Genomic DNA, 49,730 nt, shown 5'->3' with positions numbered 1-49,730 from the left:
GTGGAATACAGAATGCAGGCCGCCAAGGCAGCGTAGGTGGATAATTGTCCAACCTTCGGGGGTCATACCAGAGCGTGGGGAACGATAACCTCAACTATGACTATCGTGCGACGCTCCGCGTCGCATGCCGTTCTGGACGCTCTGCGTCCTCTTGAGCGACGTGTTCAAGGTCATCAAGGTCATGACCGCGCTGTTTTCTGATAGGGTTACGCCCCTCTTTTAAGCCCCTTTCAGCGAGTCCATCGTGCTCAATTACCTGTGGTTCTTTCTCGCAGCCCTGTTCGAGATATTTGGCTGCTATGCCTTCTGGCTATGGCTGCGCCAAGGCAAAAGCGCGCTGTGGGTCATTCCGGCACTCATCAGCCTGACACTGTTCGCGCTGTTGCTGACACGTGTGGAAGCGGCCTATGCAGGCCGAGCCTATGCGGCGTATGGCGGGATTTACATCGTAGCGTCGATTGCCTGGCTGGGGCTGGTCGAGCGGGTCAGGCCGCTGGGCACGGACTGGCTGGGGCTGGCTTTCTGCGTGATCGGCGCCACCATCATCCTGCTGGGGCCGCGCTGGTCTGCTGCATGAAAAACTGCAGCTGCCAACGATATTTCCTACAGATCCAGCTAGAAAGTAAGACCCTTCCTTCAGTCTTTTCCGATGCGCTTGAAGGGCGTTACTGATTTGCCATCAGCGCATTGAAGCGCTCGGTTTCGCGATGCACCCTGCCTTTTTGCGCAACGAGAAGGGTGGGAAAAATGCTGGTACTGACGCGGGAAATTGGTGAAACGTTTTCAATCGGTGATGACATCACCGTGCAGATTCTGGGTATCAACGGCAATCAGGTGAGGCTCGGGATCAACGCCCCGAAAGACATCAAGGTTCACCGAGCCGAGGTCTACAAGCGCATCGCCAACAAACTTTCGCAACAAGCGACAACGCCACTTCAATAGCCGACATTGTTCGCTTTATTGAAAACCCGATTCAGGCCCGCTCAAGGTTATTCAAAAAACTCCTTGGGCACATCGTGCTTGAGCATCAACTGACATTGCTGGCTCTCGAGATCGAAAAAGATCACTGCCTGCCCCTTGGTCAATGCATGACGCACGCGCAGTACACGCGTTTGCAGGGGCGTCTCGTCGCCATTGTCAGTGCCCTCACGCGTGACGAAATCCTCGATCAGGCGGGTGAGGGTGTCGGGTTCCAGTTGGTCGTAGGGGATCAGCATGGCGGTTCTCGTGTCGATGAGCAGCGATGATAGAACTGCGGTGCCAGGCACCGCAATTCACAGGCCCTCAACTTTCCTCGCGATTCTGCCCGATCAGGCTGTCGACCGGTGGCACACGGGTGTCGGATTCCATCTGCGCATCATGTTCGATCTGATGGCTGAACCGCTCCAGTGAACTCTGGGCCGGTTTGGCATCGCTGGCGAACACAGGTGGGCTCAATATGTAAGCACCCAGCAGCTTGCTCAGCGCTGCCAGGCTATCGATGTGCGTGCGCTCATAACCGTGAGTCGCGTCGCAGCCGAAGGCCAGCAGGGCCGTGCGGATGTCGTGCCCCGACGTCACTGCTGAATGCGCATCGCTGTAGTAATAGCGAAACAGGTCACGGCGTACCGGCAGTTCGTTCTCTACGCCCAGACGCAGCAAGTGGCGGGACAGATGGTAGTCGTACGGACCGCCCGAGTCCTGCATCGCCACGCTCACCGCGTGCTCGCTGGAGTGCTGGCCCGGTGCAACCGGCGCGATGTCGATACCGACGAACTCGCTCACGTCCCAAGGCAGTACGCCCGCTGCGCCCGTACCGGTTTCTTCGGTGATGGTGAACAACGGGTGGCAATCGATCAACGGCTCTGCACCGCTGTCTACAATGGATTTCAGCGCCGCAAGCAGCGCCGCGACACCGGCCTTGTCATCCAGATGGCGTGCACTGATGTGGCCGCTTTCGGTGAACTCCGGCAGCGGGTCGAACGCCACAAAGTCGCCGATACCGATGCCCAGCGATTCGCAGTCGGCACGTGTAGTGCAGTAGGCGTCCAGACGCAGCTCGACGTGATCCCAACTGATCGGCATCTCGTCCACGGCGGTATTGAACGCATGACCGGACGCCATCAACGGCAGAACGCTGCCACGAATCACGCCCGTGTCGGTGAATACACTGACACGGCTGCCCTCGGCAAACCGGCTTGACCAGCAACCGACTGCCGCCAGCGCCAGGCGGCCATTGTCTTTGACTTCCCGAACACTGGCACCGATGGTGTCCAGGTGCGCTGATACTGCACGGTCAGGGCTGTTCTGCTTGCCCTTGAGCGTGGCGCGGATCGTGCCGCGGCGGGTCAGCTCGAACGGGATGCCCAGTTCTTCAAGACGCTCGGCCACGTAACGCACGATAGTGTCGGTAAAACCGGTCGGACTTGGAATCGCGAGCATTTCCAACAGAACTTTCTGCAGGTATTTCAGATCCGGATCGGGGATATTTGCAGGGGTCATGGATGCTCCTTATGGAACAGTTGCAAGCCACAGGCTGCAAGGGCTGATAGCCCTTTTGCAGCCTGTGTCCGCAACTGCGATCAGATATGCACAGGCAGGCTGTGCGGAAACAACAGATCGACGAAACGTTCGGCGGTGGGTTGCGGTTCGTGGTTGGCAAGGCCCACGCGTTCATTGGCTTCGATGAACACGTACTCGGGCTGATCGGCGGCCGGCACCATCAGGTCCAGGCCGACGACGGGGATGTCCAGCGCCCGCGCTGCACGTACTGCTGCATCGCTGAGCACAGGGTGCAGAATGGCCGTGACATCTTCCAGGCAGCCTCCGGTGTGCAGGTTTGCAGCGCGGCGCACGGCCAGACGCTGATCCATTGGCAGGATATCGGCATAGTCAAAGCCGGCCTCGCGCACTGTGCGCTCGGTCTCCTGGTCCATCGGAATGCGGCTTTCGCCATCGGTCGCGGCGGCGCGGCGACGGCTCTGGGCCTCGATCAACTGTTTGATGGTATGGCGGCCATCACCAATGACCTCAGCCGGACGACGGATCGCTGCAGCCACCACCTGAAAGCCGATCACCACGATGCGCAGATCGAGGCCTTCATGAAAGCTTTCCAGAATGACGCGCGTGTCGAACTGACGGGCCTGCTCGATAGCGCTCTGAACGTCTTCAATGGTGCGTAGATCGACGGCAACGCCCTGGCCTTGCTCGCCATCCAGCGGCTTGACCACGATTTGCCCGTGCTCTTCAAGAAACGCCAGATTGTCGTCTGCACTGCCTGCCCGTTGCTGCGCGGGCAAGCGCAGACCGGCAGCCTTCAACGCACGATGGGTCAGGCTCTTGTCCTGACACAGGGTCATGCTCACTGCGCTGGTCAGATCGCTCAACGACTCACGACAGCGGATACGGCGACCGCCGTAGCTGAGGGTAAACAGGCCGGCATCGGCGTCATCCACCTGCACGTCAATACCACGACGATGGGCTTCCTCGACGATGATTCGCGCATATGGATTGAAGTCCGCCTGCGGGCCAGGGCCAAGAAATAACGACTCGTTGATGCCGTTCTTGCGCTTGATGGCGAAGGTCGGCAGGTTGCGGAAATTCAGCTTGGCGTACAGCGCCTTGGCCTGATCGTTGTCATGCAGCACCGACAGGTCGAGGTAGCTCAGACCGCGGCTCATGAAGTGCTCGATCAAATGCCGCACCAGCACTTCACCCACGCCGGGGCGTGTGCATTGCGGGTCAACCGCCAGGCACCAGAGGCTGCTGCCTTTTTCCGGGTCATTGAAGGCTTTCTGATGATCAAGGCCCATGACGCTGCCGATGATCGTGTTGCTGCCCTCATCTTCGGCCACCCAATACACCGGGCCACCTTCATGGCGCGGGGTCAGCAGCTCGGGGTCGATGGGCAACATGCCGCGCGCCAGATACAGGTTGTTGATGGCCTGCCAGTCGTTTTCATTGTGCGCACGGCGGATGCGGTAGCCGCGAAACACACGGTGCGCGGGGCGGTAATCGCTGAACCATAGACGCAACGTGTCCGACGGGTCGAGAAAAAGCTGCTGCGGCGATTGCGCCAATACCTGCTGCGGCGCAGCCACGTACAGGGCGATGTCGCGCTCGCCGGGTTTTTCGTTGAGCAGGTCCTGAGCCAGCGCGGCCGGATCAGGGTAGGTGTGACCGATCAGCAAGCGTCCCCAGCCACAATGCAGCGCCAGAGGGTCTGCATCTATCTGGCTGCCGTCTTCAGCGAGTCGTGCCTGCAGACGTTCGTACGAGGGCGACTGGCCGCGCAACAGGCGCTGGCTATAAGTCGTCGCGTTCTGTTTCATCGATCACAGTCCCTGTTCGCTGAGCCACAGGTTCAGCGCTGCCAGTTGCCACAGCTTGGAGCCGCGCAATGGCGTGAGCTGGCCCTCGGGGTTGGTCAGCAGCTTGTCGACCATGGCAGGGTTGAACAGGCCGCGGTCCTGACTGGAGTCGGTCAGCAGTTCGCGCACCCAATTAAGGGTGTCGCCCTGCAGGTGCTTGAGGCCGGGAACCGGGAAGTAACCCTTTTTGCGGTCGATCACTTCCGAAGGAATGACCAGACGCGCAGCTTCTTTCAGCACCTGCTTGCCACCGTCGGGCAGCTTGAATTTCCCCGGGATGCGAGCCGACAGTTCGACCAGACGGTAGTCAAGGAACGGCGTACGCGCTTCCAGGCCCCAGGCCATGGTCATGTTGTCGACACGCTTGACCGGGTCATCGACCAGCATCACCGTACTGTCCAGGCGCAAGGCCTTGTCGACCGCGGCGCTGGCACCGGGCTGGGCAAAGTGATCGCGAACGAAATCACCGGCTGCGTCGTTGGCTGTGCGCCACTTCGGCTGCACCGTCTCGGCGTATTCGGCGTAGCTGCGGTCGACAAACGCATCGCGGTAGGCTGCAACCGGGTCGCTCGCGCCGTCCACTTGCGGGTACCAGTGGTAACCGGCGAACAGTTCGTCAGCGCCCTGGCCGCTCTGTACCACCTTGCAATGCTTGGACACTTCACGCGACAGCAGGTAGAAGGCGATGCAATCGTGGCTGACCATCGGCTCGCTCATGGCGCGGAACGCCGCAGGCAACTGCTCGATGATCTCGCTTTCCTGAATACGCAGCTGGTGATGGCGTGTGCCGTAATGCTTGGCGATCAGGTCGGAATACTGAAATTCGTCGCCACGCTCGCCACCGGCATCCTGAAAGCCGATAGAGAAGGTCGACAGGTCTTCGACCCCCACTTCCCGCAACAGGCCGACCAGCATGCTGGAGTCGACACCGCCGGAAAGCAGCACGCCGACATCCACCGCAGCGCGCTGACGGATCGCCACCGCTTCACGTGTACTGTCCAGTACGCGGTCGCGCCAGTCTTCGAGCGTGAGGTTTTTCTCGTCTTCATGAGGACCGTAAGGCAGGGTCCACCAGACTTTCTGCTCGACCTTGCCGCTGGCGTCGATGCGCATCCAGCTGGCTGGCGGCAACTTCTCGACGCCCGCCAACAGCGTGCGCGGTGCAGGCACCACAGCGTGGAAGTTGAGGTAATGGTTGAGCGCCACTGGATCAAGCATTCCGCTGATATCACCACCCTTGAGCAGGGCAGGCAGCGAAGACGCGAAGCGCAGGCGCTTGTCGGTTTTCGACAGGTACAACGGCTTTACGCCGAGGCGGTCACGGGCGATGAACAGCTGCTTGCTGTCACGCTCCCAGATGGCGAAGGCGAACATGCCATTGAGCTTGGGCAGCATGTCTGCGCCCCAGGCGTGATAGCCCTTGAGCAACACCTCGGTGTCGCCACCGGAATGGAACTGATAGCCAAGGCTTTCCAACTCGGCACGCAATTCCGGGAAGTTGTAAATCGCACCGTTGAAGGCCATGGACAAGCCCAGATGACTGTCGATCATCGGCTGCGCCGAGCCATCCGACAGGTCCATGATTTTCAGACGGCGATGACCAAGGGCAACCGGCCCCTGGCTGTGAAACCCCCACGCATCCGGGCCGCGAGGCGCCAGCTCATGGGTAATGCGTTCAACAGCGGCCAGGTCCGCTGGTTGATGGTCAAAACGAAGTTCACCTGCTAATCCGCACATAAGTCCTTACCGGGTTTCCGTTGGGGAGGTGACTGAGAAAGTGCAGTCACCCAGAAACTGACCCAGTGAGGGCATGGTAGTTTTAGATCAAAAAGTTATAAGAGTTTGTTTTCAGCGGGTTTGGCTGCATTGGCTGGCTCCCTCGTCGAGCCAGGCAACCACAGGCTAGTCTTAGCGAAATAAGTTGTGAAGGAATAAAAAAGATAACTCTGGGTGCCTTTTTTGTATTGTCTTAACATGCGCCCAGGGTTATATTTTTTAAGTCGAATGACTGGAGGTGGGGGTGCAGAGCAGGCAATTGATAAAGGAGCTTGAAGCAGATGGATGGATTCTGGATCGTGTTTCAGGCAGTCACCATATGTTCAAGCATCCTGAAAAACTTCAGACAGTCCCCGTGCCGCATCCCAAGAAAGACTTGCCATTCGGAACGGTGCGGGCCATCAAAAAGCTTGCCGGGCTGGTTTAGTCCAGTTTTGCCCTGATACCCTTTTGGAGAAAAAAATGAAATATCCAATGTGCATAGAATGGGGAAGCGAAACCACGGCGTTTGGTATCCAGATTCCCGATATCCCAGGTGCCGTAACCGCAGGCGATACGTTCGAGGAAGCCCACGCCGCGGCGGTGGAGATTGCTCATATCATGCTTCAGGAAATAGCAGCTGGCGGTGGAACCATACCCAAGGCCGGCACTGTTGCTCAGCACGCCAGGAATGCCGATTTCGCCGGAATGGGCTGGGGCATGATCGAGATTGACGTAACGCCTTATCTTGGTAAGACGGAGAAGGTCAACGTCACACTGCCTGGTTTCGTGATCAAGCAGATCGATCGCTATGTACGGGATCACAGCATCAAGAGTCGTTCCACCTTCCTGGCCGACGCGGCGCTGGAAAAACTGGGCCGGGCATGACGGCTAATCGGAGTGCTCAATACCCGGTCATCTCCAGATACCCCACGCCTTCCTGACTCCCGCTGAACCTCACCGGCCCCTCCCAGTAGGGAATGCTCACGCCCATCCAGGCGGCCGGGTTCAGCGCATCGGTGGTGATGTCCAGGTTTTTGCCGGGGACCCTGACTCTCCAGCGGGTGGGCACTTTATGCTCGCCGATCAATGTTTCTTTCAGTGGCTCCAGGCTGATCTCATTGGCGTGCAGCATCCGGGTGGTGCCATCGGCGCTGATCCAGTTGCCGGTCAGGTAGGGTGTACTTTCCTTGTGGCGGATGCGGTAAAGCATCAAGCGGTCGCCGCCTGCCAGTTGCAGCGAGAACCAGTCCCAGCCGCTCTGATTGGCGGTCAGTGGCTGGCTGCTCCACTCCCGGTCCAGCCAGGCATTACCGGTGACCTGATAGGTTTTTCCTTCAATTACTACGCTGCCTTTGGCGTCGAAGAATGGCTGGCTGTAGTAGTACGACGCCTGGCCCGCTTCCGATTTCTGGCTGTAGCCTTGTTCGCCCTGCAACACCAGCGGCTTACTGGAGGTCAGGTGCAGGTTGTAGCGGAAGTCCTTGCCGCTTGCCTTGAGTTGCATCGATGCGAGCGGGTCTCCGGTTTGAGCAGTGCTGGTGAATGCCCAATCGTCGATCCACGCCGAGAAGGGCACCGACGTCACGTTTGCCTGGTCGACTCCACCCCGTGCGTAACGCTCTGCCACGTAATGGCCGCTGCTCGATGTGGCTGCTGCATGGCCCAGCCAGATCGTGCCGTCATTCCACCCGCTGCCGGTCTGTTGGCCGGGTCGCAGGGCATTGCGAAACAACGTCCACTGCACGCCGAACTGCTGGCCCGCGTCGTCCTTGAGGGTGGCGGTGATGTACCACCACTCGATACGAAAGCCGGGGTGCTGGCCGTGGTCCTGCGGGAATGAAAAGACCTTGCCGGGTGTCACCTGCGCATAGCTGTCGGCCGTATTGCCCAGACCGGCGAAACCGCTTTCAGGTTGCGGTTTGTCGTCGCAGGCGGTGAGCAGCATTGCGACGACCAGCGGCATCAGCCATTTATTGTTCATTGGCGAATGTCCTGATTAGATCCGCTGGACGGCTGCGATACAACTTCAGCAGCGGCCAGGCCGAGGCCAGCAAAGTCGCCAGCATCGCCAGTGCCATCAAGTGCATAAGTTGCAGCGGGAACACCTGCAGCGGCAGGCGCCAGCCAAAGGCGCGAACGTTGATCACCGCATCCAGGCACCAGGCCAGTAACAGCCCCAGTGGTAGCGCGAGCACCAGTGTCAGGACCGCCAGCAGCCAGGTCTGTCCCAGGTTGAGCAGCATCAGTTGCCGTCGCGTGACACCCAGCGCCCACAATGGGGCGAGCTGCCCCAGGCGGCTCTGGCTTTGAGTCAGCAGGCTGATGAACAGCGCCACGCCAGCCACGCCCAGTGTCAGGCTGTTGAGTGCGGCAGTGGCGGCAAATGTACGTTCAAAGACCTGGCTCGACCAGCCCTTGAGCTGGCTCTGATCGATGATGTGATTATCGTCCAGCTTGAAACGCTCTTGCAGCCGGGTGACCAGTGAGGGGATTGCCGCCTGATCGACTCTCAGGTTGAAACGCACCGGCATCGATTGCGGCCAGTGAGCGAGCAGGTGCCGGGAGTTGACCAGCAGATGGCCCTTGGGGTTGCCATAGTCGGCATAGATCCCGACGATGCGCGGGGTCCACTTGCCAGTGGGTACCGGGATACTCAGCGTATCTTCCAGCCCCAGTTGAAGGCGGCGGGCCAATTGTTCGCTGAGCATGACTGTGTCTTCATCGCGCAACAGATTCCACGGATCACCGGCGACGGATTCCAGCAACGCCCAGTGCTGGCGATAGGTGTCGTGATCGATCACGCCAAACAGGTCCGCTGGCCAGCCCTGGACTTGCACCGGCACTTGCCAGTTGGGCAGCACGGCGCCGATATCCTGTTGCCGGCTCAGCCAGGTGTTCAGCGGCTCGGCCTGCTCCGGATTCTGCGGGCTGACATACAGTTCGGCGGTCAGGCGTTGCTCCAGCCAACTGTTGAACGTCTGACGAAAACCCGACGTCATGCTGCCTGCGCCGATGTTCGCGGCCATCGCCAGCAGCAGGGCCATCAGCGCCAGACTCAGGGCGGGCAACTGTTGACGGCAATCCGCCAGAAACCATTGCCCAAGCACCGAGCGACTGCGCTTCAACAGACCGCCAAGCATGGCGTCCAGTAAAACCGGCAGGGCCAGCGCGGCACTGAGCAGCAGGGCGGACATCATCACAAACCCCAGCATCAGACTGGTGCCGAATAACAGCGCGCTCACGGCCACCAACGCGCCCAGCACCGCCACCCACGCCTGGCGCTGCAACCATCGCGCATGCGCTTGCTGCCATGCCTGGGCATCGGCCAGTGCCAACAACGGCAGGCGCGCAGCCCGCAACAGGCTATTGGCACCGGCCAGCAACGCGCCAAGCAGACTCAGGCCGATACCGCTCAGCCACCACCACAGACTGAGGTTCAACTGGCCGGCGACTTCCGCGCCGTACAAGCCGCGCAGACTGGCCGCGACATCCGGCAATAACAGGCTGGCCAGCAGATAGCCGCTGACCACGCCGAAAATACCGCCCAACAGAGCCAGTGCGCCCAACTCTACGCCCAGCGCAGCTATCAACAGGCGTGCGCTGACGCCACAGGCACGCAGGTTGCGCAGCAGGCCACGACGCTGTTCAAGGGCCAGGCCAATGGCCGCGTGGACAATAAACAGGCCGACGATAAAGGACAGCACCCCGAGCGCATTCAGATTCAGGTGGAAGCTTTCGGTGAGGCGCTCCAGATTGTTTTCTTCGCCGCTTTTCTTGATCACCAGCAGGTCATTCAGGGCTGCCGGTAGCGCAGGGTTCTGCCGGGCAAAATCCTTGGCCAGCAGCATTCCGGACAATTGCCCCGGCTGGCCCAGCAACGGTTGCGCAAAGCCTATGTCAGTCAGTAAAACGCCGGGCGCCATGTCGGGTTTGGCGTGCAAGGGGGGCAGCGGAACACCGGTTTCGGTCAACGGCTGCTGGCCTTCTTCGAGCCCCAGCGCTTGCAGGGTCTGCGGCGCAATCCAGGTCATGCCCGGCGGCGTGAGGAAGTCCACGACCTGTTCGGCGTTCAGCGTCTGCCCGGCCAGTGGCGAGCCGGTCGGCAAAGTCACCGGCTCGATACCCATCAGTTGCAGGCGACGGTCTTCGCGCCCTTGAAGCACGATACGGCCTTGCAGCATGGGCGATACGGGCCAGCCTTCGCGGCGCAACTCGATAAACAATGCCTGCGGGAACAGCCCGCCGCTGCTGGCCGTAATATGGGTCTGCGGCTCGCCGCCAATCAACTGGCTGGCACGCTGATAGCTTTCCCGCGCCTGGCTGTTGAGCGCCTGCACACCGGTAAGCAGCGCGGTGGCCAGCCACAAGCCGGTCAGCACACTGAAAAACTGCACCGGATGACGACGCCAATGGCTCAGCAGGGCGCGCAGGGTCCAATAGAAAACCCGCATCAGCGCTCGCCTTCGACAGCCAGACGTCCGAGATGCAGTACCACTTTGCGCCCCAGTCGGTCAGCGACCCGCGGGCTGTGGGTGACCATCAACAGGCTGGTAGGGCTGTCGGCGAGCACATCCAGCAGCAGTTGCAGCACTTCGTCGCTGGTGGTCTCGTCGAGATTGCCGGTGGGCTCGTCAGCCAGCAGCAGGCCGGGTCGAGAAGCGAGGGCGCGGCCTATCGCCACTCGTTGCTGCTGTCCGCCGGAGAGCTGTTCGGGATAGCGATTCAGCAGCGTGCCCAGACCCAGACGCTCGATCAAGTGCGTCTGCCAGAGCGCATCGAATCGCCCGGCCAGTCGTGCCTGGAACGCCAGATTGTCAGCGATTTTCAGGCTGCCGATCAGGTTGAACTGCTGAAACACCAGGCCGATTTCGGTCCGCCGCCAGTTCGCCAGCTGGCTTTCGTTCATCAAGTCCAGGCGTTGGCCGGCAACCTCGATGCTGCCGTCATCGACCTGATCAAGGCCCGCGACCAGATGCAGCAAGGTGCTTTTGCCACTGCCGGATTCGCCCATCAACGCCAGGCTTTCGCCCTGTATCAGATGCAGATCGACACCACGCAAGACATCCAGCTGTCCCTGTGCCGTGGTGTAGCGCTTGAATACGTTTCGCACTTGCAGCATGAGCGGCCCAATCGTTCTGACAGAAACTCAAGAGTAGCGCCTGAGCGCAAGCGCGTCGCGACTAGATATCAGCTATCGTGCGACGCTCCGCGTCGTCATGCCGTTCAGGACGCTCTGCGTCCTCTTTGCTACGCAGAGCGTCGCGACCAGCATTCCCGAACGACAATCATAAGGCTACTTCCCGCCGCCGCGAATCAACCCGCGCAGGGCAAACCGATTGGGGTGACAGGCTTCGGCAACGCTACGCGGCAAGGGCAGGGGTTCGTTATCGAGCCAGGCGGCGATCAGTTCGCCACACAGCGGCGCGGTGATAAGCCCGCGGGAACCATGGCCGCTGTTGACGTACAGGCCGTCCAGCCACGGGCAGGCGACGTCCGGCACCTGACGTGCGTCCTTGCCCAGCGCGGCATAGGCCTGTACGAACGCCTCGCGGTCGGCCAGCGGACCGACGATGGGCAGGTAATCCGGGCTGGTACAGCGAAAGGCTGCGCGACCCTGCAATTGCTCGGGCGACAAATCGGCGGTCTCGAGGCGCGAAGTGAGGTCTTCGGAAATCTCCCGCAACAGCCCCAGATTGTCCAGATGATCGGCCAGGTTCGGCGTCAGATCGGTGCTGTTGAAATCGAAACTGGCCCCGAGCGTATGTTCGCCTAGACGCGCCGGAGCCACATAACCCTCGGCGCACACCACGCTGCGCAATGCCGTGCTGGCCTGAGTCTGCGGCAAACGGGTGATCTGCCCGCGGATGCGTTTGAGCGGTAAGTCGGCGCTCTGCGAAAACTGCTGGATATCAGCTGCCCCGGCCAGCACCACGACCGGAGCACTGTCGATCAACTGTTCGTCACTCCAGACCTTCCACTGATCATCGACGCGTCTCAGCTCCAATGCCTGCTGATGAGCGATCAGACGGATATTGGCGTGCGCGGCCTGTGCGTGACACAGCGCAGGCGGATGAACCCAGCCGCCCTCGGGGTAAAACAGCCCGCCACTGTTCAGCGCAACGCCGCTTTGCGCCTCGGCCGCTGGTTGGTCGAGCAGGTGCAGGAGAGATTCGGGGAAGGCATCGGCCAGCTGTTTCTGACGCAGCGCTTCCTTGTCATCGAAGGTCAGTTGCAGCACCCCGCAAGCGTCCCAGTCGACTCCGCGCTGCAAGCGTTCAAGCAGCCTTCGCGTGTGGCCAAAACCGCTGAGGATCAACTGTGAAAGCGCTGTGCCATGTGCCGATAACTTCAGGTACAGCACGCCCTGCGGGTTGCCGGACGCTTCCTGCGCGGGTGCGGCGTGGCGCTCCAGCAGGCTGACCTGCCAACCCCGCTGCGCCAGGCTCTGTGCGGTGGCGCAGCCTGCCAGCCCAGCACCGATTACCAGTGCCTTGCGCTCGCCGTCAGTCGGCGCGGGGCGGGCGAACCAGGGCTTGGCAGCAGCCGGGTGCGCCACGTCCTCTGGCCAGGCGATAAACGTGCCGCGCAGCACTTCCCATTTATGGCCGATGCCCGGCACCCGCTTCATTTTGAAGCCTGCTGCGTTCAGCGAGCGGCGCACCCAGCCGGTGCTGGTAAACGTGCCTATTGTGGCGTTCGGTGCAGACAGCCGCGCCAGCTCGGCAAACAGTTCGGGTGTCCACATTTCCGGGTTTTTCGCTGGCGCAAACCCGTCGAGAAACCACGCATCAATCTGCCCATCCAACTGCGGCAGCATCTGCAGCGCATCGCCAATCAGCAGGGTCAGGGTCACGCGGCCGTTATCGAATATCAGGCGCTGAAAGCCTTCGTGCACGGCTACGTAATGGTCGAGCAATTGCCGGGCGAACGTTGACAGCTCCGTCCACAACGCCAGGGCACGCTGCAGGTCGGCGCGGCTCAGCGGGTATTTCTCGACGCTGACGAACTGCAGGCGCGCATTGGCCGGCGCGCATTCATCGAACAACTGCCAGGCACAGAGGAAATTCAATCCGGTGCCAAAGCCGGTTTCACCAATGATCAGCCTGCCGTCGTCCGGCAGCTCGCTGAAACGCCGACGCAGGTCGTTCTGCACCAGAAACACATGGCGCGTCTCGTCCAGACCGGACTCTGTGGAAAAGTAGACATCGGAGAAATCGCGGGAACGCGGGTTGCCTTGTTCGTCCCAGTCTATCCGGGCTTGGCGGGTAATGGTCATGTCAGGCTCAGCGGTGGCAGTGGGGGCATTTTAGCCGTGTGAGAGGATAAAAGTGCGATCACTGCTGCGCGGATTGACCGATGCCCGCAATCGGTGGTCAGAATGCTCACTGAGGGTTGTCCACCGGGCGTTCTCTGAGCCATCCCCCAATCAGGAGTTGTGCATGTTTGAATCCGCTGAAATCGGTCATGCCATTGACGACGAGACCTACGAAGCTGCTTTGCCCGAGTTGCGCGAAGCCTTGCTGGAGGCGCAGATAGACCTGCACGAGCAGGCCGGTCGGCAGATCATCGTACTGATCAACGGCATAGAGGGCGCAGGCAAGGGCGAGACCGTCAAACTGCTCAGCGAATGGATGGACCCGCGCCTGATCGAGGTGCGCACCTTCGATCAGCAGACCGACGAAGAATTGGCTCATCCGCCCGCTTGGCGTTACTGGCGACAACTGCCTGCCAAGGGGCGCATGGGGATTTTCTTTGGTAACTGGTATAGCCAGATGTTGCAGGGCAGGGTCCACGGCCGTTTCAAGGACGCGGTGCTCGACCAAGCCATCAGCGGTGCCGAGCGCCTGGAAAAGATGCTCTGTGACGAAGGCGCGCTGATCTTCAAATTCTGGTTTCACCTGTCCAAGAAGCAGATGAAGCTGCGCCTCAAAACCCTCAAGGATGATCCGCTGCACAGCTGGCGCATCAGCCCGCTGGACTGGCAGCAGTCCAAGACTTACGACAAGTTCGTGCGCTTCGGTGAGCGGGTGTTGCGTCGCACCAGCCGCGAATATGCGCCCTGGCATGTGATCGAAGGCGTGGACGCCAACTACCGCAGCCTGACGGTTGGCCGCCTGCTGCTGGAAGGCATGCAGGCTGCACTGAAAAAGGTCGAACCCGAGCCCGCTGCGCTGACCGTCGGCCCGCTGGCAATCCATGACAACGAGCTGACCCTGCTGGACAGCCTCGACCTGAGCCTGCACCTGAGCAAGGACGACTACCAGCAGCAGCTCATCACCGAGCAGGCGCGCCTGTCCGGCAACATGCGCGACAAACGCATGAAAAGCCATGCGCTGGTGGCCGTGTTCGAAGGCAACGACGCGGCAGGCAAAGGCGGTGCGATACGCCGTGTTGCAGCGGCACTCGACCCGCGTCAGTACGCTATCGTACCGATTGCCGCGCCGACCCAGGATGAACGCGCTCAGCCGTATTTGTGGCGTTTCTGGCGGCAGATACCGGCGCGCGGCAAATTCACTATTTTTGACCGCTCGTGGTACGGCCGGGTGTTGGTCGAGCGGGTCGAGGGCTTTTGCAGCGAGTCCGACTGGAAGCGCGCCTACGCCGAAATCAATGACTTCGAAGAGCAACTCACGGACGCAGGCATTGTGGTGGTCAAGTTCTGGCTGGCCATCGATCAGCAGACTCAGCTGGAACGTTTTCAAGAGCGCGAAAAGATCCCGTTCAAGCGTTACAAGATCACCGAAGACGACTGGCGCAACCGCAAGAAATGGCCGGATTACCGCCAGGCAGTGGGCGACATGGTGGATCGCACCAGCACCGAAATTGCGCCGTGGACACTGATCGAGGCCAACGACAAGCGCTGGGCGAGGGTCAAGGTGTTACGCACTATCAACGAGGCGCTGGAAAAGGCGTTTGGTAAAGACAAGAAGAAGTGATCGTCTGAACCGCGTGCCTGCCTGCATCGGCACTGGCGGGCGTAGCGGGGCATCATTTGCGAGGCGGGCGCGTTTTCTGCCTGATGATGTAAATGGTCACCAGCACCGCGCTGGTCAGCATGAACGCTCGTGCCCAGGGCTGTGCGATCAGGTAGCACGACAGGCCGATGCTCAACCACATCAGGCCGATTGCGTACACCTTGCCCTTGAGCGGGATGCCGTTGCCTTCAAGGTAATCTCGAATCCACGGGCCGAGCTGCGGGTGGTTGACCAGCCAGTGGTAGAAACGTGGAGAGCTGCGGGCGAAGCAGGCGGTGGCCAGCAAGAGAAAGGGTGTGGTGGGCAGCACCGGCAGGAAAATACCGACGACGCCCAGTACCACGCTCAACCAGCCAACCGCTATCAGCAGATAGCGCACCGACCGGTGACGGCTGGTGCGCGGTGGGTCTTGCGCCATAGGCGCAGACTCAGTGGTGGCGGGGCTTGAGGATCGCCGGCTTTTCGTCCGGAGCCTGGCAGAGCAGGTACAGGGCGGTCAGTGCTTCGGGGATTTGCACGATCATGTCGTCCATCAGGTTGGCGTCCTGGGCAATGTCGGCGAACTCCGGCTGCTCATCGAACAGGCCCGAACCGACCATGATCGGCAGGAGCATTTCGCTGACTTCTTCCTCGGCACTTTCGAACCAGGCGTTTTCACGCAGGAACACGCCTTCCATGAAGCCGATGCACCAGCCACGCAGGTCCGAATCATCCGGATCGTCGCCCAGGTCGAGATCACATGGCAGTTCGAACTCTTCGTCCGACGCCAGCTGGCGGGCAATGTGTGCCTTGAGTGCGATCAGCGTGGCTTCGACTTCTGTCTGTTGCGCCTCGCTGCTGTACTGCGGCGGCTCGGAGAACAGCGCGTCGATCCACTCGCGCTCCGGCACGTCTTCGGCACAGATGGACAGGGCGGTCAGGTAGCCATGAGCGGCCACGTAGTCCAGTGCTTCTTCGTGCAGTTCATCTGCATCGAGGAAGACTTGCAGGCGGGTTAATTGCTCAGCGAAGGACATGGAAGCGCTACCTTGAAAATAAACGATGCTGGATTCTAGGCCCTGAGCGTCCTTGGCGCCAGCGCGCAGGCCAATTGCGGTTAATTTCGACCGCTCATGTCCGAGCCATCCATTGCTCTCGAGTGCTCGGGTATACTCCCCCGTTTTGCAGTGCAGCAGGATATTCCGGGGTTTTTATGCTTGAGCAGGCACAACGCGTACTTAAAGACATCTTCGGTTACGACAGCTTTCGTGGTCGCCAGGGTGCCATTATCGAGCGTGTAGCCAACGGTGGCGATGCACTGGTGCTGATGCCGACCGGTGGTGGCAAGTCCCTGTGTTTTCAGGTGCCGGGGCTGTTGCGTGAGGGGCTCTGTGTGGTCGTCTCGCCGCTTATCGCGCTGATGGACGATCAGGTTGCCACGCTGGATGAACTGGGTGTGTCCGCTGCTGCACTCAATTCCACCCTCAGTGCCGAGCAACAGCGCGAACTGGCTAACCGCATTCGCCTGGGCGAAGTGAAAATGCTCTACCTCGCCCCGGAGCGCCTGGTTCAGCCGCGCATGCTGTCATTCCTGCAAAACCTTCAAATTGCCCTGTTTGCCATCGATGAAGCGCACTGCGTATCGCAATGGGGTCATGATTTCCGCCCTGAGTACCTGCAACTGGGGCAACTGGCCGAGCTGTTTCCGGATGTGCCGCGCATTGCGCTGACTGCCACCGCCGACAAGCGTACCCGCGAAGAAATCGTCACGCGCCTGCACCTGCAAAACGCCGAGCGCTTTCTGTCCAGCTTCGACCGGCCAAACATCTTCTATCGCATCGTGCCCAAGGAACAGCCGCGCAAACAGCTGCTGGCGTTCCTCTCCGAACGGCGCAGCGATGCCGGTATCGTCTACTGCCTGTCGCGCAAGAAAGTCGATGAAGTGGCCGTTTTTCTGAGCGAAAACGGCTATCCCGCGCTGCCGTATCACGCCGGGCTGCCATCGGAAACCCGTGCTGCCAACCAGAAACGCTTCCTTAATGAGGAAGGGCTGATCATGGTCGCGACCATCGCGTTCGGCATGGGCATCGACAAACCCAACGTGCGTTTTGTTGCGCACATGGACCTGCCCAAATCGCTCGAGGCCTACTATCAGGAAACCGGCCGGGCCGGGCGTGATGGCCTGCCTGCCGATGCCTGGATGGCCTACGGTCTGCAAGACGTGCTGATGCTCAAGCAGATGTTGCAGAACTCCGAAGGCGACGAGCGCCACAAGCGTCTGGAGCAGCACAAGCTCGACGCCATGCTCGCCCTGTGCGAAGAAACCCGCTGCCGTCGGCAGACCCTGCTGGCCTATTTCGACGAAGACATGCCCAACCCGTGCGGCCATTGCGACAACTGCGTCGATGGCGTGCAGACCTGGGATGCCACCGAACCTGCGCGTCAGGCGCTGTCGGCCATCTACCGGACCGGCCAGCGTTATGGCGTCGGTCATCTGGTCGATGTGCTGCTGGGCAAATCCAACGACAAGGTAGAAAGCTTCGGCCATCAGCATCTGTCGGTGTTCGGGGTCGGCAAGGCACGCACCGAGGCCGAGTGGCGCTCGCTGTTCCGCCAACTGGTGGCGCGCGGGCTGGCAGACATCGATCTTGAAGGCTATGGCGGCTTGCGCCTGAGCGACACGTGCCGGCCTTTGCTGCGTGGCGAAGTTACTCTGGAACTGCGCCGCGACCTCAAGCCACAAACCACTTCAAAGAGCAGTTCCGGCAGCCCGGCGAGCCAACTGGTGCGCGGCGAAGAGCGCGAGCAGTGGGAAGCCTTGCGTGCCTTGCGGCGCAAGCTGGCCGAGGAACATGCCGTGCCGCCTTACGTCATTTTCCCGGACTCGACCCTGCTGGAAATGCTGCGCAGCAAACCTGGATCGATGGCCGAGATGGCCAGGGTGGGCGGCGTGGGCGCACGCAAGCTGGAGCGTTACGGCGAGGCTTTTCTTGAAGTGCTCAGTGGCAAGGCCGAGGCACCACGGGTGGTGGCCGATGTACGCCACGAGCTGATCAGCCTGGCGCGTGCCGGTATGACCCCCACGCAGATCGCGGGCCAGTTGCAGTGCTCGGAAAAGAATGTCTACACCCTGTTGGCCGAGGCCATCGGCAAGCAGCAGCTGTCCATCGAGCAGGCACTGGATTTACCGGAAGACCTGTTGGGCGAGGTTCAGGATGCCTTTCTCGATGGCGAAGGAGAACTGCCACCGGTGTCGGCGATTGCCGAGCAATTTGCCGGGCGGGTGCCGGAGGGCGTTTTGTATTGCGTGCGAGCGGCGCTGCAATCGGAATTTGAGGTATAACAGCGTGCGACGAAACGTCACCGTCCCGCGCTTGCCTGAACATAAGGACCATGCTTAGCTCGCTAATAATTAGTTTGAATCATGAGTTTCCTTATGCCATTGACTGATGAACACCGTTTCGGGATGCAACTCGGACATCTCACCCGGGGCTGGCGCGCCGAACTGGATCGTCGGCTTGCCGATCTTGGCCTGTCTCAGGCGCGCTGGCTGGTCCTGCTGCACCTCGCCCGTTTCACCGAACCGCCGACCCAGCGCGAGCTTGCGCAAAGCGTGGGCGTCGAAGGGCCGACTCTGGCGCGTTTGCTCGACAGTCTTGAAAAGCAGGGCCTGGTTCAGCGCCAGGCGGTGGTCGAGGATCGACGCGCGAAAAAGATCCTGCTCAGTGATACTGCCTTGCCACTGATTGAAAAGATTGAAACCATCGCCAATGTGCTGCGTATCGAGCTGTTCGAGGGCGTGAGCGAGGAAGATTTGCGCGTCAGCATGCGGGTGCACTCGCAGATTCTGGCCAATCTGGAAAGATCCTGAGACGAAGCCGGGCGTTCTCAACCATAATCGTGCAACGGATACTGAAGTCCAACTGATTACGTGAGAAGCCTGCTGTGGTTTCTATAAGGGTTCGCATGCTGAAGAGTTCACTGGCTGCTGTCGAAGGTGCAGGTCGCAGGGCGCGCGTGGTGTTTTGCAAGAGCGTCATAGCGGCGTCATTGCTGGCCTGCTCTACGCTGGCGTCTGCGCTGGGGCTGGGTGAAATCACCTTGCACTCGGCGCTCAACCAACCGTTGAATGCCGAGATCCAGTTGCTGGAGACCGGCGGTCTGAGCAACGAAGACGTTGTCGCCAGGCTCGCGTCGCCCGAGGCTTTTGCCAAGGCGGGCATAGAGCGGGTGTTCTTTCTCAACGACCTGCGCTTCACCCCAGTGCTGCGCGGCGATCGCGGCGTGATCCGGGTGGTTTCCACCAAACCGGTCACCGAGCCCTACCTGAGCTTTCTCGTCCAGCTGGCGCGCCCGAATGGCGATTTGCTGCACGAATACACCCTGCTGCTCGATCCTGCCACCTCACCGCAAGGTCTGGCCGCCACGCGCAGTCGCAATACGCAACGTTCGACGGCCTCGGCACAGGAAAGCCGCATGCCGGTCGCGCCACCGGCCGCCGTGCAGGGCAAGCATTACACGGTTGCCAATGGCGATACCCTGAATGGCATTGCCAGCCGCTTGCAAGGGCCGGGTAACAAGGTTTCGGCAAGCCAGCTGGCAGACGGCATTCGTTTGCTCAACCCGCAGGCGTTCGCGGCGGGTGCCGGTTCTGCGCTTAAAGTTGGCCAGGATTTGTTGCTGCCCGATTCCGCTGTATTGCCAAGTGCCGCTGCGCCTGCCGCCAGCCTGGAGGCGTCGTCACCCAAGCCTGCCGAGCTGCAGCGCACCGCCGAGCAACTGTCGGCGGCGGCCATCGAAAACCAGCAACTGGTTCAATCGCTGGAGGCGCTCAAAGCCCAGACTCAAGAACTGCAAGAGCAGATGAGTGGCAAGGACAAGCAAATCACCGCGTTGCGCAGTGATCTTGCCGTTGCGCAATCCGCTGTCCGACCTGCCACGCCTGCTACACCTGCAATAACCCCGGCCACTCCCGTTCAGCCGGCTGTTGCCGATACGCCGGGCACCGATTCATTCCTGAGCCTGCCGATACTGCTTGCTGCCGTGTTGATTGTGCTTCTGCTTGTGGCGTTTGCTTATTCGAAACGACGCCAGCAGCGCAAACAGTCCGCAGCGCCTGCTGTTGCGCCCGATGAGCAACTGATCAAGCCTGCTCAGGCGACCATGCTTCCGGTGTTCGAAGTGCCCGCCGTTGCGCCACAGCCTGCGGTGCAGACGCCACCCACCCCGGCAGCAACCAAGCCACCGGCAGCGCAGCGTTCGGCTGGCTCTACGCCGGATGCGCTGGACGGCGTCAGCATTTACATCGCCTACGGGCGTTTCACCGAGGCGATGGGCATTCTGCGCAGCGCCCTGGAAAAGCAGCCGGAGCGTGATGACATTCGCATCCGCTTGCTGGAATTGCTGGCGGAGCAGGGCGATGGCAGCGGTTTTGTTCGGGAAGAGCAATCAGCGCTGGAGCACGGCGTTGATCCGCAGACCATTCAAGACATCCGCGACCGCTTTCCACAAATCAAGGCCGCCGAAGTTGCGCCTTTGGCGGCAGTCATCCCCGCTGCTGCGGTCGCGGCTACCGCGCTGTCTTTCGAGAAAACCGAGCCCGAGCCAGAATCTGCGGCCTATCTGCAGCCCGACCTGGAGCCTGAACCTGCGGCGCAGCTGGACGAAACCGCCGCAGCGGCGCTGAATCCGCAGGACGAGTTTCAGTTGAACCTCGATGACCTGTCGATGGATGCCGACTGGGATCTGGTCGATCCGTTCGACAGCCCGCCGCCGCGCATCAAGCCAGCAGCGGCGACTGCTGCGCCAGCGCCCGCTGACGTCGACCCTGGTTTTTCTTCGGACCTGACTCAACTGCCGGAAGTCTTTGAACTCTCGGATGAGCAGTTCCTCAGCGATTTCTCCGAGCCCGATGTCATCGAGCCCATCGAAGTGGTGGCACCTGCCGCTGCTGACGACCTGAGCGATGACTTTCTCGACAGTTTCATGAGCGACGACGCAGAGTTCGACCTGCTGGACCTTGAAGAACCACCGCTTAGCCAGATCAATCAGGCGCAGGTGCTGATCGAGGAGGGCGATCTCGAGTCGGCTCGTGAAATTCTGCAACAGGTCATTGCCGAATCCGACGAGGAGCATCAGCGCATGGCGCGGGAACTGTTGGCGGGCATCAGCTGACCCCGTTGTTTCCCTGAGCAGGCGTGACCGGTCTGGCGTTTAACGAAAGATTGGTCGAATGCCACGGCATTTCGGATACGCCACACAGCCCCAAAACTCACCGGCATTCTTGCCGGTGCGGGCCACCTTGATCACCATGGTTTTTTTACAGTGCGGACACGCAGGCGCTGCGGGCTTTGCTGGCGGCTTGGGTGCAGCCGGTTCGCGAAGCTTTTCCGGGCGTTTGGCTGGGCTGGTTTTGACGGGCTTTTGCGGTTGCGGTTGCGATGAGTGCGCTGCGGGTTTGGTGGGCTGCGCATGCGTTTGCTGATCCGCTGTCTGACCGGCAACCCTGCGCAGTAGCCTGCGAAACGTGCGGATCAATGCCGCCAGAGCAGATGTCGTGTTGCGTGCCATAAGGTGCCTTGAGTCGCGTTGCGTTCAGGGGCGGCATGGTGCAGGCATCCTCGTCAGGACGCAAACTTCGGCGTGGCAATCATGCCCGTCTGCTGTTCTGCGACACGCGCAATTGCCGCCTGTCGCTAAAGCCCTGCGTTTTGTGGGCGATAACAGTGCACGAGGACTGCCGGTTGCCACCCTGAAAGGTTGTGCTACACCTTCAACACACGCCCGGCATATCAAGCATTATCACGGAGTGAATTATTAATGCGCGTCAACATGCCTATCACGCAGACTGAACGGACTTTTCCGGCATCTGAACGCCTCATCTCCACCACCGACCTCAATAGCCACATCACGTACTGCAACGACGCCTTCGTCGCGTTGAGCGGTTTTACCCGTGAAGAACTGGTCGGGCAGCCGCATAACCTTGTGCGCCATCCGGATATGCCGGCTTCGGTGTTCGCCCATATGTGGGAAACCATCAAGCAGGGCAAGCCGTGGATGGGCGTGGTCAAGAATCGCTCCAAACAGGGTGACTATTACTGGGTCAGCGCCTACGTGACGGCGGTGTATGAAAACGGTCGGATAGTCGGCTATGAGTCCGTCCGCTCATTGCCGACCCGCGATCAGGTTCGTCGTGCAGAAGCATTGTATGCACGGCTGCGTGCCGGCAAATCGGCGGTGTCGGTAACCAGCTCGGCGGCCTATCACTTGATTCGCCAGTTACCGATGATCCTCTGCGCCCTGGCACTCGCTGTCGGCGTCTACCTGCTGGACGATCTGCCTTCGATCATCATGATTCCGATTGTTATGGTGGTGCTGGGCGGTTTTCTGGAAATGCGTCAGCGCCGCAGCATTCGCAGCACTCTCGAAGAACACCCCAAAGCGTTCACCAGTTCTTTGGTTGCGCTGACCTACAGCGACAACCGTGGCCCGCAGGCGCAACTCGATCTGGCCATGCTCAGCGAAGAGGCCCGCTTGCAAACCGCTTTGACGCGCCTGGCCGATACCGGCGAGAGCGTACGCCAGCACGCCGGGCGTTCTGCGCAGTTGTCCCTGCGCCAGGCCGAGTCGCTGGACCAGCAGCGCAGTGAGGCGGATCAATCGGCTACGGCCATCAATCAGATGGCGGCGACCATTCAGGAAGTGACCCATAACGTACAGAACACCGCCCACGCCGCCGAGGAAGCCGACAAACTGGCGCAGCAGGGGCGTGGTCTGGCCGATGAAAGCCTGTTGGCGATTCGGCACATGGCCAACTCGGTCACCGACATCGGCAACGCTGTGGGTGAACTGGCCAGCGCCACGCAATCAATCGGCAGCGTGGTCGATGTGATCACCTCCATCGCTCAACAAACCAACCTGCTGGCGCTTAACGCAGCCATCGAAGCGGCCCGTGCCGGTGAGCAGGGGCGTGGCTTTGCGGTGGTGGCCGACGAGGTTCGCTCGCTGGCTTCCCGTACGCAGTCCTCGACCGAGCAGATTCAGCAAATCATCACCTCGCTGCGTGATGGTGCCGACCGTGCGGTGCAGACCGCCAACAAAGGCGAGCAGATCTCCCAGGAAAGCGTCGCCAGCGTCGAAGCCGTGCAGAAGGCCCTGGACGGCATCAGCCAGTCCGTGACCCGCATCACCGGCATGAGCCAGCAAATGGCCTCGGCATCCGAAGAACAGAGCCACGTTGCGGAAAACATCAGCCAGCAGATTACCCGTATCGCGCAACTCTGCGACGAGAGTGCCAGCCAGGCGCAGCAAGGCTCGCAGATCAGCGGCGAACTGGAAGAAATGGCGCAGTACCTGCACAGCCTGGCCGAGCGGTTCAGTCGCTAAGCATACGCAGAGGACGCAGAGCGTCCGGAACGGCATTACCACGCGGAGCGTGGTAACGATGATCTGGGTTGGATTTGGCCATGTGCGCTGATCGCAGACCCCAGAATCTATCTGCGCTGTTCCGCGCTCTCTGGATCGGACGCAGAGCGTCCAGAACGGCATTACCACGCGGAGCGTGGTAACGAGAATTGGGGGTATTGCGCCTGGTTGCGTTCACACAGCAACCCCGCTACCCAGACCCCAGCCTGACCTCAGAAGGCGTAGCCCGAAGAGGACGCAGAGCGTCCAGAACGGCATTACCACGCGGAGCGTGGTAACGAGAGTTGGGGGTATTGCGCCTGGGTGCGTTCACACTACAACCCCACTGTCCGGACCTCAGCCTGACCTCAGAAGGCGTAGCCCGGGGAGGACGCAGAGCGTCCAGAACGGCATTACCACGCGGAGCGTGGTAACGAGAGTTGGGGTATTGCGGCTGCGTGCGTTCACACAGCAACCCCACTGTCCGGACCTAAGCCTGACCTCAGAATTGGGGTGTTGCGTCCGTGTGCGTTTACACAACTCTCAACCCCACCACCTATCGTGCCCATCGCTCCGCGTGGGCATGCAGTTCATGACGCTCTGCGTCATCGGTTTGCCGTAACGTAGGCTCCATTTGGGTGATTATCCATTATTGTCGGACAATTATTCTTTCATCCGAATAAATAAGGCCCCTAACTGAAGTTGCTGAAAGTATTGGCTGTAAAACTGAAGACAAGAGAATGGCGTGCAACTAAATGGCCACTACGAAATTCGGTTATCTCCATATCAAAAAGCCAAACAAACTCAATACATTCAATCAGATATCACTGAACTATATATCCAGTGATGCATTATCCTTATGTCCTTAAACTTGTATCAGAATTGAAATAAATCTGTTGCCAAGTGCATAACCGCAGACTATGTTCTGGAATCGCTCAATGAAGAGCCGACCATTATCAGGTGTGCAGGGATGCGAAAGTCCAAGCGTTTGGGTGCTGTCCGTTATTCGTTTAAACCAGTAGCAAGCGGTGCTCTTTGTGCGTTGTCTTTTACGTTTGGCTGCTCTGCCTATGCGGATTATGTCGAGCAGGGAAAACCGGGTGACGCTGCCAGTTGGCGTTCGGCAGAATTCCAGAGCGACTGGGGCCTGGGCCGTATTCAGGCGGATCAGGCATACGCCGCCGGCATCACCGGGGCAGGCGTCAAGATCGGTGCGCTGGACTCGGGTTTCGACCCGTCCCACCCGGAAGCCACGCCATCCCGCTACCACGCAGTCACCGCTACCGGCACCTACGTTGACGGTTCGCCCTTCAGCATCACCGGCGCCATCAATCCGAACAACGACACCCACGGCACGCACGTCACCGGCACCATGGGCGCAGCGCGCGATGGCGTCGGCGTGCATGGCGTGGCGTACAACGCACAGATCTACGTCGGCAATACCAATCAGAACGACAGCTTCCTGTTCGGCCCGAGCCCGGACCCGCAGTATTTCAAGGCGGTGTATGGGGCGCTGGCGAACGCCGGAGTACGCGCCATCAACAACAGCTGGGGCAGCCAGCCATCCGACGTGACCTACGCCACCGAGGCAGGCGTGCGTGCTGCCTACGCTCAGCACTACAACCGTGGAACCTGGCTGGACGAAGCGGCGAACGTCTCGCGCAAGGGTGTGATCAACGTGTTCAGTGCAGGCAACAGCGGTTACGCCAACGCCAGCGTGCGGGCGTCGTTGCCGTATTTCGAGCCGGACCTCGAAGGCCATTGGCTGGCTGTGTCGGGCCTCGACAGCAGCAATGGCCAGCGCTACAACCAGTGCGGCCTGTCCAAATACTGGTGCATCACCATGCCCGGACGACTGATCAACGGCACCGTGCCCGGCGGCGGTTACGGGATCAAGTCCGGCACCTCGATGTCCGCACCGCACGCCACCGGGGCGCTGGCACTGGTGATGGAACGCTTCCCGTACCTGAACAACGAGCAGGCGCTGCAAGTGTTGCTGACCACCGCCACCCAGCTCGATGGCTCGGTCACTCAGGCACCGACCAACAGCGTCGGTTGGGGCGTGGCCAATCTTGAGCGGGCGATGCGCGGTCCCGGTCAATTGCTCGGCACCTTCGACGCCAACCTGGGGTCCGGTGTGAGCGATGTATGGAGCAACGATATTTCCGATCGGGCGCTGCTTCAGCGTCAGGCCGAAGACACTGCCGAGCAGGCCACCTGGCAGCAAACCCTGATCAGCAAAGGCTGGCAAAACGGTGTTGCCAGCACCGCCAGCCAGCAGGATCAGGCCGATTACGCCACCGGCACTGCGCGAGCCGCCGCAGCCGCTCAGCGTCAGTACCAAGGCAGCCTGGTCAAATCCGGTGCCGGTCGACTGGTTCTGCAAGGCGCCAACACCTACCGTGGCGATACCCTGGTCAATGGCGGCTTGCTGTCGGTCAACGGCTCGCTGGTTTCCGCTGTGCAGGTCAATGCGGGCGGCACGCTAGGCGGTAACGGCCAGATCGGCGGGCTGACGGCGCGCAGTGGCGGTATCGTTGCGCCGGGTAATTCCATCGGTACGTTGCAGGTGAACGGTGATGTCACCCTGCAACCGGGTTCGACCTACGCCGTTGAGCTTTCGCCCACCGCCAGTGACCGCATCGTTGCCACCGGAAGCGCTACCGTATCAGGCGCGAACATGACGCTGGCGCTGGAGAACGCGACGCCGGTGGCCTTGAGTTCTGCACCGATCCAAAGCGTCGTAGGTCGCCAGTACAACGTGCTGCAAGCCGCCAATGGCGTGAACGGCCAGTTCGGCTCAGTGACTTCGAACTACGCGTTTCTGGGTGGCCGACTCGACTACGCAGCTAACGGCGTCGCGCTGAACGTCGAGCAAACCAGCGCATTCAGCAGCGTCGCCCAAACCCCGAATCAATCTGCCGTAGCAACCGCTGCCGAACAGCTTGGCGCAGGCAACGCGGTGTACGAAAACCTGTTGCTGACTCAAAGCGCAGCTGCTGCCCGAGATAGCTTTCAGCAACTGTCCGGCGAGATCTACCCGGCCATTGGCAGCGTGCTGATCAACGACAGCCGCCAGATCCGTGATGCAGTGGGTGAGCGTCTCGGGACCAGCGTATTCGGCACTGATGGCAATACGGCCGCGCAAGACAATGTCTGGATCAAAGCCCTGGGTGCCTGGGGCAAGACCGACTCGCGTGACGACACCGCCGGTTACACCACCTCGATTGGCGGCCTGCTGGCCGGTGTCGATGGCAACCTTGCCGATGACACACGTCTGGGCGTGGTCGCGGGCTACAGCGACATCTCATTGAACATGGGCTCCGGCACGCATTCCCGGGCTTCGGTGGACAGCTACCACCTGGGCGCTTACCTCGGCCATGAAATCGGCGCACTGCGCCTGACCCTCGGCGGCGCGCACAGTTGGCATCGCATTGATGCACAGCGCGACGTGCAGGTCGGCGGAGCAGCGGGCAAGGAGAAAACCAAGCACGATGCCCAGAGCACCCAAGTGTTCACCGAGGCGGCGTATCGCATCCGCTTGCAACCCGCGACCCTTGAGCCGTTCGCCAATCTGGCCTACGTCCACCTCAACACCGACAGCTTCACCGAGAAGGGCGATGCGGCGGCGCTGTCTGCCGGTAGCGATAACCGCGATGCGGTGCTGAGCACTCTCGGTGTTCGGGCGCTGAAAACCATCGCGATCAGCGACCGACAGAAAATCGACCTGTCGGGCAGCCTCGGCTGGCAACACAACCTGAGCAACACCGATTCCGAACAGCACCTGGCATTCGCCTCGGGTGGCAGCAGCTTCGCTATCGAAAGCTCGCCGCTGGTCCGTGACGCCGCGCTGGTCGGTGCTCATGCCAGCGTAGCGTTGAGCAAGGACGCCAGGGTCAGCCTCGACTACAGCGGCCAACTGGCCAGCCGGGAAAAAAGCCACGGTGTCGGCCTGAGCCTTAACTGGCAGTTCTAAACCCGGCCTCACCCAAACCAACCCTCAAACCAACCCCCCAACCAAAAAGAACGACGCGCATGCAGATGCATGCGCGCGGAGATTCGTGCGCGTTAACTAAGGACGGTCGTTTCATGAAAGATGCATCTACCACCCGATACACCTCTGTCAAACCCCTCGGTCAGGCCATTCGCGCCATCAACCGCGCCTCTTGCGGCGCACTGGCCTGCTACTTGGCGACCTTGGGCGTGGCACATGCCGCGCCGTATGTGGAAGCAGGCCAGGCCGGCAATGCTGCCAGCTGGCGCAGTGCCGAATTCAACGCCGACTGGGGCCTCGGCGCGATCAATGCCGATCAAGCCTACGCCGCTGGCTACTCCGGCAAGGGCATCAAACTGGGCATCTTCGACCAGCCGGTCTATGCCCCGCATCCGGAGTTCGACAGCCCCAACAAGGTGGTCAATCTGGTCACCAGCGGCATCCGCGAATACACCGACCCGTATATCCCGGTGAAGGCGGGCGACGCTTTCCGTTACGACGGCGCACCGAGCCTGGACTCCGGCGGCAAACTCGGGAACCACGGCACCCACGTCGGCGGCATCGCCGGTGGCAATCGCGATGGCGGTCCGATGCACGGCGTGGCTTACAACGCGCAAATCATCAGCGCCGACAACGGCGACCCGGGCCCGGAAGACGGCATCGTGCTGGGCAACGACGGCGCGGTGTATCAGGCCGGCTGGAACGCACTGGTCAATAGCGGCGCGCGGGTCATCAACAACAGCTGGGGCATCGGCATTACCGACCGTTTCAGCAAGGGCGGTCGCGATCCGGCGTTCCCGCACTTCACCGTGCAGGACGCACAAGTGCAGTTCGACCAGATCCGCCAGATCCTCGGCACGCGTCCGGGTGGCGCGTATCAGGGGGCCATCGACGCGGCACGCAGCGGCGTGGTGACCATCTTCGCCGCAGGCAACGACTACAACCTCAACAACCCCGACGCAATGGCCGGGCTCGGCTATTTCGTACCGGAGATCGCCCCCAACTGGCTGACCGTCGCCGCCCTGCAACAAAACCCCGACGCCGCCGCAGCCGTGACCACGCCGTACACGCTGAGCACCTTTTCGTCGCGCTGCGGCTACACCGCCAGCTTCTGCGTTTCGGCACCAGGCACGCGCATCTACAGCTCGGTCCTTAACGGCACCAGCCTGGCAGACCTCACCGTCGGTTGGGCCAACAAGAACGGCACCTCAATGGCCGCACCTCACGTGGCAGGCAGCATGGCTGTGCTGATGGAGCGCTTCCCGTACATGACCGGCGCGCAGGTCGCCGACGTGCTGAAGACCACCGCCACCGACCTTGGCGCACCGGGCGTCGACGCGCTGTACGGCTGGGGCATGATCAACCTCGGCAAGGCTATCAACGGCCCGAGCATGTTCGTGACCGAGGCAGATATTCCTGCCGAATTCCGTATAGACGGCGCCTACGGCGACAGCCAGTTCGTGGCTGACCTGCCAGGCGTCGGCGCGATTGTCGACGCCAGCAAACCGACCCAACGCACTTGCACCGGTCCGCAATGCGGGCTGGATGTATGGAGCAACGGCATCTCCGGTCACGGCGGACTGACCAAGCAAGGCATCGGCACCCTGGTGCTGACCGGGGCCAACAGCTACAGCGGCCCGACGCTGGTCAATCAAGGACGCCTGGCCATCAACGGCTCGCTGGCCTCTGCCGTCACCGTCAACAACGGCGGCATACTGGGTGGCAACGGCAGCGTCGCGTCGCTGACCGCCAACCGTGGTGGCACAGTTGCACCGGGCAACTCCATCGGCACCCTGCAAGTGGCGGGCAACCTCAACCTGGCACCGGGCTCGACCTACGCGGTTGAATTCTCGCCCACTGCCAGCGACCGCATCGTGGTCGGCGGCACCGCGACTGTGAGCGGTGCCAACATGGCCCTGTCTCTGGAAAACGACAATCCCGCACTGCTCAGCAGCAGCCAGACCCGCAGCGTTCTGGGTCAGCAGTTCAACGTGCTGCAGGCGGCTGGCGGTATTCAGGGTCAGTTTGGTTCGGTGACGGATAACTACGCATTCCTCGACGGCAACTTGGCTTACACCGGCACTGGCGTAACCCTGGCCTTGGAGCGCAACGGCGACAGCTTCGCCAGCGCGGCGCAAACGTCCAATCAACGCAGCGTGGCCCAAGCCATTGAGCAACTGAGTGCGGGCAACTCCGTCTATGAGAGCATCATCCTCAGCCAGGACACTGCCAGCGCACGTCGTGCCTTCACCCAACTGTCCGGCGAAGTGCACCCGGCCATCGCTACACAACTGATCAACGACAGCCGCCAACTGCGCGACGCCGTGGGTGATCGCCTGCGCGTGGAAGGGCTGTACGACCAGCCAGCAGCGGGCCGCGAAGACAACTCGGTATGGGTCAAAGCGCTCGGCGCATGGGGTAAAAACAGCGGCAGTAGCGACAGCGCCAGCTCGACCTCATCGCTGGGCGGCCTGCTGGCAGGCGTCGACGGCCTGATCAGCGAACACACCCGTTTGGGCGTGATGGCTGGTTACAGCGACACCTCACTGAGCCTGGGCGACGACACCCACTCGCGGGCCTCGGTAGACAGCTACCACTTGGGCGCCTACATCGGCCACGAACAGGGCGCACTGCGCCTCACCGCAGGCGCATCGCACAGCTGGCACCGCATCGACGTGAAACGCGACCTGCAATTCGGCGCATTCTCCGACCGCCAGAAGGTCAAGCGTGACGCCCAGTCGAGCCAGGTCTTCACCGAAGCCGCCTACCGCCTGAACCTGCAACCGCTGGCACTGGAGCCATTCGCCAACCTGGCCTACGTACACTTCGACAGCGACAGCTTCACCGAAAAAGGCGGCGCCACGGCCCTCAAAGGCAGCGACGACACCCGCGACACCGTGCTCTCGACCCTGGGCATGCGCGCCGGTAACCGCTTCAACCTCAACGACACACAAAAACTCGACGTCTCCGCCACCCTCGGCTGGCAGCACAACCTGAGCGACACCTCGTCCGAACAACACCTGGCCTTCGCCAGCACCGGCAACAGCTTCAACGTGCAAAGCGTCTCCATGGACCGCGACGCCGCCGTAGTCGGCGCCCGCGCCAGCCTGGCGCTGGGCAAGGATGCACGCATCAACCTGGACTACAACGGCTTGCTCGGTGCACGGGATAAAACCCACGGCGTGGGCTTGTCGCTGGATTGGCAGTTTTGATGGAGGATGCCTGCGGGGTGCAGTAGCCCCGCAGGCACTCGGTAATACCTATCGTGCCAATGCTCCGCGTTGGCACGCATCTCGTGACGCTCTGCGTCACATCCAAGCCATCACGCGAATGCTGGATCACTCATAAGTCCAAGCTTCTGCCCGCAGGGCGTGGGAGCAACCGGGGCGGCGATCCGCATTGCTCGCGATCTGCCGGGAACCGGCAGTAAAACCTATGCGTGCGATACATCCTCCGCAAACCAAATTTCAGGCTCGGCCTAGCCATGCCTACCCTCAGATCATCTCAATAAACAAAATTTGATGGCCTAATAGCATCATGGTAAAACCTCGCAACAGATACTCGTCTGCACTTGCTAAGGAATAGCCATGAAAAAGACAGGGACAGGCTTCGTCGCCATACTCGCATTACTCTGTGCCTTCTCCGCAAACGCCAGAGAAGCCCAGGTCACAGACGCCTCAATCGTCAAAGCCATCATCCAGGAATCCATCGACAGCTACCCCGGCAATTGTCCGTGCCCCTACAACTCCGCTCGCAACGGCAGCCAATGCGGCAAACGTAGCGCGTACAGCCGCAAAGGCGGTTACGCACCGATCTGCTACAAGGAAGATGTCACCAAAGAAATGATCAACGACTACCGACGCCGCCTGAAAGACTGATCCCACGAGACACAATGGCCGTTACCCACACGGCACGGCCATCACCACGCATTCAACCCAGCCGAGAAGCAGGCAGCACCGCCCGCCACCAGGACCTGCCCAAACTACGTGGCCGCCCCTCAACCTGCATCTGCGGATGCGCCAACAGCATCGGCATATCCCGCAACCGTATCCACGGCTCGCTGTGCCAGTGCAACATACTCACCGACAACCCCGGCCACTGCAGCATGCTCAGGTGCGGCGTGCAGTCATCAAACGGCACCTGCCCATCCCGCAACGCAGGCACCACCTCGTTGGTTAGCCACTGCCGCAACCCACGATTCTCCGCATGGTAGTGATGCACCATCATCGCGTACGCCCCTGACTCACTGACCATCAGCTCTGACTGCGCTTCGCCGTGCAGGTCGAGCGTGATCATCCGGTGCTGGTCAGCGTCCAGCTTGCGCAGCGTCCGCTCGTTCAACGGCCAGCCGATCATGCGACCCAGATCACGGGCGCTGAACCAGGGCTGGTTTTCGAGGAGGAGGGCGAGGAGTTGGCGGTTGTAGCGGTGGAAGGGAGTTGGGGTGTGGGGCCTAGTCATGTGCCACCTCCGAAACGGAATGTGGACGAGAACCGGATTTATAGCTTGAACGGGCCATGTTGAACCTCTGGATGCTTTCTTAGGGCAAGGATTTAGGTGCCGGGAGCTAAGAAACCCACCAGAGACGGGCCGGACATATTCCCCTTTCGGGTCTTGTATTCGCCCACTCCCGGCATAAAACGTGACCTTTCCTGCAGGCGTAGGGAAACCGCTGGCGCAAAAAAGCCGCATGGCTGTCGGGTGCGGAGGACCGCTCTGGTTTTCGAGTTTCTTAGGCTCAGGTTGTGGAGGTTAGGGCGATTGGTTGATGTCGTCAATCTCCAGCATGTGCCGAAAAGGCTGCGGATTCCGTAGGAATTTACGTCAAAGGGATCGAAAATACGTCAAGCCTACACCCTGCTGAAAATTGACCTGGACAGATCAGAAAACCTCCATATACTGTTTTTTCATACAGTAAAAGTCCTACCATTCTCCTCTCAAAGCCGCGTGCCGTCCTTTTCGTTAAGAGCGAAATCAGGAATTTACATCCCGTGATAAAGGAATAGAATGGTGATCGTTCGTCACACGTTTGACCCAGAGGAAAATGGCTCATGAATCTCTTTGAAGCCGCAATGCCCGAATCATCTCAAATGAGCCAGCCTGTCTCCTTTTCTGATCCACATCCAGCTCAAGACATAGACCTTTTGCGCAGGCTTCTTGAAATCTATGATCAAGGGCAGTTGGCAGCGAAGCTCAACGAGATCGGATCACCGCACTGCCGTGAGACGGTGAATCGCTGGGTCAAGGGTAAGTCGACGCCCCGCCTTACCTACAACGAGTACAAGCATCTCGAGTCGTTGCTTCCAACCCAGCCAACGTATAAGCCGTCGTTTACGTTTATCGATCTGTTCGCTGGTATAGGCGGCATTCGTAAGGGTTTTGAGGCGATTGGAGGCGAGTGCGTTTTCACCTCGGAGTGGAACACGTATGCCGTCAGAACGTACAAGGCAAACCACTATTGTGATCCGAAGCGCCATAAATTCAATCAGGATATCCGTACGGTAACCCTCTCTGACAAACCAGAAATCAGTGACGAAGACGCCTATCGGAATATTGATCGCGAGATCCCTGATCACGATGTGCTTCTTGCGGGATTTCCGTGCCAGCCATTTTCGCTGGCGGGCGTATCCAAAAAGAACTCGCTTGGCCGCAAGCACGGGTTTGAATGTGAAACTCAAGGGACGCTTTTCTTTGACGTAGCCCGGATTATTGCCGCAAAACGGCCATCTGCGTTTCTTCTTGAGAACGTCAAGAATCTCAAAAGCCATGATAAGGGCAATACATTCCGAATCATTTGTGAAGCATTGGACGAGCTCGGATATGAAGTTGCCGACGTCAATGCTCCAAAGGGCTCAGACCCCAAGGTGATCGATGCGAAGCATTTCGTGCCACAGCATCGCGAGCGAATCGTGTTGGTCGGATTTCGACGGGACTTGAACGTGCACGGGGGCTTCACGCTTCGTGACATTGAGAAGCTCATACCGAAACAGCGTCCCAGCTTTGGGGATCTCCTGGACAAGGAAGTGGATAGCAAATACATCCTTACCCCGAAGCTTTGGGATTATCTCTACCGTTACGCAGAGAAACATCGCCAGAAAGGCAATGGCTTCGGCTTTGGGCTTACCCGTCCCAATGATGTTGCACGCACGCTGTCTGCGCGATATCACAAGGACGGATCTGAAATATTGGTAGACCGAGGTTTTGTAGAGCACCTTGATTTCAATAGCGAGCTGAATCAGCTCAATCGCCCACGCAGGCTGACCCCTCATGAGTGCTCGCGGCTGATGGGCTTTGATAAGCCAGGTGAGAGCAAATTTGTCATCCCGGTTTCGGATACACAGGCGTACCGGCAGTTCGGTAACTCTGTTGCGGTGCCGGTTTTTGAGGCGGTAGCACGATTGATGAAGGATCGGATTATAGCTGCTAAAGCCAAAACTGCTGACAATCAAAATCAGTTGGAATTCGCACTGCCTGCTTAATGTCGAAGATAACTTCTATACAAGCCGGGACGCCCATCTCGGTCTGGAGGTTCCTTGGCTGATATTGTTGACGTAGCAACTCGCTCCCAAATGATGTCTGGTATTCGGGGGAAAAATACTTCTCCTGAGCTGTTAATTCGTAAAGCTCTTCACGCACGCGGCTTTCGTTTCCGTATACACGCTGCACACCTGCCTGGAAAACCTGACTTGCTGTTCCCCAAATACAAAGCCGCCGTATTCATTCACGGCTGCTTCTGGCACGGACACGCTTGCAGGTACTTTAAGATTCCTAAGACTCGTCCAGAATTCTGGATGGAAAAAATTGGGAAAAATCAGGCCCGAGACAGCGACCAGGAACGATCTTTGAACTCGCAAGGTTGGAGGATACTGGTCGTATGGGAATGCGCAGTACGGTCTATGAAAAAAGAAAAATCTTCACTTCTGGTTGACCTGATCGCAGATTGGCTGGTAAATGGATCCAATTATTTTCAGATCGATGAAGGTACGTTGAGAAATGAGAGTTTTTGGGGGCAGACCTAGATATTTGACGGGTTGCAAAGCGGGAGCGTGATGCGGGCTACTTAGCTTCCGTACAGCGTCAGGCCCTGTGGTGGAAGCTTTGAATCAAAAAATGGTCGCATTGACGATGGCGTAGTGTTGAAAGAGTAAAATTTGCATTCGGCCTATGAAGACTTTGGCTTATGTATCAGGTTAAATTTTGACTGAGCTGTAATATAGGACGGAGCATTTGGACAGTTTTTTAAAGTGGGTTCACGAAAAAAGTACCGGTGATTGGTATATATACGGTAAGCGACTATCGGGTAATGATACCGGCTTGACTGGCGGAAAGCAGGTTGGCATATATATTCATAAACCTGTAGCTATCATAGCATTTCCCTCCATAGATACGAAATTGGTTAAGAATCCACGCTATGCAGTCAGAGCTAAAATAAGTTCGCACTCTTTTCCTGAACAAGGCCTTCATGTGATCTATTACAATGATAAGTTTTTTGGAGGAAGCCGTAACGAAAGCCGGATAACAAAATGGAATACTGATTTTAAAGGTAGTCCTGTTCAGGATCCAGAAAATACTGGGGCGCTTATTCTATTCGCATTTCATATGCCGTCAGAGAAGCAGGATGCAGATTTTGTAGACGTATGGCTTTGCAATGGATTAGATGAAGAAAGATTTTTAGAAGATCTGATGGGAGAGATTGTGCCCGGCGGGTGGATGGCTGAAAGAGGAGATAGATTATTTTCAGACTTTAGCGCAGGGTTTGCGGTGGCACCTAGTGCTGTAGCTATACCTGAAAGCTGGACTGATTCCTTTCCAAGTGGTGAAGAAATAATTTCTCATTTGCTAAAAAGCTTTAAGTGGAATGGAGATACACCAGATGCTTTAATTGTTGAGCGTCGAAAAAAAGAGTATAGCTTATTTCGTCAAGTGGAAGAGTTGCATACGTTGCATCATGTTAAAAAAGGCTTTCGTTCAGTTGATGAATTTATGCAGATGGCTAACTCAGTTAGTAATCGGCGAAAATCAAGGTCAGGTCGTTCTTTAGAGATTCATCTGGTTCATTTGTTTAGGCAGTTTGGTTTGTTAGATTTTAGTAATCAATGTCAAACCGAAGTTAAAAAAAGACCTGATTTTATATTCCCATCATGTACAGCATACCATGATGAAAATTTTCCTTCATCAAACCTAAGAATGCTTGCGGTGAAAACTACTTGTAAGGATAGATGGCGGCAGGTATTGAACGAGGCCAGCAGGGTGAGCCGTATACATTTGTTTACTCTACAAGAAGGAGTATCTGTAAATCAATTCAGTGAGATGGTGAGTGAGGGAGTTTCTTTGGTTGTGCCCAAAACTTTACATACTAAATATCCAGAAGCGTTACGTTGCCATCTATTGACTTTAGGTGATTTTATAAACGAGATGCGGGCATTGAAAAAATAGTAGCTCTGCCTATAAGGCAATATCATTTTGTGTGATTTTGCCTTGTGAAAGAAAAGATACATATGCATAAGTTGGAGGTTTTGAAGCTACTTAACTTTGATTATTGAAAGGATGAAAAATGACAGGGCCATCTTTAGTATTTCTCCGCAACGAGGCTGATGAAAAAGAGGGGTTAGGGGACGCTGGGATAGAGACTTTCCGTGATGCCCCTTATGCGAGTTGTGCTCGTGAAGCAGGACAGAACTCTCGGGATGCGATTCAAAATAACAGCGATCCAGTTAGAATGACTTTTGATGTAATTGATGTTTCTGTCGATAATATACCAGATTTTGAAAAGCTTATAAGTGCTATAGATAGTTGTGCTAAAACAGCGGTAAGTGAAAAAGAAATAGACTTTTTTACCAGTGCTGCTGCGGTTGTTGCGCGTAAAACTATTCCGATCTTACGAATAGCCGATTATAATACTGAGGGGCTGATAGGTCCTCCCGATGACCCTGCTAGTCCTTTTAATGCCTTGCTTAAAGGTGCTGGAGTAAGTAAGAAAGATAACGAGACGTCTGGAGGTTCATTCGGTATTGGAAAAAATGCTTCTTTCGCAGTTTCTGATCTACAAACTGTGTTTTATTCTTCGCTGTATGAAGATAAGGTTTCTGGAGAGTCTAAGTTTGCTGCCCAAGGAAAAGTTAAGCTTGTCTCTCACTTCGACAGTGACGAATCGAATCGTCGTGCAATAGGATACTGGGGGGGGCCAAACTTTCGTGCGATTACTGATTTAGCATCATTGCCTGAATGGATGCGACGTGACGAGCTTGGCACATCGATATTCTGTCTCGGGTTTAGAGAAGCGCCAGATTGGGCAGAACGAATGGTCTGCTCTTTAGTTATGAATTTTTTTGTAGCAATACAGTCAGGTGACATGGTTTTTGAGGTGGATTCGGGTAGGTTTAAGATTAATAAGAATACCCTTGAAGCCCTCATGTCTAATGTATCTATAGTTGCAGCGGCAGCACAGTCTGGATTTAAAAGTGACTTGGATTTTGCTCGAGAATTACACACTTGCCTCATATCTGATGCTTCTGAGCTAAATGTTTTTAATATTCCAGGTTTAGGTGAAATAAAAGCTCGTGTTTTGATTGGTGACGGGTTGCCAAAGCGAATAGGGTTTGTCCGTAACGGAATGCTAATTACTGATAATCTTCGACATTTCGATAAGCCTTTGTCTAGGTTTCCCAGCTCGCTTGACTTTATCGCACTTGTAGAGCCGGAAAACAATGAGGCTAGTAAGATATTTAAAAATCTAGAAAATCCAGCGCACAATGCCTTTTCAGCTGAGCGTATTGCAGACTCAAAAAAGCGAGCATCTGCGACGAAGGCGATGCGTGAACTAGGTGATAAACTGCGAAGCCTTATTAAGGATGTTACCGGAGTTAAGTCTCAGGACTCTACTGTTATAGATGAGCTTGGAAAGTTTTTTGCGAATGCTGGGAAAACAGAATTTTCATCTACGGAAGGTTCTGAAGATGATCCCGAAACTTACACATATAAAGCGGCCTCTAAAAAGCCTAAAAGTACATTTACCCCAAACTCAGGTATAAAAGCCGGTACCAGTCATTCCGGCGGTTTCAGGGATAATAGTAAAAGCCAAAATAGCGGTGGACGAAACGGCTCTCACGAGAGCGCTCAAAAGGATGGTAGTAATTTCAAGGAAGGTAAGGCGATACAACTAAATGATGTTCGAAATCGCATCTGTACCGCCGAGAATAGTAAATCCACACGAGAAATATTTTTTGACTCTGAGTTTCACGGTAAGATTTTTTTATTCATACACGCTTTAGGGTTAAATAATCCACAAGTTCTTTTTCCAGTTGAAACAAGCTTAGGTGTTATTAGAGGTGAATCGATTTTGGTAGATGTGGTTGCCAAAAAGAGATGCTCATTGAAAGTTTCATTTTCGGAGCTATACAACGGGCCTATCGAAGTTCTGGCGTCTGTTGCTGGTGAGGAGGTGTCTGTATGAGGCTTACAGATAATACAAGGTTTCCTCATCCGGTCCTAGGGCCGTTTACTGGAGATTATAAAGAGGGTGAATTTTCTGTTGAGTTTGATATCACTGAGAGCAGAGTGACAGGCGCGCTGTCTCTTAGCTATGAGATCATTTTGACTGAGCCAAATTTGTCAGAATTGGTTAATTGTGGCGTTGCGACGGTTGGATGCATTGTTCGATGTGCGCACACATTTTATAGTGATGTTCGTACCCTTTCTTATAAGGTAGGGCTTACTGATTTTTCTTCAGGTTTGCTTCTGAATTCAGTTACGCTGCGTCCCGTAATTTGGCTTAACAAAGATATTCCTGAGTGGAATCCGTCCTCCCTGCATCCAGAGTTCTCCTCTCCTATTTCTCTTAAGGCTGGTAATATTTTGGCAGTAGCTGCCGAGACGGAAATAAGCGTCGGGCAGGAAAAGCTAGCACCTATAGAAAGTATTTTTGAACTTAGTAAATCTGCTGACGTTAGTGAGAGTGAAATGCGTGTTGATTTAGAAAGTGATCGAATTTCTATTTTTGTATCTCCTGTCGCGTTCGAGCTGATTGATTTGCTTAGGCAGAAGAGTTCAACTCTTTCTGTTGTAATGAGTGCTATATATCTACCTGCAGTAATGGAGGTGCTTGATCGCCTACGCGAAGAAGGCGAGTCCTATGAGGGGCGGCGATGGTATACTCCTTTCACACAGAAGTGTATATCCAAAAATATAAGTATTGATTCTTCTATGTCGATTTTAGAAGAGGCTCAAAAATTACTTGAATATCCCATCCTATCTCTTCGCAGTTGCACAGAGGATAAGTAATATGACGATCCCCAGACTCATGTACATGTCCCAAGAGAAATTGAATGAACTAAAAGACACGATTGTAGATAATCTAAGCCGTTATCATGGAGGTGGTTTTTTGGACCTTGTTAAAGATAATGGCTGGAATATCACTAGCGAGTCAGTTGGGGTAAATCTAGATATGTTGCGTACTCTTGATGCTGTCAATGCTGCGGCGGATACGGACGCGGATAATTCAATAATCGTTTACAACGCTCTTGTGGGAATGACTCCAGCGCTCGCAATGGAACCCAGAGTTTGGACTCGTTTTACGCATGTTGAATGCATTGATTATTCTCGAGCACGTTGGTCTCTAGTTGGAAGCGAAGAGGATCAATGTAAACAAGTTCTAAAGCATTTTTTTGCAGTTGGTCGGACAGGAGTTCGCGACGATAACTCTATTTCTAGACTCTGGTGGAATATGCATATCGCCACTAGTGCCGATCCCACCAATTCAGAAGCTTGTCTTCGTCTTCTTCTAAAAACCGCGGATATTCGCCAGGCAATGGTTGAGCGCCCTACAGTTGTCGCTAGAAAGCCTCTTATCAGAGGAATATTTCGCGCTATGTTAGCTAACCAATGGATAACTTCTAGCGAAAATTCGTTTCGAAGGTTTATGGTTGAGTTGAATGTAGATGCTGGTGGTTTGCTTTTTGAAATTGGCTCGGAATCTGAAATCGATGATGTTATTTTGAACTGTGCTCAGAAAGCGCAAAGCTATTTAAAGCGCGTTAGTTAGAAGCATTAGAGATACTAAGATTTTTTATAAATTCAGCTTGAAAAAAATCCTGAAAGTTATTGCTTTAATTTGTTGTTAAAAAGCCAAAAACATTTCTGCTTTTGGCTTTTGGTGTCCAAACTATCTAAGTCTAGCTAGACCATCAATCCCAGCTCAACGCCCCACCCGTTTGATACTCAATAACCCGCGTCTCAAAGAAGTTCTTCTCTTTCTTCAGGTCCATGATCTCGCTCATCCAAGGGAACGGATTCGTCGTCCCCGGATACTCTTCCTTCAACCCAATCTGGCTCAAACGACGGTTAGCGATAAACTTCAGGTAGTCCTCCATCATCGCTGCGTTCATGCCCAGCACGCCGCGGGGCATGGTGTCGCGGGCGTATTCGATTTCCAGCTGGGTGCCTTGCAGGATCATCTGCGTGGCTTCTTCTTTCATTTCGGCATCCCACAGGTGTGGGTTTTCGATTTTGATCTGGTTGATCACGTCGATGCCGAAGTTCAGGTGCATGGACTCGTCGCGCAGGATGTACTGGAACTGCTCGGCGACGCCGGTCATTTTGTTGCGGCGGCCCATGGAGAGGATCTGGGTGAAGCCGCAGTAGAAGAAGATGCCTTCCAGTACGCAGTAGTAGGCGATCAGGTTGCGCAGCAGCTCTTTGTCGGTTTCGACGGTGCCGGTTTCGAACTTCGGATCGGAGATCGAACGGGTGTACTTCAGGCCCCAGGCCGCTTTTTTAGCGACCGACGGGATCTCGTGGTACATGTTGAAGATCTCGCCTTCATCCATGGCCAGCGATTCGATGCAGTACTGGTAGGCGTGGGTGTGGATCGCCTCTTCGAAGGCCTGGCGCAGGATGTACTGGCGGCACTCCGGGTTGGTGATCAGGCGGTACACGGCCAGCACCAGGTTGTTGGCAACCAGCGAGTCGGCAGTGGAGAAGAAGCCCAGGTTGCGCATGACGATGCGGCGCTCGTCGTCGGTCAGGCCTTCCGGGTTTTTCCAGAGGGCGATGTCGGCGGTCATGTTGACTTCTTGCGGCATCCAGTGGTTTGCGCAACCGTCCAGGTACTTCTGCCAGGCCCAGTCGTACTTGAAAGGTACGAGCTGGTTGAGGTCGGCGCGGCAGTTGATCATCATTTTTTCGTCAACGGCGACGCGGGCGCTGGCGCCTTCGAGTTCGGCCAGGCCTTCAGCGACGTCCAGTGCGTCCAGCGCTTTCTTGGCGCGGATCAGGGCAGCGGAGTCGGCGGCGGTAACGGCGCGAGCTTCCTGGGCTGCGAGGCCACCGGCGCTGTCGAGGCGGTCCATGTTGGCTTCGTTGGCGTGGCCGGCGTTGGTCGCTTTGGCAACTACTTCGCCGTCTTCTTTATCGAATTCGTCCCAGCTCAGCATGGTGTAATTCTCCTGCTTGAGGGTCAGTCGGGTGGACTGGCCTGTTGGATCTAGAGGGGGTGTTGCTTGCTTTTAAGGTGTTGCGCGCAAGGAACATGAATTTTTGGCTTTTGAGGCCTTTGGGTGAGGAGGCGGGCGGTAAGGGTAGGTTTCCCTTACCGGCCTCTTCGCGAGCAAGCTCGCTCCCACAGGTCTATCTCTCACAGGTATATCTCCAGATATACCTGTGCTGTGGGGGCGAGGTGGGTTGCCTTACTGGCAAGCCTCACAATCCGGCTCGTCGATTGCGCAAGCCTTTGGCACTGGGGCCGGGCCGGCCGGTGCTGCTTCGGTTGGACGTGGGGCGGTGATCGCCGAGTCGTCCGGGCCGTGGCCGCCGCTCGATACTGCGTTGAGCTTGCCGGTGTTGACGGTGGACTTCTCGGTGCTGGTCGCGGCCAGGGCACGGAGGTAGTAGGTGGTTTTCAGACCACGGTACCAGGCCATGCGGTAGGTTACGTCCAGCTTCTTGCCCGAGGCGCCAGCGATGTACAGGTTCAGCGACTGAGCCTGGTCGATCCACTTCTGACGACGGCTTGCCGCGTCGACGATCCACTTGGTGTCCACTTCGAAAGCAGTCGCGTAAAGCTCCTTGAGCTCCTGCGGGATGCGCTCGATCTGTTGTACCGAACCGTCGTAGTACTTCAGGTCGTTGATCATGACCGAGTCCCACAGGTCGCGGGCCTTGAGGTCGCGTACCAGGTACGGGTTGATCACGGTGAATTCGCCGGACAGGTTCGATTTCACATACAGGTTCTGATAGGTCGGTTCGATCGACTGCGACACGCCAGTGATGTTGGCGATGGTGGCGGTCGGTGCGATGGCCATGATGTTCGAGTTACGGATACCTTTCTGCACACGGGCACGAACCGGCGCCCAGTCCAGGGTTTCCTTCAGGTCGACATCGATGTACTTCTCGCCACGCTGCTCGATCAGGATTTGTTGCGAATCCAGCGGCAGGATGCCTTTGGACCACAGCGAACCCTGGAACGTCTCGTAGGCACCGCGCTCGTCGGCCAGGTCGCAGGACGCCTGGATCGCGTAGTAGCTGACCGCTTCCATGGAGGTGTCGGCGAACTGCACCGCAGCATCGGAACCGTACGGGATGTGTTGCAGGTACAGCGCGTCCTGGAAGCCCATGATGCCCAGGCCGACCGGACGGTGGCGCAGGTTGGAGTTCTTGGCCTGCGGTACCGAGTAGTAGTTGATGTCGATCACGTTATCGAGCATGCGTACTGCTACATCGACGGTGCGCTTGAGCTTGTCGGTGTCCAGCTTGCCGTCGACGATGTGGTTCGGCAGGTTGATCGAGCCCAGGTTGCAGACCGCGATCTCGTCCTTGTTGGTGTTCAGGGTGATCTCGGTGCACAGGTTCGAGCTGTGAACCACGCCCACGTGCTGCTGAGGGCTGCGCAGGTTGCACGGGTCCTTGAAGGTCAGCCATGGGTGGCCGGTTTCGAACAGCATCGAGAGCATCTTGCGCCACAGATCCTTGGCCTGGATGGTCTTGAACAGTTTGATCTTGCCTGGGTATTCGGTCAGCGCTTCGTAGTACTCGTAACGCTCCTGGAAGGCCTTGCCGGTCAGGTCGTGCAGGTCCGGTACTTCGGATGGCGAGAACAGGGTCCACGGGCCGTCGTCGAAGACGCGCTTCATGAACAGGTCAGGGATCCAGTTGGCGGTGTTCATGTCGTGGGTACGACGACGGTCATCACCGGTGTTCTTGCGCAGCTCGATGAACTCTTCGATGTCCATGTGCCAGGTTTCCAGGTAGGCACAGACAGCGCCCTTGCGCTTGCCGCCCTGGTTGACCGCAACGGCGGTGTCGTTGACCACTTTCAGGAACGGCACGACGCCTTGCGATTTGCCGTTGGTGCCCTTGATGTACGAGCCCAGCGCACGAACCGGCGTCCAGTCGTTGCCCAGGCCGCCTGCGAATTTGGACAGCATGGCGTTGTCGTGGATCGCGTGGTAGATGCCCGACAGGTCATCCGGCACGGTGGTCAGGTAGCAGCTGGACAGCTGTGGACGCAGGGTACCGGCGTTGAACAGCGTCGGGGTCGAGGACATGTAGTCGAACGACGACAGCAGGTTGTAGAACTCGATGGCGCGGTCTTCACGGGCTTTCTCTTCGATCGCCAGGCCCATGGCCACACGCATGAAGAAGATCTGCGGCAGTTCGAAACGCACGCCATCCTTGTGGATGAAGTAACGGTCGTACAGGGTTTGCAGGCCCAGGTAGGTGAACTGCTGATCGCGCTCGTGGTTGATCGCCTTGCCGAGTTTTTCGAGGTCGAATTCGGCCAGCACAGGGTTGAGCAGTTCGAACTTGATACCGGCGGCGACGTAGGCAGGCAGCGCCTTGGCGTACAGGTCGGCCATTTCGTGGTGGGTGGCGCTGTCGGCGACACCGAGGAAACCCAGGCCTTCGGCGCGCAGGGTGTCCATCAGCAGGCGGGCGGTGACGAACGAGTAGTTCGGCTCGCGCTCGACCAGGGTACGCGCGGTCATGACCAGTGCGGTGTTGACGTCTTTCAGCGCCACGCCGTCGTACAGGTTTTTCAGGGTTTCGGTCTGGATCAGGTTGGCGTCGACTTCAGCCAGGCCTTCACACGCTTCGGTAACGATGGTGTTCAGGCGACCCATGTCCAGCGGCGCAAAGCTGCCGTCGGCGAGGGTGATGCGGATCGACGGGTGAGCCTGGACCTGATCTTCAGGGGCGCGAACGGCACGCTCCTTGGCGCGCGAATCACGGTAGATGACGTAGTCGCGAGCCACTTTCTGCTCGCCGGCACGCATCAGCGCCAGTTCGACCTGATCCTGGATTTCTTCGATGTGGATGGTGCCGCCCGAAGGCATGCGCCGTTTGAACGTGGCGCTGACCTGTTCGGTCAGGCGTGCAACGGTGTCGTGGATGCGCGACGAGGCGGCAGCGTTGCCGCCCTCAACTGCAAGAAACGCCTTGGTGATGGCAACGGTGATCTTGTCATCCGTGTAAGGAACGACAGTGCCGTTACGCTTGATCACGCGCAGTTGACCGGGAGCAGTGGCAGACAGGTCCTGTGGGGTCTGGCTGGCCTGCGGCGCGCCGGTCGGCGAGTTCTCGCGAGTTGTGTCTGTTTGCATGTGTGACTCCACGTTCCTTTAAGTTTGTTCGGGCATTGCTGCCCACCGTTTCGTTTCGAGCAGTAAGTCGCAAAAGGCGACTCAAGGGCTCCAAAACGAAGGTGGAAGCGGGAGGTGCAGCCGCTTCCAGGTTTTGAAGCCAAAAAGGACCGGGCTGTGCCCGATCCTTTGAAAATCTGATGAAGAATGCGTGTTCGATGTTGCAAAACGTGTACGGGATGGCTCTGGTTCAAGCGCGAGCGGTTTGGGTGCCTAAACCGGCTTGAAGTTCAACCCCTCAGACGCAACAAAAATGCTTGAATTTCTCATTTGAGTTGTGCTGGTGTTTTTGCGCAAAACCCCACATGTAGGGTGTGTCTCGCCGCCGGGCTACAAGATAATGCGTTTTGGACATGAATTGCAACGCACCGCCTGTGGATAAAGTGTGTGTAGTTTGTGTATGAATCGCACACCATGCGTGTAGGCCGCATAACTACTGGATCGTGACCGTTTGTCACCGATTTCTGTAGGTGCTGGCGACAGGTTGCTGATTTTTGAGGGCGCGAACCCTATCACAAAAAAACGCTGCTGCAAGACCTGTCTGGCATGTGATGTGCTAAGCCGTGCCGGGTGTCGTGCGAGGTGGGCGGCGGTTGCTACACTCGCCTGCGACGCGGTGCCGCAACCCTTGTTTTGAATAACAACAATGGGTCAACCACAACAAGGGGAGATTGCTTTGGAGCCACACACCTGGCATGTACTGATTGTCGAAGATGACCAGCGACTGGCCGAGCTGACCAGCGATTACCTGCACAACAACGGCCTGTGCGTAAGTATTGAGGGCAATGGCGCGCTGGCGGCGGCGCGAATCATCGCCGAACAGCCGGATCTGGTGATTCTCGACCTGATGCTGCCCGGCGAGGACGGCTTCAGCATCTGCCGCTCGGTACGTGACCGTTACGACGGGCCGATTCTGATGCTCACCGCGCGCACCGATGACACCGATCATATTCAGGGGCTCGATACCGGGGCTGACGATTTCGTCTGCAAACCGGTGCATCCGCGCGTGCTGCTGGCGCGTATTCATGCCTTGCTGCGCCGCAGTGAAGCGCCACAGGTGCCTGCAGCAGAGCTGCGGCGGCTGGTGTTCGGCCCGCTGGTGGTGGACAACGCCCTGCGCGAGGCCTGGCTGCGCGAGCAGAGCATCGAGCTGACCGGCGCCGAGTTCGACCTGCTGTGGCTGCTGGTGGCCAATGCCGGGCGCACGCTGTCCCGCGAGGAAATCTTCACTGCGCTGCGCGGTGTGGGTTATGACGGGCAGGATCGCTCTATCGACGTGCGTATCTCGCGCATCCGCCCGAAAATCGGCGACGACCCCATCCACCCGCGTCTGATCAAGACCGTGCGCAGCAAGGGCTATCTGTTTGTGCCCGAAGCGGCGCAGGACATGAGCGGCCACGTGTTCAGCGGCTGACCTTATGAACTCGATCTTTCTGCGGATCTACGGCGGCATGCTCGGCGTACTGGTGCTGGTCGCGCTACTTGGCGTGTTCGCCCTGCATGTGCTCAATCAGTCGCGCGGCGAGCAATACCGCGAACGTCTGGCCCACGGCACCTTTACGGTGATGGCCGATAACCTTGTGCCGCTCAACGACATTGAGCGCCGCCGCGCTCTGGCGATCTGGGAGCGCTTGCTGGGCATTCCCCTCAGCCTGCAAAGCATCGAGCAGGCTGGACTGGACAGCGGCGCGCGCGGTCGTCTGGCGCGTGGGCAGGTGGTGGTCGAGCAGATCGGCCCGCACGCCGCCAGGGTCTATCGTCAGTTGAGCGACAAGGAACCGCTGCTGCTGAGCGGCGAGGTGCAGCAGATCACCGAACAACTGGCGCGAGCCACTATTTACCTGCTGATCGACGAGCTGGTGCGCTTTCCGGTCGATGAGCAACCGGCGCGCCTGCAAGCTCTGCGCATCGACAAGGGCTTCGGTTTCGACCTGCATTTGCTGGCGCTGGACCAGGCTGACCTGGACGATGACCAGCGCCGCCGCATCTATGAAGGCGACACGGTGATGGCGCTGGGCAAGGGCGGAGACTCGATCCGTGTGCTGGCCGGAATCGTCGACACCAACTGGGTGCTGGAAATCGGCCCGCTGTATCAGATGAACCCCTATCCGCTGCACTGGCTGCTGGTGATCGCCTTGATGGGCCTGTGTTTTATCGGTCTGGTGGTGTATTTGCTGGTGCGGCGCCTAGAGCGGCGCGTGCTGGAGCTGGAGGCCGCGGCGACGCAAATCGCCCAGGGCAGCCTGCAAACCCGCGTGCCGACCGAGGGCTCCGACTCGGTGGGGCGTGTGGCGGCGGCGTTCAACAGCATGGCCGAGCATCTGCAGCGCTCGCTGATGATCCAGCGCGAGCTGGTGCGTGCGGTGTCTCACGAGCTACGCACGCCGGTTGCACGCTTGCGTTTCGGCCTGGAGATGGTCAGCGACGCCACCACTCCCGAGGCGCGGCGCAAGTACATGCGCGGTATGGACAGCGACATTCAGGACCTCGACAAGCTGGTCGATGAAATGCTCACTTACGCGCGCCTTGAGCAGGGCGCGCCGACCCTGAATTTCCAGCGTGTCGATCTGGATGCGCTGATCGATCAGGTGATCGCCGAACTGGCACCCTTGCGCGCCGATGTGAGGGTTTCACGGGGCGAATGTTTGACCTCTGAAGAGGGCGAAGCAGCCTGGGTCGAGGCAGAACCGCGTTATCTGCATCGTGCGGTACAGAACCTGGTGAGCAATGCGATGCGCCATGCGGAAAACGAGGTGCGTATCAGTTACCGACTGGAGGCGCAGCAGTGCCGTATTGATGTGGACGACGACGGTCCCGGCGTTCCGGAAGAGGCATGGGAGCAGATTTTCACGCCGTTCATGCGTATCGATGACAGCCGCACCCGAGCGTCAGGCGGGCATGGGCTGGGCCTGTCGATTGTGCGGCGGATCATCCATTGGCACGAAGGCCGCGCGCTGATTGGCCATAGTGTCAGCTTGGGCGGCGCGTGTTTCAGCCTGTCCTGGCCGCGTACGCAGGTGCCGCGTTGAGTGCTCAGCTGTTCAGTGGTCCGCTTGAGCGCTTCGGGCAGACGTTGCTGGCGGCAGATGATTCGCGCCCTGATTCGCGCCCTGTAGTGGCGTTGTCTGATCTGCTGCAAGCCGAGCGGCTTGATCAGTTACTGCTGAGCATTTACGGGCCGCAGTTGATGCCCAGCCAATTGCCGGTGCTGGTGTCGCAGTGGGCCAAGTTTTACTTCATGCAGGCTATTCCACCGGTGCTGGTTGCCAGTCTGGTGCATGGCTGGCATTGGCCGTTGGCGCTTGAGCAGGTCGCACTGGCAGTGGATGAACGTGGCCTGCCGAATGGTGTTCGGTTGGCGGGTGAGGGAGAGGCCTGGCGGGGCATTCCGGCTGATCCGTTTCAACAGTTTGCCGGGTTGCTGGATGACAATCTGCAGCCCTTTATTGCCGCATTGAGCGCCTATGGCGGGCTGCCCTGCGCGGTGTTGTGGAGCAGCGCCGGGGATTATCTGGAAGGCTGTCTTGTGCAACTGGCCACGTGCAGCACTGTGTCATTGGCGCCAGGGCTGGCGCTGTTGAGCGAGAGGAAAAGGCCGGATGGGCGGGCCAATCCTCTGTTTCAGGCGGTGCGTTACGTTCCGCAGGCGCAGGGTGGTGAACCGCGCAGGCAACGGCGTGTGTGCTGCCTGAGTCATCGGGTGGAGTGGGTCGGGCGTTGCGAGCATTGTCCGTTGCCCGGCTGATCAGCCTTCGACTGCGACCAGACTCAACAGATGATCACCCAGCACACTGAACTGGCCGTCGAGTTCCTTGCCTGCGTGCCATTCACTGGACAGATCGATCAGCAGGCGCAAGCGGGCGCTGCCGTCGGCGGACCACTCCAGCAGTTGCGCGTCTTCAAAATAGAAGCGCTTTTGCACGATGGGGTAGAGCGCCTTGAATAGCGCTTCCTTGATCGAAAAGGTCAGGGTCACGCGCAACGCGATCTGATCCTGCGGGCCTGCTGCCATGTCGGCCAACTCGGCAGCCGTCAGAATTTCCCCGGCCAGTCGCGAGGCACGGTCATGGCTCAGCAGGTTTTCCGTGTCCAGCCCCAGCCCGCGCCATTGCCGCTTGTTCGCCACCACCGCGGCGGCCCAGCCGGTGCTGTGGGTGATCGAGCCACAGACATCAGCGGGCCAGACTGGCGCGCGGTCTTCACCCACCGCAGGAACATGCAGGCGGCCATCCAGTTGGCGCATGGCTTCGCGGGCACAGAGCCGACCGGCGAGAAATTCGGCCTGACGCTTGGCGACCGAGCGCTGAATGCTCGCAGGCATCTGCACCGCACCGCGCTGAAAGTCGCCGTCGACCAGCTTGAGCGGATCGAACCGCCCACTGACCAGCACCGCGCCCGGCAGCGCATGCGGCAACGGCCAGTGCTGAACGAGTTCGGGACAGCAGACGGGAAGGTCGGGTAATTGAGTCATGGGCGGCATTTTGCCGGGGGAACGGGTTTGAGGGAAGGGCACTGGTAACATCTGCGTCCTCTTGACGACGCAGAGCGTCGCGACCTGCATTACCACGCTGGAGCGTGCGGAACGATAATCTCAACTATCGTGCGTCGCTCTGCGTCGCATGCCTTTCTGGACGCTCCGCGTCCTCTTGACGACGCAGAGCGTCGAGAACTGCATTCCCACGCTGGAGCGTGCGGAACGATAATCTCAACTATCGTGCGACGCTCCGCGTCGCATGCCTTTCCGGACGCTCTGCGTCCTCTTTGCCAGGTAGAGCAAAAAACTGGTCACACTTTCATCATTCCCTCCCACTCAATCGGGATGTACCGTTCGGGCCTCTGATGATTCAAGGATGAACTCATGGGCCGAAGCCGGTACACCATCACCGAACCTGAAAAGCCTCACTTCCTGACCTGCACAGTGGTGGAGTGGTTGCCGCTTTTTACCCGGCCTGTTCTGGTGGACATTCTGTTGAATGCCTGGCGCTATCAACAGGCTCATCAGGGACTGCAGCTCTTCGGGTATGTCGTCCTGGAAAACCATTTGCACTTCGTGGCCCAAGCGCCCGCTCTGGACAAATGTGTGAGTAGTTTCAAGTCGTTTACGGCTCGACAGATAATCGAAGCACTTGAGAACGCCAACGCCGAGAGCACGCTGGAGCGTCTGCGGTTCGTCAAGCGTCTGCACAAGAGTGACAGGGTTTATCAGGTCTGGCAGGAAGGGGCTCATGCGGAGCTGGTGTGGAATGAAGCGGTGATGCGTCAGAAGCTCGATTACATTCACCATAACCCGGTAAAGAGGGGTTATGTGGATGTCGGTGAGCACTGGAGATACTCCAGCGCTCGCGATTATGAGGGGCAGCGCGGTTTGATCGATATTCAGCGCTGGTATTGACGCATAACGTGCGGAACGATCATCTCAACTATCGTGCGACGCTCTGCGTCGCATGCCTTTCTGGACGCTCCGCGTCCTCTTGACGACGCAGAGCGTCGAGACCTGCATTCCCACGCTGGAGCGTGCGGAACGATAATCTCAACTATCGTGCGTCGCTCTGCGTCGCATACCTTTCTGGACGCTCCGCGTCCTCTTGACGACGCAGAGCGTCGAGACCTGCATTCCCACGCTGGAGCGTGCGGAACG

General features: G+C 58.2%; 37 protein-coding genes and 1 pseudogene. 23 read left to right on the top strand and 15 right to left on the bottom strand.

Going from position 1 to position 49,730, the window contains the following annotated elements; all coding sequences use genetic code 11:
- Positions 1 to 244 precede the first annotated feature (244 nt).
- Positions 245 to 577, top strand: a complete 333-nt coding sequence (locus RYB09_RS17775; protein ID WP_011168084.1) for a YnfA family protein — start codon at positions 245 to 247, stop codon at positions 575 to 577.
- Positions 578 to 747: 170 nt separating this feature from the next.
- Positions 748 to 942: a carbon storage regulator CsrA gene (gene csrA, locus RYB09_RS17770; protein ID WP_002552557.1), complete on the top strand. Its 195-nt coding sequence runs from the start codon at positions 748 to 750 to the stop codon at positions 940 to 942.
- 47 nt (positions 943 to 989) lie between these two features.
- Here the strand turns inward: csrA and RYB09_RS17765 are convergent, their stop codons facing one another.
- From RYB09_RS17765 to RYB09_RS17750, 4 genes are all read right to left on the bottom strand, one after another.
- On the bottom strand, positions 990 to 1,217 hold the full coding sequence (locus RYB09_RS17765; protein WP_003314533.1) for a YheU family protein: 228 nt from the start codon (positions 1,215 to 1,217) through the stop codon (positions 990 to 992).
- A 67-nt stretch (positions 1,218 to 1,284) separates the two neighbouring features.
- The gene (locus tag RYB09_RS17760) at positions 1,285 to 2,481 is read right to left on the bottom strand and encodes an osmoprotectant NAGGN system M42 family peptidase (protein ID WP_002552559.1); all 1,197 of its coding nucleotides are present in this window, start codon (positions 2,479 to 2,481) and stop codon (positions 1,285 to 1,287) included.
- An 80-nt stretch (positions 2,482 to 2,561) separates the two neighbouring features.
- On the bottom strand, positions 2,562 to 4,310 hold the full coding sequence (ngg, locus tag RYB09_RS17755; protein ID WP_054071106.1) for an N-acetylglutaminylglutamine synthetase: 1,749 nt from the start codon (positions 4,308 to 4,310) through the stop codon (positions 2,562 to 2,564).
- A 3-nt stretch (positions 4,311 to 4,313) separates the two neighbouring features.
- Positions 4,314 to 6,086 carry an N-acetylglutaminylglutamine amidotransferase gene (locus tag RYB09_RS17750; RefSeq protein ID WP_044322414.1) on the bottom strand — a complete coding sequence of 591 codons (1,773 nt, stop codon included), beginning with the start codon at positions 6,084 to 6,086 and terminating at the stop codon, positions 4,314 to 4,316.
- Between the two features lie 283 nt (positions 6,087 to 6,369).
- On the opposite strand from RYB09_RS17750, the gene RYB09_RS17745 reads away from it, so the two are divergent.
- Complete coding sequence (locus RYB09_RS17745; protein ID WP_003434313.1) at positions 6,370 to 6,552, top strand: type II toxin-antitoxin system HicA family toxin; 183 nt, start codon at positions 6,370 to 6,372, stop codon at positions 6,550 to 6,552.
- A gap of 35 nt (positions 6,553 to 6,587) precedes the next feature.
- Positions 6,588 to 6,992 (top strand): type II toxin-antitoxin system HicB family antitoxin, encoded by a 405-nt coding sequence (locus tag RYB09_RS17740; protein ID WP_058400155.1) that lies wholly within the window; start codon positions 6,588 to 6,590, stop codon positions 6,990 to 6,992.
- Positions 6,993 to 7,008: 16 nt separating this feature from the next.
- Here the strand turns inward: RYB09_RS17740 and RYB09_RS17735 are convergent, their stop codons facing one another.
- The 4 genes from RYB09_RS17735 to mnmC form a co-directional block, all read right to left on the bottom strand.
- The gene (locus tag RYB09_RS17735; RefSeq protein WP_316889553.1) at positions 7,009 to 8,088 is read right to left on the bottom strand and encodes a lipocalin-like domain-containing protein; all 1,080 of its coding nucleotides are present in this window, start codon (positions 8,086 to 8,088) and stop codon (positions 7,009 to 7,011) included.
- A complete protein-coding gene (locus RYB09_RS17730; protein ID WP_316889551.1) occupies positions 8,078 to 10,558 on the bottom strand; it encodes an ABC transporter permease in 2,481 nt (826 codons plus the stop codon). The genes RYB09_RS17735 and RYB09_RS17730 overlap by 11 nt, the downstream gene beginning before the upstream one ends.
- Positions 10,558 to 11,226 (bottom strand): ABC transporter ATP-binding protein, encoded by a 669-nt coding sequence (locus tag RYB09_RS17725; protein WP_058400158.1) that lies wholly within the window; start codon positions 11,224 to 11,226, stop codon positions 10,558 to 10,560. Before RYB09_RS17725 ends, RYB09_RS17730 begins: the two co-directional genes overlap by 1 nt.
- Positions 11,227 to 11,400: 174 nt before the next feature.
- Positions 11,401 to 13,383, bottom strand: a complete 1,983-nt coding sequence (mnmC, locus tag RYB09_RS17720; protein ID WP_316889549.1) for a bifunctional tRNA (5-methylaminomethyl-2-thiouridine)(34)-methyltransferase MnmD/FAD-dependent 5-carboxymethylaminomethyl-2-thiouridine(34) oxidoreductase MnmC — start codon at positions 13,381 to 13,383, stop codon at positions 11,401 to 11,403.
- Positions 13,384 to 13,546: 163 nt separating this feature from the next.
- Between mnmC and pap the strand changes: the two genes are divergently transcribed.
- Complete coding sequence (gene pap, locus RYB09_RS17715; protein WP_058400160.1) at positions 13,547 to 15,043, top strand: polyphosphate:AMP phosphotransferase; 1,497 nt, start codon at positions 13,547 to 13,549, stop codon at positions 15,041 to 15,043.
- Between the two features lie 52 nt (positions 15,044 to 15,095).
- On the opposite strand, the gene RYB09_RS17710 is transcribed toward pap, so the two are convergent.
- Together RYB09_RS17710 and RYB09_RS17705 are read right to left on the bottom strand one after the other, a co-directional pair.
- Complete coding sequence (locus tag RYB09_RS17710) at positions 15,096 to 15,500, bottom strand: YbaN family protein (protein WP_230016640.1); 405 nt, start codon at positions 15,498 to 15,500, stop codon at positions 15,096 to 15,098.
- Between the two features lie 10 nt (positions 15,501 to 15,510).
- Positions 15,511 to 16,098 (bottom strand): YecA family protein, encoded by a 588-nt coding sequence (locus RYB09_RS17705; RefSeq protein WP_002552569.1) that lies wholly within the window; start codon positions 16,096 to 16,098, stop codon positions 15,511 to 15,513.
- Between the two features lie 176 nt (positions 16,099 to 16,274).
- Between RYB09_RS17705 and recQ the strand changes: the two genes are divergently transcribed.
- The 3 genes from recQ to RYB09_RS17690 all read left to right on the top strand — a co-directional run bounded on the left by recQ (position 16,275) and on the right by RYB09_RS17690 (position 21,235).
- Positions 16,275 to 18,404 (top strand): DNA helicase RecQ, encoded by a 2,130-nt coding sequence (gene recQ / locus RYB09_RS17700; protein WP_005746239.1) that lies wholly within the window; start codon positions 16,275 to 16,277, stop codon positions 18,402 to 18,404.
- Positions 18,405 to 18,497: 93 nt separating this feature from the next.
- Positions 18,498 to 18,932 carry a MarR family transcriptional regulator gene (locus RYB09_RS17695; RefSeq protein ID WP_002552570.1) on the top strand — a complete coding sequence of 145 codons (435 nt, stop codon included), beginning with the start codon at positions 18,498 to 18,500 and terminating at the stop codon, positions 18,930 to 18,932.
- A 95-nt stretch (positions 18,933 to 19,027) separates the two neighbouring features.
- Positions 19,028 to 21,235 (top strand): FimV/HubP family polar landmark protein, encoded by a 2,208-nt coding sequence (locus tag RYB09_RS17690; RefSeq protein WP_316889546.1) that lies wholly within the window; start codon positions 19,028 to 19,030, stop codon positions 21,233 to 21,235.
- Between the two features lie 39 nt (positions 21,236 to 21,274).
- Here RYB09_RS17690 and RYB09_RS17685 read toward each other — a convergent pair whose 3' ends face one another.
- Positions 21,275 to 21,631 carry a topoisomerase DNA-binding C4 zinc finger domain-containing protein gene (locus RYB09_RS17685; protein WP_316889545.1) on the bottom strand — a complete coding sequence of 119 codons (357 nt, stop codon included), beginning with the start codon at positions 21,629 to 21,631 and terminating at the stop codon, positions 21,275 to 21,277.
- A 249-nt stretch (positions 21,632 to 21,880) separates the two neighbouring features.
- Between RYB09_RS17685 and RYB09_RS27280 the strand changes: the two are divergent.
- From RYB09_RS27280 to RYB09_RS17665, 5 genes and pseudogenes are all read left to right on the top strand, one after another.
- Positions 21,881 to 22,162: pseudogene (locus tag RYB09_RS27280) on the top strand (PAS domain-containing protein); the annotation flags it as partial.
- Between the two features lie 249 nt (positions 22,163 to 22,411).
- Positions 22,412 to 23,446: a methyl-accepting chemotaxis protein gene (locus RYB09_RS17680; RefSeq protein WP_410478316.1), complete on the top strand. Its 1,035-nt coding sequence runs from the start codon at positions 22,412 to 22,414 to the stop codon at positions 23,444 to 23,446.
- 988 nt (positions 23,447 to 24,434) lie between these two features.
- Positions 24,435 to 27,440, top strand: a complete 3,006-nt coding sequence (locus RYB09_RS17675; RefSeq protein WP_316889541.1) for an autotransporter domain-containing protein — start codon at positions 24,435 to 24,437, stop codon at positions 27,438 to 27,440.
- A 113-nt stretch (positions 27,441 to 27,553) separates the two neighbouring features.
- Positions 27,554 to 30,670, top strand: coding sequence for an autotransporter domain-containing protein (locus RYB09_RS17670; protein ID WP_316889540.1), 3,117 nt, complete (start codon positions 27,554 to 27,556; stop codon positions 30,668 to 30,670).
- A gap of 375 nt (positions 30,671 to 31,045) precedes the next feature.
- Positions 31,046 to 31,336 carry a hypothetical protein gene (locus tag RYB09_RS17665; RefSeq protein WP_316889538.1) on the top strand — a complete coding sequence of 97 codons (291 nt, stop codon included), beginning with the start codon at positions 31,046 to 31,048 and terminating at the stop codon, positions 31,334 to 31,336.
- Positions 31,337 to 31,388: 52 nt separating this feature from the next.
- Here the strand turns inward: RYB09_RS17665 and RYB09_RS17660 are convergent, their stop codons facing one another.
- Positions 31,389 to 31,919, bottom strand: a complete 531-nt coding sequence (locus RYB09_RS17660) for a Bro-N domain-containing protein (RefSeq protein WP_316889536.1) — start codon at positions 31,917 to 31,919, stop codon at positions 31,389 to 31,391.
- Between the two features lie 590 nt (positions 31,920 to 32,509).
- On the opposite strand from RYB09_RS17660, the gene dcm reads away from it, so the two are divergent.
- From dcm to RYB09_RS17630, 6 genes are all read left to right on the top strand, one after another.
- Positions 32,510 to 33,937 (top strand): DNA (cytosine-5-)-methyltransferase, encoded by a 1,428-nt coding sequence (dcm, locus tag RYB09_RS17655; protein WP_316889535.1) that lies wholly within the window; start codon positions 32,510 to 32,512, stop codon positions 33,935 to 33,937.
- A 54-nt stretch (positions 33,938 to 33,991) separates the two neighbouring features.
- Positions 33,992 to 34,477 carry a very short patch repair endonuclease gene (locus RYB09_RS17650; protein ID WP_096128172.1) on the top strand — a complete coding sequence of 162 codons (486 nt, stop codon included), beginning with the start codon at positions 33,992 to 33,994 and terminating at the stop codon, positions 34,475 to 34,477.
- 208 nt (positions 34,478 to 34,685) lie between these two features.
- Positions 34,686 to 35,894 (top strand): type II restriction endonuclease, encoded by a 1,209-nt coding sequence (locus RYB09_RS17645; RefSeq protein WP_316889530.1) that lies wholly within the window; start codon positions 34,686 to 34,688, stop codon positions 35,892 to 35,894.
- A 118-nt stretch (positions 35,895 to 36,012) separates the two neighbouring features.
- Positions 36,013 to 37,911 carry a hypothetical protein gene (locus RYB09_RS17640; protein WP_316889528.1) on the top strand — a complete coding sequence of 633 codons (1,899 nt, stop codon included), beginning with the start codon at positions 36,013 to 36,015 and terminating at the stop codon, positions 37,909 to 37,911.
- Positions 37,908 to 38,738, top strand: a complete 831-nt coding sequence (locus tag RYB09_RS17635; RefSeq protein WP_141249855.1) for a hypothetical protein — start codon at positions 37,908 to 37,910, stop codon at positions 38,736 to 38,738. The genes RYB09_RS17640 and RYB09_RS17635 overlap by 4 nt, the downstream gene beginning before the upstream one ends.
- A 25-nt stretch (positions 38,739 to 38,763) precedes the next feature.
- Complete coding sequence (locus RYB09_RS17630) at positions 38,764 to 39,498, top strand: DUF6339 family protein (protein WP_316889524.1); 735 nt, start codon at positions 38,764 to 38,766, stop codon at positions 39,496 to 39,498.
- Positions 39,499 to 39,640: 142 nt separating this feature from the next.
- Here the strand turns inward: RYB09_RS17630 and RYB09_RS17625 are convergent, their stop codons facing one another.
- Together RYB09_RS17625 and RYB09_RS17620 are read right to left on the bottom strand one after the other, a co-directional pair.
- On the bottom strand, positions 39,641 to 40,888 hold the full coding sequence (locus RYB09_RS17625; protein ID WP_002554639.1) for a ribonucleotide-diphosphate reductase subunit beta: 1,248 nt from the start codon (positions 40,886 to 40,888) through the stop codon (positions 39,641 to 39,643).
- Positions 40,889 to 41,140: 252 nt separating this feature from the next.
- Positions 41,141 to 44,053: a ribonucleoside-diphosphate reductase subunit alpha gene (locus RYB09_RS17620; protein ID WP_122258339.1), complete on the bottom strand. Its 2,913-nt coding sequence runs from the start codon at positions 44,051 to 44,053 to the stop codon at positions 41,141 to 41,143.
- Positions 44,054 to 44,738: 685 nt separating this feature from the next.
- On the opposite strand from RYB09_RS17620, the gene RYB09_RS17615 reads away from it, so the two are divergent.
- Genes RYB09_RS17615 through fhuF form a run of 3 tightly spaced genes read left to right on the top strand, consistent with a single transcriptional unit; the run spans position 44,739 to position 47,837 of the window.
- Entirely contained in the window at positions 44,739 to 45,506 is a 768-nt protein-coding gene (locus tag RYB09_RS17615) for a response regulator (RefSeq protein WP_410478315.1), read from the top strand.
- Positions 45,507 to 45,510: 4 nt separating this feature from the next.
- The gene (locus RYB09_RS17610; protein WP_122322945.1) at positions 45,511 to 47,121 is read left to right on the top strand and encodes an ATP-binding protein; all 1,611 of its coding nucleotides are present in this window, start codon (positions 45,511 to 45,513) and stop codon (positions 47,119 to 47,121) included.
- On the top strand, positions 47,079 to 47,837 hold the full coding sequence (gene fhuF, locus RYB09_RS17605; RefSeq protein ID WP_316889520.1) for a siderophore-iron reductase FhuF: 759 nt from the start codon (positions 47,079 to 47,081) through the stop codon (positions 47,835 to 47,837). The genes RYB09_RS17610 and fhuF overlap by 43 nt, the downstream gene beginning before the upstream one ends.
- Here fhuF and RYB09_RS17600 read toward each other — a convergent pair whose 3' ends face one another.
- Complete coding sequence (locus RYB09_RS17600) at positions 47,838 to 48,563, bottom strand: 4'-phosphopantetheinyl transferase (protein ID WP_230016628.1); 726 nt, start codon at positions 48,561 to 48,563, stop codon at positions 47,838 to 47,840.
- Positions 48,564 to 48,950: 387 nt separating this feature from the next.
- Here RYB09_RS17600 and RYB09_RS17595 point away from each other — a divergent pair, with 387 nt between their 5' ends.
- Entirely contained in the window at positions 48,951 to 49,484 is a 534-nt protein-coding gene (locus tag RYB09_RS17595) for an REP-associated tyrosine transposase (protein WP_057430614.1), read from the top strand.
- Positions 49,485 to 49,730 lie beyond the last annotated feature (246 nt).

The sequence above is a fragment of the Pseudomonas syringae group sp. J254-4 genome (assembly GCF_032586855.1).
Lineage (GTDB): Bacteria > Pseudomonadota > Gammaproteobacteria > Pseudomonadales > Pseudomonadaceae > Aquipseudomonas > Aquipseudomonas amygdali.
This window is presented reverse-complemented; position numbering and strand designations above follow the sequence as displayed.

What these genes read in the sequence shown, in the direction of transcription:
- csrA (WP_002552557.1), top strand. Translation starts at nt 748, where the DNA reads ATGCTGGTACTGACGCGGGAAATTGGTGAAACGTTTTCAATCGGTGAT.
- RYB09_RS17765 (WP_003314533.1), bottom strand. Translation starts at nt 1,217, where the DNA reads ATGCTGATCCCCTACGACCAACTGGAACCCGACACCCTCACCCGCCTG.
- RYB09_RS17760 (WP_002552559.1), bottom strand. Translation starts at nt 2,481, where the DNA reads ATGACCCCTGCAAATATCCCCGATCCGGATCTGAAATACCTGCAGAAA.
- ngg (WP_054071106.1), bottom strand. Translation starts at nt 4,310, where the DNA reads ATGAAACAGAACGCGACGACTTATAGCCAGCGCCTGTTGCGCGGCCAG.
- RYB09_RS17750 (WP_044322414.1), bottom strand. Translation starts at nt 6,086, where the DNA reads ATGTGCGGATTAGCAGGTGAACTTCGTTTTGACCATCAACCAGCGGAC.
- RYB09_RS17740 (WP_058400155.1), top strand. Translation starts at nt 6,588, where the DNA reads ATGAAATATCCAATGTGCATAGAATGGGGAAGCGAAACCACGGCGTTT.
- RYB09_RS17735 (WP_316889553.1), bottom strand. Translation starts at nt 8,088, where the DNA reads ATGAACAATAAATGGCTGATGCCGCTGGTCGTCGCAATGCTGCTCACC.
- RYB09_RS17730 (WP_316889551.1), bottom strand. Translation starts at nt 10,558, where the DNA reads ATGCGGGTTTTCTATTGGACCCTGCGCGCCCTGCTGAGCCATTGGCGT.
- RYB09_RS17725 (WP_058400158.1), bottom strand. Translation starts at nt 11,226, where the DNA reads ATGCTGCAAGTGCGAAACGTATTCAAGCGCTACACCACGGCACAGGGA.
- mnmC (WP_316889549.1), bottom strand. Translation starts at nt 13,383, where the DNA reads ATGACCATTACCCGCCAAGCCCGGATAGACTGGGACGAACAAGGCAAC.
- pap (WP_058400160.1), top strand. Translation starts at nt 13,547, where the DNA reads ATGTTTGAATCCGCTGAAATCGGTCATGCCATTGACGACGAGACCTAC.
- RYB09_RS17710 (WP_230016640.1), bottom strand. Translation starts at nt 15,500, where the DNA reads ATGGCGCAAGACCCACCGCGCACCAGCCGTCACCGGTCGGTGCGCTAT.
- RYB09_RS17705 (WP_002552569.1), bottom strand. Translation starts at nt 16,098, where the DNA reads ATGTCCTTCGCTGAGCAATTAACCCGCCTGCAAGTCTTCCTCGATGCA.
- recQ (WP_005746239.1), top strand. Translation starts at nt 16,275, where the DNA reads ATGCTTGAGCAGGCACAACGCGTACTTAAAGACATCTTCGGTTACGAC.
- RYB09_RS17695 (WP_002552570.1), top strand. Translation starts at nt 18,498, where the DNA reads ATGCCATTGACTGATGAACACCGTTTCGGGATGCAACTCGGACATCTC.
- RYB09_RS17690 (WP_316889546.1), top strand. Translation starts at nt 19,028, where the DNA reads ATGCTGAAGAGTTCACTGGCTGCTGTCGAAGGTGCAGGTCGCAGGGCG.
- RYB09_RS17685 (WP_316889545.1), bottom strand. Translation starts at nt 21,631, where the DNA reads ATGGCACGCAACACGACATCTGCTCTGGCGGCATTGATCCGCACGTTT.
- RYB09_RS17680 (WP_410478316.1), top strand. Translation starts at nt 22,412, where the DNA reads ATGATTCCGATTGTTATGGTGGTGCTGGGCGGTTTTCTGGAAATGCGT.
- RYB09_RS17675 (WP_316889541.1), top strand. Translation starts at nt 24,435, where the DNA reads ATGCGAAAGTCCAAGCGTTTGGGTGCTGTCCGTTATTCGTTTAAACCA.
- RYB09_RS17670 (WP_316889540.1), top strand. Translation starts at nt 27,554, where the DNA reads ATGAAAGATGCATCTACCACCCGATACACCTCTGTCAAACCCCTCGGT.
- RYB09_RS17665 (WP_316889538.1), top strand. Translation starts at nt 31,046, where the DNA reads ATGAAAAAGACAGGGACAGGCTTCGTCGCCATACTCGCATTACTCTGT.
- RYB09_RS17660 (WP_316889536.1), bottom strand. Translation starts at nt 31,919, where the DNA reads ATGACTAGGCCCCACACCCCAACTCCCTTCCACCGCTACAACCGCCAA.
- dcm (WP_316889535.1), top strand. Translation starts at nt 32,510, where the DNA reads ATGAATCTCTTTGAAGCCGCAATGCCCGAATCATCTCAAATGAGCCAG.
- RYB09_RS17640 (WP_316889528.1), top strand. Translation starts at nt 36,013, where the DNA reads ATGACAGGGCCATCTTTAGTATTTCTCCGCAACGAGGCTGATGAAAAA.
- RYB09_RS17635 (WP_141249855.1), top strand. Translation starts at nt 37,908, where the DNA reads ATGAGGCTTACAGATAATACAAGGTTTCCTCATCCGGTCCTAGGGCCG.
- RYB09_RS17630 (WP_316889524.1), top strand. Translation starts at nt 38,764, where the DNA reads ATGTCCCAAGAGAAATTGAATGAACTAAAAGACACGATTGTAGATAAT.
- RYB09_RS17625 (WP_002554639.1), bottom strand. Translation starts at nt 40,888, where the DNA reads ATGCTGAGCTGGGACGAATTCGATAAAGAAGACGGCGAAGTAGTTGCC.
- RYB09_RS17620 (WP_122258339.1), bottom strand. Translation starts at nt 44,053, where the DNA reads ATGCAAACAGACACAACTCGCGAGAACTCGCCGACCGGCGCGCCGCAG.
- RYB09_RS17615 (WP_410478315.1), top strand. Translation starts at nt 44,739, where the DNA reads ATGGGTCAACCACAACAAGGGGAGATTGCTTTGGAGCCACACACCTGG.
- RYB09_RS17610 (WP_122322945.1), top strand. Translation starts at nt 45,511, where the DNA reads ATGAACTCGATCTTTCTGCGGATCTACGGCGGCATGCTCGGCGTACTG.
- RYB09_RS17600 (WP_230016628.1), bottom strand. Translation starts at nt 48,563, where the DNA reads ATGACTCAATTACCCGACCTTCCCGTCTGCTGTCCCGAACTCGTTCAG.
- RYB09_RS17595 (WP_057430614.1), top strand. Translation starts at nt 48,951, where the DNA reads ATGGGCCGAAGCCGGTACACCATCACCGAACCTGAAAAGCCTCACTTC.